Genomic DNA, 56,067 nt, shown 5'->3' on the forward strand with positions numbered 1-56,067 from the left:
TGCTCCGAGACGGCACTTTCTACCAAGACCCCACAGCCACAGTTACTGCAAAAAACTTCTCAGAAGCCGCTTGACAAAAACGATAGAGGCACCCCCCGGAGATCTCACCGCGAGCAAATTGCCAGGCGAGGTCCTTCAAATACGGGTCAGTCACCTCATGGCCAGCTGCACCGAGTGCCGCATCAGCGAACCCGATGATATCGGTTGCTTCGGCCTCAGTTGCAGACTCGACATGTTGATTGGCTTCGCCATGTGAACCTCCGAACTCCCCACAATTTTATCAGTCTCTACCGCATTAACCTTCGGGCTGTGCGGGCTTGATTTCTTCACGCGGCCGATCAGATGCTGTCGTTCCCGCTGTTTCATCTGCGGTGTTTTGTGCGGCACGCTGTGGGATACGGCCTCCAGCCAGAACCATTTCTACCTGTCGATCGGACAACCGATGACGCAATTCGAGTGGTTCACCGTCCAACTCTGCGGTGACTGAGTTGCCGTTGCGTAGTGCTTCTCGAAGCCCGCTGAACCGCAGGACATCGTCATGTGAAATCCGGTCGTAATCCCCTGGGTGCGCGAACTCTAACGGGAGGACTCCGAAGTTTGCCAGGTTCTGCCAGTGGATCCGCGCGAAGGATTTAGCAATCACAATCCGTAACCCGAGGTGACGGGGCGCGATCACGGCGTGCTCACGCGAAGATCCCTGGCCGTAGTTGTCGCCGCCAACAATCGCGTGCCCACCGGGGAAGTCCCCGGCGCGAGTGGGGTAGGTATCGTCGACCTGAATGTACACAAACTCGGCGATCTTCGGGATATTACTGCGGAACGGCAGAACACGAGAGCCAGCGGGCATGATCTCGTCGGTCGAAATGTCATCGCCTACCCGCAGCAGCACCGGCACGTCGATGTCGTCGGGTAGCTTGTCGAATTCAGGGAGGGATTTAATGTTGGTGCCCTTGACGAGTTCAACCTCGCGTGCCTCGGATTCCTCAAGTGGCGCGATCAGCATGTCAGTATTGACGCTGTACTTGCCGGGAAGCTGGACGGTCGGGTAGTCCATCTCGAGGTCGCGCGGATCGGTAATTTTGCCGGTCAATGCTGCAGCTGCCGCGGTTTCTGGAGAACATAGCCACACCGCATCTTCATCGGTTCCCGAACGGCCGGGGAAATTTCGCGGCATGGTGCGCAGACTGTTGCGCCCCACCGCTGGAGCTTGGCCCATGCCGATACAGCCCATACAGCCGGACTGGTGGATACGCGCACCAGCACTAATCAAATCGAACGTCCAACCGCCCTGGGTCAGATCCATGAGGATTTCACGCGACGTGGGATTAATATCCAGGGAGATTTGGTCGTGGGATTGGCGGCCTTTGAGTATCTCGGCGACGACCGCGAAATCGCGCAGCCCCGGATTCGCTGATGAGCCGACGACGACCTGGAAGACTTCCTCACCGGCGACTTCACGCACCGGCACCACATTGCCCGGTGATGATGGTTTGGCGATCAGCGGTTCCAGCGTCGAGAGGTCGATGTGTTCTTCAATGTCGTATTGTGCGCCCTCATCTGCGAGTAACTCGGTGAACTCATCCGGGCGGCCCACGGCGTTGAAGAATTCGCGGACATTCTCATCGGCGGGGAAGACGCTGGTGGTCGCGCCGAGTTCGGCGCCCATATTCGCGATCACGTGCCGATCCATTGCGGACAGGTGTTTCAGGCCTTCACCGTGGTATTCGATGATTCGACCGGACCCACCTTTGACGCCGTGGCGGCGAAGCATCTCTAGGATGACATCCTTGGCGGACACCCAGTCGGGCAGTTTGCCGGTCAGCTCCACGCCCCAGATCTCAGGCATCTGGACGTAGAGCGGGTCGCCGGCCATGGCCATAGCAATTTCGAGCCCACCGACACCAATCGCCAGCATGCCGATCGCCCCAGCAGCACATGTATGTGAGTCGGAGCCGATCATGGTTTTTCCAGGTCGCCCGAACCGGGCCTGATGCACCGGGTGGGATACCCCATTACCCGGTTTTGAAAACCACAGCCCATAGCGCTCGGCCGCAGATTGTAGGAAATGATGATCTTCGGGGTTTTTCTCATCGGTCTGGAGCAGGTTGTGATCGACGTACTGGACGGATAATTCGGTTTTCACCCGGTCCAGTCCCAGTGCTTCCAGCTCGAGCATGACCATCGTGCCGGTCGCGTCCTGGGTCAGCGTGTGATCAATTGATAGCCCGATCTCATGACTTGCCTCGGGGGTACCACTCACCAGATGAGAATGAATCAGTTTTTCTGCGACGTTTTGTGCCATTGTAGGTCTCCCTCCTAGTCCTCGTTCCGCGGCTGCAGTTTTGGACGGCTACCTTAAAGGTTATCCACGAGGGCGGAGACTGGCTAGGCGTGATTACTGTGTCGAAACATCACGGGCATCGACGATGACGCCGTCTTCGTCCGCGTACACCATGGCACCGGGGATGAACTCGACGTTGTGAATCGTCACCGGAACATCGCGTATACCGATGTTGTTTTTGGCAGATTTCCGTGGGTTCGAGCCGAGTGCTTTGACGCCGAGTTGGAGTTCTTCAATCTCGTGTCGATCGCGGACCGCACCGTGAATGATGACTCCGGCCCAGCCGTTATCAGCAAATGCTTTGGCCACGTTGCCGCCCATGAGTGCGGTGCGCAGGCTGCCGCCACCATCGACGACCAGGACCTGCCCATTGCCGGGTTCATCGGCGATGGCTTTGACCAGTCCGTTGTCGTGGAGACATTTCACGGTGCGGATGCGTCCGTGGAACTGGCGGTGGCCGCCCAGGTTCTGCAGCTGGAGATCCAGCGAGGCTACTTGTTCTTCGAAGTCGTCATAGATATCTGAGGTGTAGAAGATGTCGCGGTTGGTCATAGTGCTCTTTCGTTCGTGGAAGGTTCTTGTGCTTCCTCATGCTCACATGCACCACCCTAATATCGGATTGTCGCTGAGGCCTATAGTCATCGGCCCTACTTCTATAAAATGGGTCGTGCCGAACCTGTCCGGTCTCGGTAGTTTCGAAAGGAGTCGCTATGGTTGCGGATCATAAGGAACCGAATCTGGAGATTCCCGAAGAAGAACTGATTGAAGAACTCTCGTCGGATACCGACGACGAGCAGTTTGAGCCGCTGGACTCCCGCGCTACTTCCGTGAGTGAAGCGGACTGGGCGGATCAGCAGATGTCTGAGCCGCTCGACGAAGATGACCGGGAAGAGTAAACGCGACATGGTCGCCGATCCGTACGCTCGGCGACCATGTTCTTTGAGGTGAGGTTTTAGAAGAATCCCTGCGGCTGTTCGCTGTAGGACACCAAGAGGTTCTTGGTCTGCTGGTATGCCTCGAGCAGCATCAGGTGGGTTTCACGGCCGAACCCTGACATCTTGTAGCCGCCAAACGCTGCGTGTGCGGGGTAGGAGTGGTAGTTGTTCACCCACACACGTCCAGCCTGAATATCGCGACCGGCACGGTAAGCGATGTTGCCGTTGCGCGACCAGACGCCGGCGCCCAGACCAAACATTGTGTCATTGGCGATCGACAGAGCGTCGTCGTAATCCTTGAAAGTCGCGGTTGCCACGACCGGTCCGAAGATCTCTTCTTGGAACACCCGCATGTCATTGGTGCCGCGCAGGACCGTTGGCTGGACGTAATAGCCGCCGGACAGTTCACCACCGAGATCGACTGATTCGCCGCCAATGAGTACTTCTGCGCCGCCCTGCTTGCCGATATCCATATACGACATGATCTTCTCAAACTGATCGTTGGACGCTTGCGCGCCCATCATGGTGTCAGTGTCCAACGGGTTGCCCTGTTTGATTGCCCTGACGCGTTCGATGGCCAGGTCATAAAAGTCATCGGCGATATTTTCCTGAATCAGCGCCCGAGATGGACACGTACAGACCTCACCCTGGTTCAGAGCAAACATCGTGAACCCTTCCAGCACCTTGTCCAGGTAGCCGTCATCGGCGTCCATGACATCACCGAAGAATAGGTTGGGGGACTTGCCGCCCAGCTCTAGGGAGACCGGAATGATGTTTTCGGTGGCGTACTGCATGATCATGCGGCCGGTGGTGGTTTCGCCGGTGAAGGCGATCTTGCCGATGCGTGGCGAGGATGCGAGGGGCTTGCCGGCTTCCAACCCGAACCCGTTGACCACGTTCAGCACGCCCGGTGGGATGAGATCTCCGACTAGTTCCATCAGCAGCATGATGGACGCGGGGGTCTGTTCGGCTGGTTTCAGCACGATGCAGTTGCCGCCGGCGAGTGCCGGTGCGATCTTCCAGGTTGCCATGAGGATGGGGAAGTTCCACGGGATGATTTGGCCGACCACTCCAAGGGGTTCGTGATAGTGATATGCGACTGTGTCATCATCGATTTGCGACAGGCTGCCTTCTTGAGCGCGAATGGCTCCGGCGAAGTACCGTAGGTGGTCAATGGCCAGTGGAATATCGGCGTTGAGGGTCTCGCGGACTGCTTTGCCGTTGTCCCAGGCTTCGGCCACTGCAATTTTCTCGAGGTTTGCTTCCATTCGGTCCGCTATGGCCAGCAACAGTGCGCCGCGTTCGGTCGGGGGTGACTTGCCCCAGGTTTTCGCTGCGGTGTGTGCTGCGTCCAATGCGGCTTCGATGTCTTCGGCGGTCCCGCGGCCGACCTCACAGAATGTTTTGCCTGTGATCGGGGTGGGGTTTTCAAAGTACTGGCCCTTGGCAGGGGCCACCCAGTTGCCACCGATGTAGTGGTCGTAGCGAGATTGGAAGTCGACGATCGCGCCGTCGGTGTTCGGATTTGCGTAGACGGTCATGGTGGTGCCCTTCCTAGAGTGTCAAACGATTCTTGAAGTGGTGTATATCACTCTAGGATTGGGTGGGTTGCATCAACGTTGCACCCCCAGTGTTGATGCGGGGCCTAGTGCACGAGGCGCTGCAGTGTTGCGGTTGCCACCGCTCGGCGCGGACTGTGGGGCGGCAGGATTTTCAGTGCCAACATCCACGCTTCGACGTCCTCGGCGGCTTGACTGCGACCCAAATAGGTCCACAGTTGTTCGGGGTTCGCATCCGCCAGCACGGCTTCACGCAGGGTGACGGCCACGTGTTGGCGAATTGCTACGATGCCCGGAGCCTCTGATTCTGGCAGGACGTCGCTCGGGGCAAGTTGGAGGGCGGAGGTCAGGTCTCCGCGGTGGAGTGCTGCGATGGCTGCGGCAGCATCGGTTGTTCGGTGTGCGTCGAGACGATACGGCTGCGATAGCAGGGTGATGGGGTAGTGGCTGTGATCTAGGAATTTGCGCAGTCTCGAGATTTCAGCGCGCACTGTGGTAAGTCGCGCTCGTAGATGTTCCGGTGGCAGCTCGGCGAAGAGCTGGTGCGCTAGTTGTGTCGCGTTGAACCCTGTGTGGTGCCAATCCAACAGGGTCAGAATTTCTGCGTGACGATTCGACAGACGCAGGTCGCCCAGGCGACCGCCGTATCCGGTTGCGACCTCGATCAGTGGGCTAGCCGAGACGGCATCGGGTGCGAGATGGTCTCCGGCCGTCGGAAAGGTGTGAGTGGCCCAGAACTGTTCGATGGCCTTGGCGGTGTTGCGCAGCATGGCCAGGGCAAGTGGTGTCACCGCAGTCGCTGAGCCCGTCAGATCCAGCATGCCCAAGATCCCACCGGAGGGGTGTCGCAGAGGAATCGCGCTGCAGTAAAAATCGTGCACGTTCTGGCTGAAGTGTTCTGCGCCTGCGACTTGGGCGACGGCTCCGGTGGAGAGTGCCGCGCCCGGTGCCGACGTGCCCATTGATGCTTCAGACCAGTCGGTCCCCGGAGCAAACCCGATATCTTCAGCACGCGTTCGCGTTCTTGATGCTCCATCGACCCACAAAAGGTGCCCGGCGGTATTGGAAATCGCGGTGATCAGTCCGACATCATGCGCCGGAGCGAGCAAGGTTTGCACCATCGGCAGCACCGCTGCAATGGGGTGGGTTTTGCGATAGTCGGCCAGCGTGTGCGACGCAATAGTTGCCGGCGTAGTCACGGTCTGCGGGGTGTGGTGCAGCTGTAAGCACCGCCGCCAGGATTCGGTGACCGTTGATCGCACGTGTGTGGAATCTACGATGGCGTCGGTGAGCTTCTGATGGGCCGCGGCCACGGCCCGCTGGTAGGCCTGGTCGGCGGGGTTACTGTGCGGATGCTGCTCAATCAGGGTCATGACGGCAGCAGTGCGGAGCGCATCAGAAAGCGCTTTCCTTCGGGTGTTTCCACCGAGAAGCCGGCGCCGCGACCATCGACCACATCCAGGGTGATGTGCGAACCGCGTATATAGGTGAAGTGTGGTTTGCCAACCCAAAACCCGATTTCGGAGGCGGGGAGGTGCTCGGTGGCTGGCATTTCGAAGGTGCCTAACAGGACGTCTTGGGCGCTGGTACGAAAATCATCGACCGGATAGCACATCGGCGAGGAGCCGTCACAGCAACCGCCGGAGAGGTGGAACATTAGGTCTCCGTGGATGCCTCTGAGTTTCTGTAGTAGTTCGAGGGTTTCGTCGGTCATGGCCACCCGGGAGAACTCTTCGCCGGGAATTTCTGGGCGTGAAGCAAGTATCGTCGTCATGGCACCAGCCTACCGTTAAATGTGATACGCAGCACTGACGAGGCTATCGCGGCCAGAGAACTAAAATACCCCCATTATCGTATGTCGATATCGTGTGAGACAATATGACAAATGGCTCAGAAGTATACTCCTCGTGAACCCGGTACCCGCCCAATGAAGCCTCAGACTGACCGTGCTGGTCGTCTGAAGCTCAATCCGCCGCGCAAACAATTCTTGGATCCCGAGGTTGAGCAGCTCGCCGATGAGCGTGCCCGCCTTGCCCAGCACGGCGTTCGTCCGCGGATGGAGCGCCCGCAGGTACGGCCACGGACCGAAGGCTGGACGCAGCGTACCGATGCCGAGGGTCGTCCAAAACTCGAATTCAAGCAGCCACGCGTCACCCAGCCAGCACAGCATCTTGCGGATATGACCATGGTCGAGCGTGAAGAAAAGGTCAAAGAACTCGGGCTCCCGGCATTTCGTGCTCGTCAGTTGTCGACGCACTACTTCAGCCACTACACCACTGACCCTGACCAGATGACGGATCTGCCGGCTGACAAACGCGACGAGCTGGCCGAAACGTTCTTCCCGCCGTTACTGACCGAAGTGCGCCGAATCGAAACTGAAGACCGTCAGACCATCAAATTCCTGTGGAAACTCTTTGATGGCGTGCTGGTTGAATCCGTGTTGATGCGGTACCAAAACCGCATTACGTTGTGCGTGTCATCGCAGGCCGGTTGCGGTATGAACTGCCCGTTCTGTGCGACCGGACAGGCCGGCTTGACCCGGAACCTGTCGACAGCGGAAATCGTGGACCAGATCATTGCCGCCAACCGTGTCATCGCAGACGGTCAACTCGGCACCCCCGAGGGTGGCCGTGACATCGAGCGGGTCTCCAACGTGGTGTTCATGGGTATGGGTGAACCCCTGGCGAACTACCGTCGCGTGATGAACGCCGTCCACCGCATGGTCGACCAAGCCCCCGAAGGTCTCGGCATGTCAGCCCGCAACATCACGATCTCTACCGTCGGATTGGTACCCGCCATCAACAAGCTGGCGGCCGAAGGCATCCCCGTGACCTTTGCACTGTCGTTGCATGCCCCAGATAACGAACTGCGTGACGAAATGATCCCGGTCAACTCCCGATGGGATGCCAATGAGGCGCTAGATGCCGCATATAATTACTACGTGCAAACAGGCCGCCGCGTGTCCATCGAATACGCACTGATTAAAGACATGAATGATCACGCCTGGCGCGCTGATCTGCTCGCCAAGAAGATCAACGCTCGCGGTCGAGGCTGGGCGCACGTCAACCCGATTCCGCTCAACCCCACACCAGGTTCTGTCTGGACGGCATCTGAAACAGACGTCACTCAAGAATTTATTGACCGTCTCAACGACGCAGGCGTACCGACCACGTTGCGCGATACTCGAGGAAAAGAAATCGACGGCGCATGCGGACAGCTCGCAGCCGAAGATGAGTAATGCGTAAACACGCACCCGGCATCAAAGTCCTCTGGGTATTCACCCTGATCGTAGGACTCTTACTGGCCGGTGCAGCGATTATCAGCATTGCCACAGGGGGCGGCGGTGTCACCACCCAGCATTGGATGCTCATCGGGCTGGGCTCTGTGAAAACCCTCGGGGCAATCATCGGGTTGTGGATGTTCAGTCGAGCTGACTAACGAAATACCCGATACCCGCAGTTCATGAAATGTTCTTGAGACATGAAGCCGACTAGATTGAGTAGTACGTCTCAAATAGTCCGTCTCTTTGAAAGAGGTCTCATGACCACATCCTTCCCTGGTAGCCAGCAGCCGGAATATCACCTCACCGATGCCCTAGACATTGACTACTACGACGTCTTTGCCGACGTCCCAGAAGCCGATCGTACGATCTGGCAGCGTGCCCGCGAATTCGGCGAAGCCCACGTTGAGACCATGCGCCAGGCCTGGAACGACCACCACTACCCGCTTGAAATCGCCCGCGCGATGGGCGAAGCGGGTCTCATCAATGATGGTGTCGAGCACCCAGAGGTAGAAAAAATTTCTCCGCTGGCGGCTGGCCTGGTCAATATGGAACTGTCTCGCATTGACGGCTCCATGGGGACAATCTTGGCTGTCCAGGGCGGACTTGCACTGCGCAGCATCACCATGTTCGGCTCGCACGAGCAGAAGGCGCAGTACGTGAAACCGATTGCCGACGTTGAGATCCCAGCGGCTTTCGGACTCACAGAACCCGATCATGGGTCCGACTCGACCGGCCTGGAAACCACCGCGACTCGGCAAGAGGACGGCTCATACATTGTTCGCGGTTCCAAACGTTGGATCGGTAACGGTGCCGCCGGCGGTATTACGATCACGTTCGCTCGCGTCGATGATGAAGGTGCAGAAGACCACGGCAAAGTCAGGGGCTTTATTGTTCCCCAAGACGCCGAGGGTTACACAGGTACCCCGATTGTTCATAAGGGTGTCCTGCGCGCCATCGACCAGGCCGACATCTTCTATGATGACGTCAAGATTGCAGCAGATGCCGTGCTGCCTGGGATCCAGTCTTTCCGTGATGTATCCAAGGTGCTGTATGCAACGCGTATCGGGGTTGCCTGGTCTGCTCTCGGCCACGCGACCGCTGTCTTTGAATCCGCAGTCGCGTACTCGACACAGCGCAAACAGTTCGGGAAATATTTAGCACAACACCAGATGGTGCAAGAACGCTTGACCCGTATGCTGTCAGAACTGGTGTCCATGCAGTTGTACATGGTGCGGATCGCAGAACTTGAAGCAGCAGGCACACTGCAACCGACCCAGGCCGCGTTAGCGAAGTATAACAACACTCGTGTTGCTCGTCGTATTGCTGCTGATGCGCGGGACATGCTCGGCGGCAATGGCACCCTGATTGAAAATGGTGTCATCCAACATATGGCCGACATTGAAGGTATCCACACTTATGAAGGCACCGAGTCAGTCCAGGCGTTGCTGGTCGGCCGCGATATTACCGGGTACGGCGCATTCGCTTAGCCGCTTTCGCAGAGCACAAAGGCCACGGAATATTCCGTGGCCTTTGGTGTAAGCGTTGCTAATGGTATTGAATTATTCGGCTATGTACTGATGAACAAGTGCAGGTACGGTTTCGTCAGACGCCTTTTCCAGCTCTGGAGACGTTCCGTACGATCCACATGATGACTGAAATGGCCGCTAAGATCACGCCAAGCCAGATCAGGAGCTGAGCGGCTTCAACCATGACCCCGAAGACGACCATGACAATACCGACGATGATTAGTAAGAGCCACATAATTTTTACTCCTTCCATGGCGCACCAGTTTTTGTGCGTTGCCGTCAGCTTAAAAGATCAACAGCGCGTTTGAACACAACTCATCCCCGCGGGGCAGTTTTCGAATTCTGATGAAAATCAAACCCTTTCCGCTGAAGCAAAGCGCATTTTGCTTGGGACTGCGAGCCGGTCATGGTGAGCGACGGCCAGTCATAACCCAGGTCGAAAATGTTGTTCAACGCTTGGAACACGGCAACGATCCGCAAGTCTTGAGGTCCTCCTCGCGGTGTTCCGACCGTGCCGTCGCAGAGGTCTTTTTGTTCGGAATCTGCGGTGTTAGCGTGAACTGCACATGGATCGCCTACCGAAAGGAGTCGGGTGCCATGCCTAAAACAAATGCATCAGGCGATGCGAAGAAATCAGAACTTCCTGACACACTGAAACGTTCGGATGAGAAAGCGCAGCGTACCTTCTCCAAAGCGTATGACTCTGCTATGGATCAATACGGTGATGAAGAACGCGCACACCGCACAGCGTATGACGCACTCAAACAGACCCACGAGAAAGTGGGTGATCAGTGGGAACCAAAATCCGGGTCCTCCGGTCCGTCAGATGAACAAAGTGAGGGCGGACAGGACACGAATCGTGAAACTGCTGGTGGTGTGGATGCCAATGCGACGAAGGAACACCTTTACGATCAAGCGCAAGAGCTCGAGATCGAGGGGCGTTCCAAGATGACCAAAGACGAATTGGTCGATGCGCTTGAGAAAGAAAGTAAACGACGGACGTCCAAAAATTCCTAACCGTCATTCAGTGATTCACGAGCCGTAACGGCTACTAGAGGAGTGCGCGTAATGACTACCCAAGATCAACTATCTTTCCAAGATCCGGTAACACGATACCGTCAGATTTCTCCACCGGAACAAGATCAACCCGAACCAGGGTTTGATGCCGAGATCACCCCGAAGGCCGATCACGGCGAAGAGTCTTACCGCGGCACCGGACGACTTGAGGGGCGTAAGGCGCTCATCACCGGTGCTGATTCAGGAATCGGCGCGGCGGTGGCGATCGCGTTTGCACGAGAAGGCGCCGATGTTGCTCTGAATTACCTTCCCGAAGAGGAAGAAGACGCGCAACATATTATTGATGTGATTCGTCAGACTGGCCAAAAAGCCATTGCCCTGCCGGGTGACCTCCGCGACAAAGCCTTCTGCGAGCAGCTTGTCGAAGATACAGTACGCGAGCTTGGGGGTCTTGACGCGTTGATTAATAACGCGGGCAAACAGGTGATTTCGGAAGATGTCACAGAGCTGTCGGATGAGAAATGGGTTGAGACCTATGAAACGAATATTCATGCCATGTTCCGCATCACCAAAGCAGCCCTGAAACACCTGCCTGCAGGATCGACTATCGTCAACTGCACATCGATTCAGGGATATAACCCCAACCCAGTTTTGGTCGACTATGCGTCGACGAAGGCAGCGATTAATAACTTCAGCAAGGGCTTGGGCCAACAGCTGGCGCCGAAAGGTATACGAGTCAATGCTGTTGCGCCCGGACCAATTTGGACGCCGATCCAGCCCTCTGATGGACAGCCCAAAGAGAAGTTACCGCACTTCGGTCAGAACACCCCGCTTGGTCGCGCTGGCCAGCCTGCCGAAATCGCACCCGCGTTCGTGTTTTTGACGTCACCAGAATCCAGTTACGTGGTCGGGGAGACGCTGCACGTCAACGGGGGTATCCCTACCCCATAACCCTCGCTGTCGAAGAGCCCGGAAATCTGCGAAGATTTTCGGGCTACTTTGCGTCAGGGTGGTGTTGTGTTTCTGCCTGGTAATCATCTGGCCACGCGGTTGCCGGGTCGATGGTTGGTGTCGGCGCTGGTTTGAACGATTTGATAGCCAGCAGCACGACCAAGATGACTGCAGCGACGATCCACCCGGTGGTGCCGGTAATACCAACGTGGGCGGAATCAAAGGTCGGCTCTGCGGAAAACAGCAGTGGCAGCGCACCGATGGCATTGATAGTGGAATGCCCGAGCGCGGCGGGCCACACCGAGTTCGTGCGGATCGCGAGCCATGCGAGGATGCCCCCGATGAGTGTACAGAACATGACCATGAACACCACGGCCTGCCATCCTGGCAAATGCGGATAGTTATGGCCCAACAGGATGAGCGGGGTGTGCCATAGCCCCCAAATCACGCCGGTAATGCCAATTGTAGGGAGGACACCTAGGGGCAGCAGTTGCGGCGTGAGCCAACCGCGCCAACCGATCTCTTCTCCCAGCGCCGGCAGTAAGTTGATGAACCATGCCGCTAGGACCACATTGATGACCTGGTTAACCAAAATGATTTCCACGGGCATACCGGTCACACCGGCATCAGCGAACAGTTGTTGCAGACCAGCGAAGTTCGTCAAATCAGCGTTGTAGAGCCCCATGGCTGACGCAATAGGCAAGCTGAGTAACGCAATCACCATGGGCAGAAGAAACGCGAGCCCCAGATAGACAAAGAATCGCGGAAGAGGCCGGTGCCGGTTGAAGCCCAGTGTCGCTGCGCGTTGCCCCTTAGGACGTGTTCTTCGCACGATCAGCCAGGCCACGAGCGCCGGAACCCCCATCATCACCAGTGACAGTGGCAGATAGAGCGCCTGAACAGTCGTGGCGTCAGCCAGATACAGCGGCAGCGCAACCAGCCAGGTGACAACAAACGTGATGACAATGAACAGGCTGATCTGACGCCAAGGGATCTCCGCACGATATGTTGGCGAGCTGGGCAGCACGTGTGGCGCTGGTTCGGAAGGCATGCTGTCAGTCTAGTAGAGCCGCTAGAGCAGCTGAGCGATGACGATCCATGCGCCGACGATGATGGCGAGCCAGGCGGTGAAGTTGGAGCCAGTAGATGTCATCGTTTCGCGGGTTTTGGTCAGCAGCAGATCAGTCTGCCCCGGGTACTTGGCGCGCGCCCACGTCAAGATAGCAGCGGGCAAGATCATGATGACGTTGTACAGTCCGAGCCACAAAATATCAAACGGTAACCCCGGGCCGTTGGCGGCGATGAGACTGATCCCGACCAGGTAGGGCCACATAGTCGCCGCTTCCACAACAATGGCGGACAGCGCCAACGTGGCCACGGAGGTATTGGAGGCCAGAGCGCGGTCGCGGAGTCTCGTCATCATTGAGGGGCCAGGTTGTGCTTCGCGCCGCCCTCGAATCAGTCCGATGACACCCATGCCCATGACAATGACACCGAGCCCGAGAGCCAGTCGCTGGGCAAGTGGTCCCTGCAGCGTTTGCAAATACGGTTGGATCAGCTGGTTGGCCAATACGAGCACCGCGAGTCCGAGCAGCAAATACGTCCCTGCGGTAACCATCATGTAGGTGACGAGCCTGCGCGGCTGAAATGGACCTTCACGGGACAACAACCACAGCGGAATGAGTAGTGTGGAGAGCGTCGAGGCGTCGAGAAAAGCGAGACCGACAAGGGCTGCAACGATGGCAAAAGTCATGGCACCTTTCGACGTGGTCAGCACGCTTACTATACTTGATGGTAGTATCGCACAGATTGATTTTTTCCAAGGATTTGATACAACAATGTCAGGTTTAAGCCACGACATAGCTGCTATGGTGGCGAATCACGCTGCTGGCGATGAAGACGGTTTTTATGCGGTCGCACGAGATGTTGCACACCGTGAACTCACCGAAGGACGGCGCAACGCTGCTTCCGAGATTCGCGAAGCGATTGAAGCTGCACGAGACGAAGCCGTTGAACTCCAGACCGTCGATGATGACGATTTGGGCGTCGATGTCGATTCGGACCTCGCAGAATTTATCCAGGTGTCTCGCCCAGACTCCACTTTTGATGAGCTCACCATATCGTTTGAGCTCATCGAACGCGTGCGACACCTGCTCGATGAGCACGAGCACGCCGCGCTGCTGCGAGATTTCGGATTCACTCCGGCGCACCGCCTCCTGATGGAGGGGCCTGCCGGAACCGGCAAGACGGCTACCGCTGAGGTCGTTGCTTCCGAGATGGGGCTCCCGCTGGTGACCGTCTACCTCGATAACTTGCTCAACGTGTACTCGGCCGAAGAAGACGTGCCCTCGTTGCGCGAAGTTTTCGATCGTCTGGCCCGTCGCCGCGCCGTCTACCTCTTTGATGTGTTCGATACGATCGGTGATGACACCTCATCCGGGATGATTCGTCGGGTATTCAAGGCGTTCTTGCTGTTCGTTGATGTGTTGGGGAAGGGGTCGATCGCGATCGCCGCTACCAATCGACGAGGGGTGCTGGATCGTTCGATGTTTCGCCACTTCGACACCGTGCTGAACTTCTCGTTGCCAACACCAAATGAAGCGATGCGCATTGTTCGTTCGGAACTAGGCGACCGTGCGCCAGAGGCCGTCATGAACGAAGTCGACATTTACGAACAGTACTTTGAAGGCTTATCACAGGCCGAGCTGACCATCGCCGCGCAATCTGCCGCCAAGGCTGTTGTAATGCGCAAGGAGTCCATCGTCACCCAGGACGACCTCATTTACGCGCTCACCAACCGCGGTGCATTCCTGCTCGACGACGAGTAATTAGTCCAGCAGCCGTTCCAACAACTGATGGGTGCGGTAGCCTAAAAATTCGCGTAACACGACCGACGTGGAGGTCCGTACAATACCGGGCACATCCAGGATCAACTGGTTGACCCGGTGTAAGTCGTCGGTCGAGCGGGCAGCCACGGTGATGCGCAAATCAGCATCCCCGGTCGTGGCAAAAATTTCGATGACTTCCGGAATCTCAGCCAGCGACTTCATCGTCTCCTTGTCATAGCCCTGCCGGATCGAGGCGTTCATAAATGCGGTGACCGCATAGCCGAGCGAGCGCGGTGAGATTCGACGCTGAAACGATTCGAGCGTGTCCCCGCCAAGTTTTTGGAGCCGTGCCTGGACGGTATTGCGCGACACCGACAACTGCTGGGCCAGCGCCACGATGGTCGCGTCAGGCTTTTCGATCAGCGCCAGCAGGATCTTCGCGTCGAGGGCGTCGAGTTCACGTTTTTGGTTTGATGTTGACATTTTGGACTTTCTTGCACGATATGTAGAGCATTGTGCTCAAGACTTTTTAATTCACTTGATCTAAGTGCTTTGTTGGGTGAAGGTGGTCACAGTATAGCTTGTCAAGGAGAGTAATCATGGTGCAATCACCGGTACAACACGTCACTGTTGCCGACGTCCTCGCCGACGTCATCACCGCGCGAGTCGACCGGGTCTTCGGACTGATCGGCAATGGCAACGTCGACCTGATCTCAACGCTGACCTCGGCCCGATTCCCCTTTACCTCCATGCGTCACGAGGTCGCAGCAGTCACTGCGGCAGATGCCTACTACCGTGCCACCGGCAAGCTTGCCGTCGCTACTGCGACGTACGGGGCCGGGTTTACCAACATGGCTACCGGTCTCGCTGAAGCTCGGTTGGCACGCATCCCCATGGTGGTGATTGTCGGCGACGCACCAACCACCGGTCGTCGTCCTTTCGATATTGACCAGCAGACCGTGACGTTCGGGTTGAACATCCCCGTGCTGACGATCAACGAGCAGAACGTGGCCGAGGTGGCCAACCGAGCCTTCGATATGGCCTCCGACGGCCAAGAACCCGTGGTCGTGATGATCCCGCACGATCTCAGCGATGCTACGGTGACCGACGAGCCAGCTCCCCGAACCTATGAGCCCATTGCACGTCCGGAAGTCTCGGATGAGCAGATACACACTTTGGCCCAGGCGCTGGCGAGCGCTGAGCGTCCGCTGATTTTGACCGGCGGGGGAGTCGTCCGCTCTGACACCGGCTCGCTCGCCAAGATCTTGGGGGACACCGTCGGCGCGGTCTTTATGCACTCTTTGACCGCAGCCAAAGTGACCGGTTCGCCCCATAGCCTGGGCATTGCCGGCGGGTTCACCCCCGAATACCGTTTGCCGGCCGTGCGTGCAGCGGACATGGTGTTAATCCTGGGTGCCACCAGCAATAACTTCCAAACCCGCAAGGGCACACTCTTTGGCACCGACAACATATATCGTATTGATTTGAACGCCACCTGGAACCTCACGTTGCCGCAGGCCACCACGGTCTTTGGAGAGCTGACCGATGTGTTGCCGCGTCTGCTTCAGGCGGTGGAGGCCCTCGATCCGCAGCCATCGACATACCGTGATCAGGTAGCGGACTTGTGCGGCATCGATACGCTGGACCAAGAACCGTTCTACGGTGCAGACGACCGCCTCAACCCGCGGCATGTCGCTGCGCAGCTGAATACCATCCTGCCCCAGAATCGTCAGATCGTGGTCGACGGTGGACACTTCATGTCCTGGTTCGGTGAACGCGTCGACCTACCCGATCCAGCCTCATTCGTCGGTGTCGGGACCGCGTTTCAATCCATTGGCCTCGGCTTCGGTTCAGCGGTCGGTGCCTCGATTGGTAGCCCCGAGAAATTTACGGTCTGTGTTTCGGGAGATGGCGGCGGGCAGATGGCACTGGCCGATCTTGCGACGTTTATTGAAACCACCGACCACGGGGCCGTCATCATTATCAACGACGCCGCCTACGGTGCAGAAATTCACCAGTACGCAGCCGTGGGGGCAGACCCCACTGCCATGGTTCTGCCACAGATGGATTTCGCCGCGATTGGCGAGGCCATGGGGGCGACCGGTATCACCGTCGATACGTTGGAAGACCTTGAAGCATTTGGTGACTGGCTGAAGCGCGGCACCGGTGTGGCGATGGTCAACATCAACGTGTCGACCGAATTCGCCCACTCCGCATTAGCCCCCGGAGCTACCGGGTAACGCTTATTTGTCTAATTGTTCGCGGGCTAGTTCGGCGGCCAGTCCAGTGTAGGTCTGGGGCGTGAGGTCCTTGAGCCGCTGTGCGGCAGCTTCGGACAGGCCGAGCTCGCCGACAAATTCGCGCATCCGTTGAGCATCCACCCGATTGCCGCGGGTTAGGTCTTTGAGGCGCTCGTAGGGGTTTTCCATGCCCTCGGTGCCGGCAATCGCCTCGGCCCGCATGACCGTCTGGATCGCTTCGCCCAGCACTTCCCAGTTGGTGTCGAGATCTGCTGCCAGAGCGGGTTCTGCAACGTCGAGCTGTGCCATACCACGCGTCACGTTGTTCAGGGCCAGAATCGAGTGGCCAAAGGCCACACCGATATTGCGCTGCGACGTGGAGTCGGTGAGGTCGCGCTGCCAGCGGGACTCAATGAGTGTGGATCCTAGGGAGGTCAACAGCGCGTTGGACAGCTCGAGGTTGGCCTCGGCATTTTCGAAGCGAATCGGATTGACCTTATGCGGCATGGTCGACGAACCGGTTGCACCCTCCACTGGGATCTGAGCGAAATAGCCGATCGAAATATAGCTCCACACGTCGACACAAAAGCCGTGCAGGATCTGGTTAAACCGCGCGATGTCGTCGTAGAGTTCCGACATCCAGTCGTGGTTTTCAATCTGAGTGGTCAACGGATTGAACGTCAGCCCGAGGCCCTCAACAAAGTCTTGAGCGATGACCGGCCAGTTGGCGTGTGGGACAGCAGCCACATGAGCCGCATACGTGCCGGTGGCCCCATTGATCTTGCCCATAAATTGCTGCGTGGAAATTCGGCGCAGCTGACGGTTGAGACGGTGCACAAATACCGCCATTTCCTTGCCCAGGGTGGTCGGGGTGGCTGGCTGACCATGCGTGCGCGACAACATGGGTGTCTCCACGGCAGAGTTGGCTACGTTTGCAATCGCGTCGACCATCTTCTTGGCGGCAGGCACCCACACATCGCTGATCGCATCCCGTACACCCAGTGCATAGGAGAGATTGTTGATGTCCTCTGAGGTACACGCAAAGTGGACCAGCGAGCCGAGGTGCCCCAGTCCGAGACCTTCGAGACGGTTGGCGATGAAGTACTCGACGGCTTTGACGTCGTGAACCGTCACCGCTTCGGTTTCGGCCAGCTCGGTTACCGATGCTTCATCAAAGTCTGTGACGATTGCGCGCAGGCCATCACGCTGGGCATCCGTGAGTTTTTCTAACCCGGGTACGACCTGGCCGTCGGCTAGGTGAATGAACCATTCGACTTCCACGTGAACACGGTTGCGGTTCAACGCTGCCTCAGAGAGATGATCTACCAGATCGGCAACATAACCACGGTAGCGGCCATCCAACGGGCCCAACGGAATATCAGTATCAGCCAAACGCACGCGCAAATTCTCAGTCATAGTCTCATTCTGCCACCCGTCGCGATGCTTCAGCCACAATGTCGTACCCGTGACATGTTCTCAACTCGGGGTCGGTTTTCCACACCTGGCATCGAAATAGTGCTTATCCACAATTGCACACTGCGTTGCTCTGCGGCCGGGCGGAAGTTTCTACTGTGGTGCCACGACACGAAAACCAATGAGCGGCGAAGGAGGAACCCCATGGCATTGGTTGAGATCCCGACGATGGCAGAGATCGGGACGGGTATCAATTGGGTGGCAGATGGTGCCTGTGAGATGGCCTCGAGCGCGGTACAAGATTTCGTGACGAATCCTTCCGTCGCTGAGGCGGGGCTGAGCATGGTGGCCTCCCAGATTGAGGTCTTGGAACAGCTTGTCCAAACTTTGCGTGAGGTCTGCGCAGGGATCGAAGACGTCCACGGCAAATTGGCTACGACCCACCAGTTGGAGTGGCATTCACCTGCGGGCAATGCGTTCCGGCATGCCGTAGGACTGGGCCAAGAACGGGCGAAACGCTTGGAAGAGACAGCTATGGATACGGCCATGCTGGCCAGTCAAGGGGTCGACGAACTGCGGATCATGATTTCAGCTTTGCAGTCACTCTTGGCGGCAGGAAGGGCGGCACTGGGAGATGTGGCAGGTTCAGCTGTTGGGCGGGTGTGTTCATGAGGGCAAACGTCACCGGTGGACCCACGCATTGGCGTGCGAATCTCGACGAACTCAAGCTAGGCGTGGGCCACCTCCAAGAAGCGACCGAACAGACCATGAACCTGGCTGGCAAGGCTGTGGTTGCCGGTGGGCTCCTGTCCGGGGTGACGATCATGACGCCTCAGGGACCGTTTATTGGAGCCAACACGGTGGCCCTGTCCGCTGGATTAGTCACCATGCGCGGGGAGGTCGAGCTGTTGTCGACGGGCGTGGATGCTGCGATTGCTGCCTATCTTGAAACCGAACAACGCATTACGACCATGGTCAATGCTGCTGCGACGCCGGCAGCAATTGTGCTCAGTATCGTCGGCATCGCGACCGATCTCAACGTCCCCAATGACGTCTATGAGATTGCTGTGCGCGGCACCGTCGATGGCGTATGGGCAGGGGTGGAAGCCGGATTCACCGGGCTGAATCGACTCGTCCCCGGCTCGAAATACGTTGCGGGCAACGTGATCAGCTGGACCATGGACCTGGATGAAAATATGTGGGACATCCCGCCGGCTGAGCGAACACTGGGGGTGCTCGCCCACACTGTTGGTCAATTTGGGATGCTGAACCTCGCACCCTATAACACCACAAATGTGACTCAACAGCCTGGCGAAAATGGCTGGCAGGATCGAGACTCCCTGACCAACGGTGGATCCATCAAAGCCATGCAGCTACTCAAAGACTACGCATACGAAGAAGACGGCGTGACGGTTGCGAAAATTCAACAGGATGATGGCAGCGATGCGTATGTGGTGCTCTATTCTGGCACCACCCCACTCGGCGACGATGATGACGGGCCACTTGGGCTGCTTCAGGATGATGCTGCTTTTGGGGCCACCGGAGTCGTCGAGTCGATTGTTGCCGATTCCGTACACGTCGAAGATGCCACCATGGAGATCTTGGATCAGGCTGGTGTACCGGCCGGAGCGACGATCATGACGATGGGCTATAGCCAAGGGGGCACCCATGCATTGAACGTCGCGATGAGCGACAAAATGAAAGGCAAGTACAACGTCTCCGATGTACTGACCGTCGCAGCACCCACTGGTCATCGACGAACCGATGATTTTGCCACGAACTTTGTGCATATTGATCACGAGCATGACAAGGTTCCCGCACTGACGGGAGCGAGCAACGAAGGAAGAATCAATCGGACCACGATTGAAGTCAAGGGGTACCCCGAGCAAGACATTGAAGCGGGGATTTTTGGGCCGGAACATAATATCGGCCTGATTGATCAGCAGCTTGGTGAGGCGCTCAACGATCCCCAAGTCCAGCACGCGACGAACATCCCGCTGCAGAACATCGAAACAAAAATGGGCGGGGCCGTGGCAATCCAACAGTTCAAGTTGGACCGCCAACAGGCCGCGCCCCCACACCATCCGATGCAGTCCGAGAGATCTGAACGTTCTTCGTCAGAACCAGCCGCGCCGCAAAAGATTATTCCTGTCCGTCCTCTGCCTGACTGGACGACGGGAACCGTGCGAAATCTTGCAGATTAATCGTTGATCGGCGCCACCGAGGCAATGAGCCGGTTGCCAATCGTTGAGACCAGTGCAATGATGAGCGCTGCCAGAATGGTGGTCCAGAAGAAGCTATCGATGGTGACATGCACTGGCAGAAACGACGTGACCCAGACGGTCAATGACAACATTGCCGCATTGATAACGAGGGTGAAGAGTCCTAGTGTCAGACAGGTGATGGGTAACGATAACAGGCTGACAATTGGACGGATGACGCCGTTGATGAGCCCGAAGACGACCGAGACCAACAATAAGGCGATGATGGATTCGCCGGTGTCGGGTGTGCCGGTGTCGGCAGTGAGACTCATGCCGGGAAGAATCCAGGCGGCAACCCAAAAAGAGGCTGCGGTGACGATGGTTCTCAGAAGATAACTCATAACGTTATCCTCCCACGAAAAACTGGCGACACCCAAAAGGGTGCCGCCAGTTTTTTACAGGTTCGAACTAGTTCTGCTGGGTGAAAATACCGTCGAACAGCTCAGCGATGGCCTCGGTCGCGTCCAGTGGCTGAACGGTTGAGATATACCCATCAGGACGGACGACCACGATCGCACCGTCTGAAGAGATCTCACGGTCTTCGTAGATGCTGTCATCAGCCAAGGTGGCGAATACCTGGTTCAGGTCGGTGATCTGGAAGGGACCCACCACCGGACGGTAGATCTGTGGGGTTTCCATCAGCTCAACTTCTTCTTTCGGCTGCTGGTAAATGACTTTCACATCGAAGACGCTGTTGATGTCTTCGCCTTCGCGGGTGTATTTGATGACCGGCGAGTTGGCATTGGTCCCCAGCCATTCACCGAAGGTGTTGGCTTTGTTCGCGGCATCGTTTGGTGCCTTGTCGTCACCGAATACATAGATGCGCCAGCGACCATCAGCTTCGTGCAGGTGGCCCAGCTGAAGCGGGTTGGTGTCGGAGACTCGAGATACCTTGGTGGATTTGAAGCGCTTGCCAATTTCGTAGCCCTTGGCCAAATCCTGGTGGGTTGTATCGGTGGTCAAAACCGATGGCTTGTATTCGGTCATGAAACCGGCAGGGAACTCGAAGGTCTTCTCGTAGAACTCTGCGACGTAGTTCTTGGACGGCAGATCCTCTGGCTTGGCGGCCATGAGGCTCGACCATTTCTTGTCGAAGTCAATGAGGTTCTGCGCGACTTCCTGACGTTCACCGGAATAGGTGTGCAGCAGGGACGGATCAGAATAACCAGACAGAACCTGTCCGATCTTCCACCCCAGGTTGAAACCATCCTGAATGGAGACGTTCATGCCCTGGCCAGCTTTTGCCGAGTGGGTGTGGCAGGCGTCGCCGGTGACGAAGATGCGGGGGTTCTTCTCGTGCTCTTCGTCCTCATCGACGTTGTCGAATTTGTCAGTGACACGGTGGCCGACTTCGTAGACGGACCACCATGCGACGTCTTTGACCTCAACGGTGTAGGGGTGCAGGATGTTGTTGGCAGTGCGGATGATTTCTTCCAGCGGGGTCTTGCGAACGGCACCGGCATCGTTGGGATCGACATCGCCGAGGTCGACGTAGAAGCGAACCAGGTAGCCACCCTCACGAGGAATCAACAGGATGGAGCCACCGTCGTTGGACTGGATGGCGCACTTGGTGCGGATGTCGGGGAAATCTGATTCAATCAACACGTCCATGACGCCCCAGGCGTGGTCGGACTTGTCGCCAATTGGTGTGCGGCCAATGGATTTCCGCACAGGGGAGTGCGCGCCTTCGGAGCCGACCAGGTATTTGGTGCGAACCGTGCGAGTTTCGCCTTCCTGCGGTCCAGCGGTGAGCTTGAGGGTGACCTCGATTGGGTATTCCTGGTCTTCGTCAATGGTCTGCGAGACGAATTCGTAGCCGTAGTCTGGCTTCAGACGCGTTGGGGAGTTCTCGGCGAACTCGGCGAAGTAGTCCAGAACGCGGGCCTGGTTCACAATCAAGTGCTTGAACTCGGAGATGCCGGTTGGGTCATCCAGCGTGCGTGAAGTGCGCACAATGTTTTCTGGGTTCTCCTCATCTGGATTCCAGAAATTCATCTCGGTCAACCAGTAGGCTTCGTTGGTGATTTCGTCAGCGAAACCGAAGTAGTCGAAGGTCTCGACCGAGCGGGCCTGAATACCGTCGGCTTGGCCGAGGACCAGGCGGCCATCGCGGCGCTCCACTAGTCGGGTATGCACATCCTGGTAGGACGACAACGTTGCTGCGGTCGTCATGCCGGCGGGACCAGAACCGACGATCATCACATCCATGGTGTCCGGAAGCTCATCCGGGCGATCCAGGCCTACGCCTGCGGCTGATTTCACGCGTGGGTCTGTGGAGATATATCCGTGGTGATGAAATTGCATGACTTAACTCCTGAGGTTCGCAACTTTTCAAGAAACTTAGAATGTTCTATATTTGAACTCTGTGTTCAATTAGTGAACTATTAGGTGTGAGCCTACACACGAGGTGTGAGGAAAGACAAATCGGATTGCTGAGGAGTTGTGATGTCTGATACTGCCGGAGGCAGTCTGTCGCTGACGTTATCGCGGGGAATTGAACTGCTTGAAGTCGTGTGTGCTGCCGACTCACCGCTCTCGATTGGCGAAGTCGCTCAACAGCTCGGTGTGCACCGCTCTGCCGCATATCGTCTCCTGCGCACGTTGGAAGCTCACTACTTGGTGCGACGGGATGACGCCGGGAGGATCCATCCGGCCGCTGGCTTAACCAACTTAGCGCGGGGAGTTGAAAATTCGCTCCAAACCGTTGGCTTGCCGATCATGACCAAAATTGCCGACGCGCTCGAGATGTCATGCTTTATCGCTGTGGCCCAGGGGGCTGATTGCTTTACCTTGATGACGGTCGAAGCGACCACCTCACATGCGGTAACGCAGCATCCGGGGACTCGGCATCATCTGGATCGTGGTGCCCCCGGCGTCGCGTTACTGTCTGGCCTGACGGCACAGCAGCGCAGTGATATCGAGGGCCTTGAATTGTCCGACAAAGCCCAGGCAGATCTCGAAGAGGCCCGGCAGAATGGCTATGCCTCCTCGTTTGATGAAGTGATCCCAGGGGTCGGCTCAGTTGCTGTGCCATTAATGGCGGCCGGGCAACTGCCAGCAACCTTGGCTGTGGTCTATCCGCGGCAAGAGGTCGATGAAGCTCACATCGCTGCCACGTTGCATCAAGGTGTGGATACGATGTTGGCTCGACTCGGCGCAGCATAGTGGTGTTGCGTCAGTGAGCGATTCGACTCGGGCTCGTCGCTAGACTAGTGCCATGGATTCTTCTGCTGTCTACCCACGTGCTGTGCTCAACAAGCTGCCCGCCTACCAGGCAGGCAAACCACCGGTGGAAACGCCCGGACTGACCCCTTATAAACTCGCCTCCAACGAAAACCCGTATGCGCCTATCAAGGCTGCAACGGATGCGATCGTGACAGCTGCCACCGCCACAACCGTTCAGCGGTACCCGGAAACCACGTATGCTGACCTGCGTCACCTGATCGGCGAAACCTATGATGTGCCGGTCGACGATGTCACCGTGGGTGCTGGTTCGCTGGGTATCTTCACCGCTCTGGTGCAAACCTTCGCCGGCACAGGCGAAGACGGGGTTGAGGATGAAGTCATCATCCCGTGGCGTTCGTTCGAGGCCTACCCAATCGTCATCCGTAGCGCGGGAGCCAGCGACATCCAAGTGCCGCTGTTGGACAACGGCACACACGACTTAGAATCCATGTTGTCGTCTATTAACGATCGCACCCGCATGATCGTGCTGTGCACGCCAAATAATCCAACCGGCACCGTGCTCACCGACCAAGCTGTGCGAGACTTCTTGGAGCGCGTCCCAGAGCACATTCTGGTGGTTATTGATGGGGCTTACCTCGAATTCGTCCGCCGAGATGGCGTCGACAACTACCTGGATTTCTACCGTGAGTATCCCAATGTTGCGGTCCTTCGAACGTTTTCTAAGGCGCATGGCTTGGCGAATCTGCGGGTTGGATATGCTGTTGCGCCGCCACAAATTGCTCGACCATTGAACACTGTGCTCTCTGCTTTTCCTACTTCGACTCTGAGTGCTCAGGCGGCCTACGCCTCCCTCTCAAATTTGGACGAAGTCTTGGACAACACCGAAAAAGTGGTGTTCGAACGACACCGCGTGTGGAAGGCCCTTGACGAGCTGGGATACCAGCCGCCGGTCACCGAAGCGAATTTTGTGTGGCTGCCGCTGGGCGACAAGGCAGAAGCATTTTCCGACGCCTGTGACGCGCGAGCGTTATCAGTGCGCGCTTTCGCGCCAGAGGGTGTGCGGGTTTCCATTGGCGAAGTCGAAGCCAATGATCGGTTGATCCAGGTGGCAACCGAATTCGCACAACAGCACCTCTAACTCAGAGCGCGAATGGTTTCATATCGATCTGCGAACCGGCGACCACACCCGGTTTGCCTTCGACCATTGACACTACGACTTCGGCGGTGACCGGTCCCAACGAGAGTCCGTGCATGTTGTGACCGGTGGCCACAATGACATTCGGGTGCGCTTTGAGTGGCGAAATGATTGGGAGCCCAGTTGGCGTCATCGGACGAGGCCCGGTCCATTCATCAAAACGCGGCTTGCCGTCAATGCCCTGTATGAATGCCGAGGCTTGGGATGCCAGGTGGTCCACGCGTTGTGCGGAAAATTCTTCGATCTGGCTCGAGAAGTCCATCAAGCCCACGACCCGCAGTTCGCCAGACATCGGGACACCAAGTGTTTTTCGATCAATTGAGGCCAGCAGGTAGCCCGGCAGCCGGTCTGGTTGCACGTGATAGGAATACCCGGTGCCCGGCGTGACATATGCGGGGCGGATGCCCGCAAGCCCCTCGATTTTAGATGTGGTCCACGCGCCGGTGGCCACGATTGCCTTATCGAAACCGCTTGTGATGTCGCCAGCTGGAGTGCGCAGCGTGGCGCTGTTGTTGTCGATGCCCACAAGCTCGGTCTGTTCGTGAATCTGCGTCCCCAGCTCGAGCAGTTTCTCATGGAGCTCATCAACGAAGAGGCGCGGATCGATATAGCGTTCGGTATGCGCGACATAGCCAGCACGAACGCGCTTGGCTAACACGGACTCAAAATCATGTAGATCGCCGTCCAACATGATTTGGCCCGGACGCTCAGTGCCGAACAGATCTGCGCGCTGTACCTGCTTGTCCCGGAACTTCTGCAACTCGTCAACAGAGGCACTGTTGTTCAAGAAGCCGTACCCACCGCCGTCCAGCGAGATGCCGTCCTGATGGTATGAGTCAAAAGCTGCGAATGCGCCCCGAACTAACTGATCGAGGTTGCGAGTGTTCTGACGCACCTTGGCCGGCATGGTGTTGTACATAAACCCCGCGCCAAAAGCAGACAGTAGCGGCATTGCCGCGGGAGCAATGTTGAGATAGTGGCGTCGCGAGGTGACGCCCTTGAAGATCTCGGTGAGCTGTTCTGGTTCAGGCATCGGGGTGACTTGAATCGGGGTAATTTCGCCAGCGTTACCGCGAGCGGCTCCCGAGCCCACCTCGTCTTTGTCGATCAGTGTAACGCGATGACCTGCTCGTGCCAATGAATATGCGGTACACAGGCCGATCAGCCCTGCACCCGCAATGAGCACATCTTGTGAAGCCGTCATTGTGTATTCCTTTCACTTCAGGAAAAGCAACAGTCGCCCAAGTCTACAAAGAAGCTCCGGTCGTTGACGACAGGTCGATCGGTGAGCGAAACGCCGTTTCGACTGAAATGTTAAGCATGACTTATCTCACGCTTCAACGGTGTCGCCCACAGTACTCGAATACTGGAGAAATTCCATGAATTTTTCGAGTCGGTTGCAACTCGGTGGTCATGCATTGGCTCGGTGGCAGTGAAGTGGTCGATGCCGCGTATTTCTGCGCTAAATACACGCCTGACCAGCCTGCGACTTCACCGTATAACAACCTGCACATATGTGCAGTCTTGGATGTGTAGAATGTGTGTGATGAGCCTCACCGACGCCCGCCACCATTGGGTACGATGAAGGTAAGTTACGAACATTTCGTTGCGTTTTCATACCCCAAGACGCAGCGTTCCTCTCTCACCAGGAGAATTGCATATGTCTACAATTTCTTCGCCTACCGGGCACCAATTGCCCGAAGAAGCCATCGGCGTGCTGTCTGCCGATGGATACATCGATCCGACCGACAGCGCCAAAGATTTTCTTGACGATGCCACCGCAATTGACCACGAGCGGGTGGCCGAAATGTATCGCCTTATGGCCAACACCCGTCGTATTGACCAAGAGGGTGTCCATCTCCAACGCCAGGGCCAGCTCGTGCTGTGGACTCCATCGCTGGGGCAAGAAGCCGCACAAGCCGGGGCCGTCACCGCACTAGAAGACCGCGACTGGATCTTTCCGACCTACCGTGAACACGTCATGGCACGCGGCCGTGGTATCCCCGACAAAAACGTATTCGATTTCTTCCGCGGCGCAGTTCATGCCGGGTGGAATCCCAATGACTACAACATGCAGCCCTACACCGTCGTGCTCGCAGCACAGGTGCCACACGCCGCAGGGTTCGGCTGGGGCATTGCCCAGCAACAACGTGGCTGGACTGATGCTCGCCGCGCAGCAGAAGGCCGCGTCGCCATTGCTTGTTTCGGGGATGGCGCATCGACCCAAGGTGGCATCCACGAAGCGATGGTCTTTGCTGCCTCATTCGATGCCCCCGTGGTGTTCTTTGTTCAGAACAACTACTGGGCTATTTCCACCCCGTTTGAAGTCCAGTCCAAGGTGCCGTTGTTCAAACGTGCCGAAGGCTATGGTTTTGACGGCTTCGCTGTCGATGGCAACGACCCGATCGCCACCGCTGCCGTAATGGACCGCGCTGTTGACCACGCACGTCGTGGCGGGGGACCGGTACTGGTGGAGGCACACACGTACCGTATGGGCGCCCACACCACCGCCGATGATCCGACGAAATACCGCACCAGCGAAGAAGAAAAGCAGTACGCGCAAGCCGACCCGATGGTGCGCACCGAACAGTACCTGCGTCGTCGTTTTGACTACACGGATGCATTCTTCGATGAGGTCGAAGCACAAGGCGAACAGCTCGCCGCCAGCCTGCGCGAAAATATCGTTGATGCTGACGATACGGTCTCACTGCGCGAGAAATTCGATCTCGTCTACGCCGAAGAACACTCGCTCGTGGCAACACAATCGGCAGCATACGACCGCTGGATGGAAGACGAGCAAGCATCATGACCACCGTATTTGAAGAGACCTCAACAGGAACCAAAACACTGACCATCGGCCAAGCGGTCAACCGTGCGCTAGCTGATGAGCTTGCCGCCGATGAGCGGGTGCTGATCCAAGGTGAGGACATCGGTGCGCTGGGTGGCGTGTATCGCGTCACCGAAGGTTTGGCCGCCCGCTTCGGCTCAGACCGTGTTGTGGATGCGCCACTGGGCGAAGCCGGCATTGTAGGCACGTCGATCGGGCTAGCTCAGGCCGGGTTCATTCCGGTCGCCGAGATCCAGTTCGACGGCTTCGTCTATCCGGCGTTTGACCAGATCGTCTCCCAGCTGGCCAAGATGCACTCGCGTTTCCGTGGCGCCCAGCAATTTCCGGTGACCATTCGCCTGCCATACGGGGGCGGTATCGGTTCCGTCGAGCACCACAGCGAATCGCCAGAAGCCTACTTCGCGCACACGGCGGGGCTCAAAGTCGTCACGTACTCCAATGCGCACGATGCGTACTGGGTGACTCGCGCTGCAATTCGTTCTGCAGATCCCGTCATGTTGCTCGAGCCGAAGAAGCACTATTTCGTCCGCGGGGAAGTCGACTTCGACGCGCAAACTAAGGATCCTTTCGCGACCGTTGAAGCTCGTCCTGGTACCGATGGCACCCTGCTGGCCTGGGGGCCACAGGTTTCCACCGCATTGGCTGCGGCTGAAGCTGGCGTTGAAGATGGCTACGATCTGCAAGTGTTGGATATCCGCGGACTCTCACCGCTGGATATGGCAACCATTGCCGAGGCGGTCAAGACCACGGGTCGCGCTGTGATCGTGCACGAATCGTCGACGTTCGTCGGTTTCGGTGCAGAAATTTCTGCAGGACTGATGGAACACGCGTTTTTGAGCTTAGAAGCTCCGGTGCAGCGGGTAGGCGGCTACCACATGCCGTATCCGCCATCGCGGTTAGAACAGGATTATCTCCCCTCGGTAGATCGTATCCTGGACGCCGTCGATGAAACCTTCACCTACTAAACGTTGCGCAAGGAGACCACATGAAGATTTTTACCCTGCCCGACGTGGGCGAAGGGCTCACCGAAGCAGACATTGCCAACTGGATGGTTCAGGTCGGCGATAGCGTGACCGTCAACCAAGTCATCGCCGAAATTGAAACCGCAAAATCGCTCGTCGAAATCCCCAGTCCCTGGGTCGGCGAGGTGAAAGAACTCTATGCGCAAGTTGGTGACACCGTACACGTCGGTGACAACTTCATCGCTATTCAGGTCACGTCTTCCGCTGACGAAGAAGAAGCATCCCAAGCACCGCTCGTGGGATCGGGGCCCAAGGACGATACACCGGGCACACGTCGTCGCCGACGCCGCCCCACTGCACCAGCTGAAACTGAAATACCAGTCGAGCCCGAAACTCCTGTGGAGCCTGAGCCCGAGCCGGCGCCCACACCGGCGGCGAAGAGCGACTTATTTACCAAGGTCTTAGCAAAACCACCGGTTCGGAAATTGGCCAAGGACAACGGTCTGGACCTGACATCCATTACCCCCACCGGCGAGCACGGTGAGGTGACGCGTGCCGATGTGCACGCTGTCCTTCGGGATGCCACCCCAACGGCACAAGCAACCCCATCGGCGGCGACATCTGAGGGACAATCGGAGACCATCAAGGTGACCGGCGTCAGAAAAGCCACCGCCAAAGCGGTGACCGAATCCTACACCTCGGCGCCACACATCTCGGTGTTCCGCCAGATCGATGCAACCCGAACCATGGAATACCTGCAGACCTTGAAGAAGCACCCCCGCTTCGAACACGTGAAGGTGTCACCACTGCTGGTTCTTTCCATGGCCGTGGCACAGGCTGCGAAGAACACTCCGGAAGCCAATGCCACCTGGCACGGTGACAGCTACACGCTGCACCACCACGTCAATCTCGGCTTGGCAGCCGCTACGGAGCGTGGATTGCTCGTCCCGAATATCAAAAACGCTCACGAGCTGAATCAATTGGGCATGGCCGAAGCGATTCAGGAGCTGACACAGCGAGCTCGGGATGGCAAAACCCAACCGAACGAACTCGCCGATGGCACCATTACCATCACCAATGTCGGTGTGCTCGGTCTCGATACCGGTACCCCGATCCTCAATCCGGGTGAATCCGCCATTATCGCGTTCGGTGCAATCAAACAACAGCCGTGGGTCGTTGACGGCAAGATCGAACCGCGCTGGGTTACCACCCTGGGCGGCTCATTCGATCATCGGATTGTTGATGGGTCTGAGGCGGGTGCCTTTCTGGCAGATGTGGCAGCTATCCTGGAGGAGCCAGCCCTATTGATCAGCTAACAGTGGAGTGATTGACCTTGGCCAACCCGCACATTGCAGTGATCCGACTGACCGAATCCGGTTCCTTCGACCCAGAGGTCCGCGACACTCTGATCGTGGGGCCCGGCATGGGCACATCGGTCAACGGGTTGTTCACCGAAATGGCCCAATACTTGACGCATCGGTTTCAAGTCATTGGCATCGACCTGCCAGGCCACGGTCAATCACCCGCCCGCCACGAGGCGATTTCTATTGCAGAGCTCGCCGACGCGGTCAGCGAGCTGGTCAGAAATCTTCGCCACACCGGCACCATCCGGGGTGAATCGAAAGTCTATTTCGCAGGCTTGTCGATCTCCGGCCAGATCGCACTGGAACTAGCGATAGAACACGCTGACGTCTTTGACGGCATCGCGGTGATGGCCTCTGCGCCGAAAATCGGGACCGCCGAAGATTGGGCGGAGCGAGCCCAGGTCACCAGAACCTCGGGAACCCAATCCATGGTGGAGAGTTCGGCTTCCCTGTGGGTCTCCGATACCTTCCAGGATGACACCAAACTTGAAGTGCAAAAACAGGCGCTGAAATCTGCCGACGATCAAAGTTATGCGGCACTGTGCGAAGCGCTCGGCAACTATGATGCCGGCGCACGGCTCCACGAGATTAGTCTGCCACTGTTCACCGTGGCTGGAGGCCAAGACCAGATGTGTACCGTGGCCGACGCCGAACACATTGCTTCGACAGTCCATGAGGGAACCACCGCTGTCATAGAAAATGCGGCCCATCTGTTGCCGTTAGAGCAGCCACAACAGTTAGCGGCACTGTTGGACAAGAACCTGGCGTAAGCCGGCGGTGCGTAACCGAAACAATGGGTGGCGACTCGTAAGTCGCCACCCATTCATCTCGGATCTAGAAACTATGAGACTCGATCAGTTGCTTGAGATTGTCCTGCTTTTCGAGCGCAGTTCGCGCAGCAGTATATCTGCTCAGCGTCTTCTACGCCGTGCCCGATGATCTTGGTGCCACAGTGGGCACACTGCGGAGCCATACCGGCGATGGCGCATTCAAAACTGTCGAACACGCCGGTCGAATTTTGGTGAGTAATTTCAAATACTTTGTCGTACTCATTGCCGCATACATCACATGTTGCCATGGCGGCACCTCCAATGTGGGTCAGAAATCGCTTAGCTGGAAATCAGTTCAACGAGGTCGCCGACCTTGTCATCAGAAATGGAGCGCGCGATATCCGCTTGTGCCACCATCCCGATGAGCTCAGCGCCGTCGATGACTGGTAGACGACGAACCTTGTGCTGCTTCATGGTCGCAATGGCATCGTCGATGGAATCGTCGGCACCGATGGTTACTGGTTTTTCTTCGCCGAATTCGCCGGCTGTCATGGTGTCTGGGTTGCCGCCTTTTGCAACGCATCCGAGCACGATATCGCGGTCGGTTAACATGCCCTTGAGGCGGTCATCCTCACCGCAAATAGGCATGGCGCCAACTTCGAGATCACGAAGTTTCTGTGCGGCCTGAGTAATGGTGTCTTTTTCTCCAATGCACTCGGCAGTTGGAGTCATGATTTCACGTGCGGTCGTCATGGTTTCCTCCTAAAAATGGGGAGTTCCGACACTTTCAACGCTGGCACTTTGAGCCAACTCAGGTCAAGGTTTCTGAGCGCAGGTCGCAACGCTTTTCTCGCAGGTTCTCGGTTGCCTCACGTCCCATAAGGCACGTCACGATCACAGGCTTTACCGGAACGTATACGTGGTGACAGAACAATTCGCGAATCTTTGAATTTGCCGGTAAAAGATGCGGTTCCTTGTTTTCGGGAGTCACAGCGGTATAGTGTCGAAAGCAGTATTTCATGGTCCCCTCAATGATGTTGGCCTCCTGTGCCAAACGCGGACCATCTACATGGCTATATGCAAGAACAGCGTGGTGATGAAAGGTCGTGAGAGGACACATGAAACCCCAGAGATCCGCTTTCCGCCGGGTCATGCAATGGATTGTGGCGTGTGGGCTGACACTTGGCTTAGTTGGTTGTGGCGGGCACTACCCCGCGGATCCCGGTGACAGTCTCAACAGAATAAGCGGCGGAACGCTTCGAGTTGGCATCTCGCATCAGCCTCCGTGGACCGACATCAGTTCTGGAGAAACAGACCCCGAGGGGATCGAAGTTCAACTAATCGAAGACTATGCAGCCACCATCAACGCTGAAGTCGAATGGCAAGCAGGCGGAGAAGAAGAACTCATGACGCTGCTTTCCGGAAATGAACTCGACCTCGTCATCGGTGGGCTCACGAGTCAATCACCGTGGTCATCTGATGCAGGCCTAACCACCTCGTTTGCCGAATCGATCGGCGTCGACGGGAGCACTACCCAGCACGTCATGGCGGTGCAGATGGGCGAGAATGCTTTCATGACGAGCCTCGAACGGTTCCTGTTAGACCAGAATATTGAGCAGCAAGTTCCGGAGGAGATGCGTCCATGAGTGCAAAACAGTCACAAAGCGCGACATCCTTTGGGATGCATGATCTGCCCCAGAAGCAACAAGACACCCTGCGCAAAGCCAAACGTGTTGAGCGAATCAACATCGTTACGAAAGTCCTTGCGGTTGTTATCGTTTTTTCGGTCGCGGGAAACTCTCAGGCTATGAAAGCCGCATGGATCGAAGACGCGCTGGCAATACTGCCACCGCTCGCATTTCTCGTTGCGGTTCGTTTTATTAGCCTCAAGCCCACCCCACAGCACCCGTACGGCTTTCACCGCGCCATGGGGGTCGGTCACCTCGTAGCGGCCGTAGCTCTGCTGGTGTTTGGGACCTTTTTGCTCGTCGATTCAGCCATGGGACTCTTTGCTGGGGAACACCCGGCGATCGGGCTGATAGAAATCTTCGGCATCACCATGTGGGCCGGGTGGTTGATGATCGTCGTCTCCCTCGTCGTGGTGATACCGGCCTTTATTATCGGTCGGATCAATGCGAAATTAGCGCCGGTATTACACAATAAGGTGCTCTATGCCGACGCCGACATGAATAAAGCCGAGTGGATGACGGGTGTGGCTACCAGCGTTGGTCTTCTAGGCGTCGGTGCCGGTATCTGGTGGTTTGACGCCGCGGCGGCGATCATCATTTCCTTTGACATTATCAACGACGGCGTCAAAAACCTTCGAGGCTCCTTAGCCGATCTCATTGACGCGCGGGCAACCGAAAGCGATTCACATAAACCGCACCCGCTGATGGCTGATGTGCGCGAAAAACTCCGCGAATACGACTGGGTCGACAAAGCCGACGTGCGCATGCGCGTTCAGGGGCAGGTCTTTCATACCGAGGCATTCGTCGTGCCACCGGAAGGTCGCCCACCGTCCTTGGAGGAGTTAGAAGAGGCTCGCACCACGTGTGCAGATATGGACTGGAAACTCCACGATCTGGTCATCATCCCGGTCGAAGAGATGCCGGAAGAGTTCGTGCCGCAGATTGATGAGAAAGAACAGTAAGTTATGCCTCGGTGGTTTCGGAGATCGAGGCGACGATCGCATCCATCGCATCAACAAACACGTTGGCGTCCTCGGTGGTGAAAAAGAACCCCACCGGACGGTAATGCTCAGGGTCTGAGGTATCCACCAGCGCGACCGATTTTTCATCGGACGCCGGGAGTAGCCATACGATGGCTCGAGGATTATTCGTATCCGGGGTGGGTTCACCATCAACGAGCGCCACGTCATAACCGATCCAGCGGATGCCCTGCTTGAATTTTCCTTTCCGGAAGATCACGAAAGGACCACCCACCCGACCGGTGGCGGGCGAATCGAGCGTTGCGTTGATGAGCTTGACTGCTATTTCAGCATCGGCCCGATTCTGAAAAGCCGCCGACCCAACGGCGCCATCGGGTCCCGCAGCCACAAGGTTGAACCGTTCTCCAGTGCTGTCGGAGCCGATCACCATTCCCACCGCGGGGTTACCATGCGTACCCCACTGGTCGATGGGCTGGGCAATCAATCGGTTAGGTTGGTCTGCAGCAGAATTCGACATGCCTCAAGTCTAGAGCAGTCATTTCTGCTGGGACATGACGGTGTAGACCACAGGTCGCTATTTGCAACGATTCGGTAAATGGGTGCTTAAAGAACTATTCTTGAGGCTATGTCTAAGGTTTTGTCTTCCCTACCCGTTGGCGAGCGCGTTGGTATCGCCTTTTCGGGAGGCCTCGATACGTCAGTAGCCGTCGCGTGGATGCGCGAGAACGGTTCTATCCCATGCACCTACACCGCCGATATTGGTCAGTACGATGAGCCAGATATCGATGGGGTAGTTGACCGCGCCAAAGAGTATGGTGCCGAAATCGCCCGCTTCATCGATGCGAAAAAGCCGCTCGTTGAAGAAGGGTTCGTGGCGCTACAAACCGGTGCGTTCAACGTGCGCTCGGCAGGCAAAACCTACTTCAACACCACCCCGCTGGGCCGTGCTGTGACCGGCACCTTGCTGGTGCGCGCTATGAAAGACGATGGCGTCAATATCTGGGGCGACGGTTCCACATACAAGGGCAACGACATCGAACGGTTCTACCGTTACGGTCTGATGGCGAACCCGAACCTGCAGATCTACAAGCCATGGTTGGACTCCGGCTTCGTTGAAGAACTCGGCGGCCGTGAAGAAATGTCGGAATGGTTGGTCGAGCGCGGTTACCCATACCGCGACTCAACAGAGAAGGCATACTCGACCGACGCCAACATCTGGGGCGCAACCCACGAAGCGAAATCCTTGGAATACCTCAACGTCGGCCTCGACATTGTTGAACCCATCATGGGCGTGGCCGCTTGGCGCGACGATGTTGAAGTCAAAACCGAAGAAGTCTCGGTACGTTTCCACGAAGGTCGTCCGGTGGCACTCAACGGCATCGAGTACACCGACCCGGTCGCGCTGGTACTCGAAGCCAACACCATTGGTGGCCGTCACGGCATGGGTGTCTCTGACCAAATCGAAAACCGCATCATCGAAGCCAAATCTCGTGGCATCTATGAAGCACCGGGTATGGCCCTGCTGCACATCGCCTACGAGCGTCTACTCAACGCGATCCATAACGAAGACACCATCGAAAACTACTACACCAACGGGTACCGTCTCGGCCGCCTGATGTACGAAGGTCGCTGGTTTGATCCGCAATCCTTGATGATTCGCGAATCCATCCAACGCTGGGTTGGTTCCGCCATCACTGGTGAAGTGACCCTGCGCCTGCGTCGCGGAGACGACTACACCATTTTGGATACCACCGGAGAAAACCTCTCCTACACGCCAGAGAAACTGTCGATGGAGCGTGTTGCAGACGCAGCCTTCGGTCCAGATGATCGCATCGGCCAGCTGACCATGCGCAACCTAGACATCGCAGACTCTCGCGCACGTCTGGAACAGTACGCCTCCCGGGGCACCCTGGCCGGTCCGACCGCGGACCTCATGGGCGAACTCGAAGTGGGCGGCGCAGAAAAGATTGCCGCATCCGACGTCGACGTTGATGCCACCCAAGATGCTGCCGGTCTCCACGCAGCATTCGATGCTGGAACCGACTAACACAACAAAAACCTGAACACATGGCGTTGCACCACCCTGTGCAGCGCCATTTGTGTTCGAAATGACACCCAGCAAATTTAGTGCTGGGCCTACTCAGTAGTACAGTAGAACATTCGAGGCTCGCTCCAGAGTCAAAACGTACTCCAGAGATCAACTACAGCGCTGTGCCGTGTGCTGTGAAAAATTATCCGCGACGAAAGCCGTTCATCCGTTGCCTCGTTTCTACGACACATTCGCGCAAGCATGCCAACTGCTCATGCCCTGTGGAATTCGCTGAACATCGTTCGCCCGCACACGTTTTAAAGCGCGCACCACGTTATACCTCAAAATTTTTGCGCCCACTCGCGCCCAGTTGATCTCTAGGAGAGACTCATGAAACACGACGACCCCGAGAACCCCGAGGAAAAGCATCGAGACGATTCCTCTTTTGTTGGAAGCCTCAGATCGAGCCGCAAAACACTCGCACTTGGCCTCTATCCAGGAGACGTTCACCCCGGCCTGTTATCGGGTGTTGGAATTGACGACAAACAACGCAACTTCCGCATCGACAAAACGATCTTCGCCGTCGCAGGATCACTGATCGTCGCATTCGTTGCCTGGGGAATATTCGCCCCAGAATCCGTTGGAACCGTCGCAGACATGGCCTTTACCTGGTCCATGGAAAACATGGGGTGGCTGCTCAACCTCGCCATGGGCGTTGGCCTGTTCGTCATGCTCTATGTTGCCTTCGGCAAATACAGCAAAATCAAACTTGGCAAAGACGACGAAAAGCCGCAATTTTCCCGATTCTCGTGGGTCGCCATGATGTTCGGCGCCGGCCTCGGCGTCGGGCTGTTCTTCTATGGCCCATCAGAACCTCTCGCATACTTTGTTGACCCACCACCACATACGGAGGCGGCACAACAAGAAACTGTGAATAACATGCAAGAGGCCGCCGGTGGAGAAGCTCAGATCAATAGAGAGGCCATTCACCAGGGCGTATCCCAAGCAAGCTATCACTGGGGCCTGCACATCTGGAGCATGTACGCACTCGTCGGCGGAGCCCTTGCCTACGCGACGTTCCGTCGCGGTCGGCCAACATTGATTTCCTCGATCTTCCAAACGCTCTTCGGCAAATCGAAGACCGACGGATTCGCTGGAAAACTCATCGACATTTTCGCAATTATTGCCACCCTGTTCGGCACGGCAACCACCCTTGGCCTGTCTGCGATTCAAATTGGTGAAGGTGTCACCATTGTCGGTGGTCTTGGCTCCATTGGGAACAACGTGCTGATCTTGATTATTGGTATCTTGGGTGCAGGCGTCGTCATTAGCGCGGTGTCCGGCGTCTCACGCGGTGTACGGTACCTCTCGAACATCAACATCACCCTCACATTGGGGTTGGTCTTGTTCGTCTTCTTTGCTGGCCCGACGCTCTACCTCTTGAACTTGGTCCCTTCCGGCATCCTGCACTACATCGATAACTATCTGGCGATGATGAGTAAATCCCTGTCTTGGGGCCCGGAAACCGTAGAATTTCAGACCTGGTGGACTGCCTTCTACTGGGCCTGGTGGATCGCTTGGACGCCGTTCGTCGGTACTTTCATTGCTCGCATCTCCCGTGGCCGCACCCTGCGAGAGTTTGCCCTCGTCACCATGGGCGTGCCAACGCTGATCCTCATCTTGGCCTTCACCGTCTTCGGCGGTGCATCCATCATGAACTCGATCAACGGGGTGGAAGGCTTCGAAGGCGACGCATCGCCCGAGGCTGTGCTCTTCAACCTCTTTGCAACATTGCCCTTCAGCGAGATCACGCCATTCATACTGATTGGCGTGCTGGCCATCTTCTTCATCACAGCGGCCGACTCCGCTTCAGTCGTGATGGGTATGATGTCCTCGCGAGGTAACCCCGCTCCGAAGAAGGGGCTGGTCGTGTTCTGGGGTCTGGCCATGATGGGCATTGCCGTGGTCATGTTGCTGGCCGGAGGTGAAGACGCCCTGTCCGGTCTGCAAAGTCTGACGTATCTCATCGCGCTGCCATTCAGTATTGTGCTCATTTTGATGGTCGTGGCCTTCCTGAAGGACCTGTCGACGGACCCGGCCAGAATTCGTCACGATTACGCTCAAAAGGCTATGTCGGACGCGGTCATCCGCGGTATTGAAGATCACGGCGAAGAATTCGAGCTTGCGGTGAAACACTCACCAGACGGACGGGGCGCAGGAACCGACGTTGACGCCTCAGCACCCAAATATACCGACTGGTATAAAGAAGAAGCTGAAGCCGGCAACATGAAACTCGTGACCGGTGAAGAATCTGAACCAAATAACGGCAACTCAACACAATCTGGCGAGCGTTCCACGGAATAATCTCGTCAGGTTGAGCCTGTCTGAATCGAACGTCGGTGGATATGCCTTTTCGCGAGACCACTGACGTTCGACTTTTAACCAGAGTCATTCACGCGATTTCAACGCTGCAGCTGTGGCCATGCTCACCTGGCCTCGATATAATTCGGGCAGAGCAACGAATCAGACGCACTCAACTGCACAATGAAGGCGGAATCATGGCACAAACCCAAGAAGGCTCCACACTGCTCGGCGATCCACGCTGGCACAACAAGATTCTCAGTGACGGATGGGTGCCTGGCACCGGTGAGTCGCTGAACATTACCGAGCCGGCCACCGGCAAACAACTTGGTTCCATTGGGTCGGCGAGCCCGCAGGACGTGAATGCGGCAGCAACCCGAGCAGCAGAGGTACAAAAGGAGTGGGCGGCTGTGAAGCCCACCGAGCGGGCGGCTATCCTGCGTCGAGCCGGGCAACTGTTTGAGGAACATGCCGCCGAGCTCCAACCATGGATTATGCAAGAAACCGGTGCGATCCCACCAAAGGCAGATTTGGAACTGCACGTCGCGGCCCAGGAATGTTATGAAGCGGCAGCACTTTGTACTGCACCATCGGGGGAGGTGCTCAGCACCGATGACCCACGCTGGTCCTTCGCACGACGTCGTCCAGCAGGCGTCGTCGCCGTCATCTCACCGTTCAACTTCCCGCTGATTCTGTCCATCCGATCAGTCGTGCCCGCACTGGCCTTGGGCAACACGGTCTTGTTGAAACCTGATCCACGCACCTCGGTCACCGGTGGGCTCATGATCGCGCGCGTTCTTGAAGAAGCAGGCCTGCCAGAAGGCGCCCTGCATTTGTTGCCCGGTGGTGGTGACACGGGTGCCGCCATGGTCGATGCACCCGAGGTGCGGATCGTGTCCTTTACCGGGTCCACAGCAGCCGGGCGGAAAGTCGGCGAAGCCGCCAGCCGGAATCTCAAACGCGCTCACCTTGAACTGGGCGGCAATAACGCACTCGTCGTGTTGCCCGGAGCCGATCTGGATGCCGCGGTATCGGCGGGCGCCTTTGGTTCGTTTATGCATCAGGGCCAGGTGTGTATGACCGCCGGACGGCACCTCGTCCACGAATCGCTGGTCGAAGAATACACCAAGAAACTGGCGGAGAAGGCCAAGAACCTGCCCATCGGCGACCCTTCAGCAGAACAAGTTGCGCTGGGCCCGATTATCGATGCCGGCCAGCGAGATAATGTCCACGCCATCGTCCAGAACGCGCAGACCCAGGGTGCCCAACTCGAAGCAGGCGGCGATTATACTGACCTGTTCTATTCAGCCACCGTGCTGTCCAATGTGGCAGCAGATAATACGGCGTGGTCCGATGAGATCTTTGGCCCAGTGGCTCCGGTGATGTCTTTTGGCAGCATCGAAGAAGCAGCCGCTATCGTGAATTCATCCGAGTACGGTCTCGCGGTCGGCATCCTGGGTGACGTCGGCCCTGCCATGGAACTCGCCGATCTGGTGCATTCCGGAAAAGTTCACATCAACGAACAAACCGTTGGCGATGAAGCCAATGCGCCGTTCGGCGGTGTCGGCGCTTCCGGTACCGGATCACGCTTTGGCGGCGCTTCGGCGAACCTCGACGCCTTCACCGAAACGCAGTGGCTGACTGTTCGACCTTCCATTGCGCAGTATCCGTTCTAGAGCGACGGGGCAATGGGCTTCTTCAACGATGATGAGGAACAGGGTGCCGGTCGCAAACGCAAGAACATCGAACCGGGTGATGGGCATTTGCTCAAGCCGTTTCGTTTCTGGCAACTGCTCGGCCGGTCCCTGTTCTACGCCCCGCTGCAGTCAGATGCGGGGCATGACCTGACCTACGCGGTTAGTGTCGACTACTTTGACTGGGAGGACAAAGCAGACCTGTATCTGAACGGCAGACATCACGCGCGTGCCAAACTACCGGCCACGTTGCCCGTAGAAGGTGGCGCCATTGAAGTTGCCGCCACAGCCTATGGGCTCAAGCGCATGCACTACGTGAGTCAGGATGGCGCGTCACGAGTGTTGCAACCAGATCCTGCAAGTGCTGAAGGGTTGCGAGCAAAACTCACGCGGAAAGCACCGGGTGTAAGTCGTGCGATTGGTGTAGTGGCCATCCTGATTCTGCTGACGCTGTTGCCTGTCGGGCTACTGCAGCTGGCTGAGATCCTGACAGAAACCGAGTTTGCGCAACAATATGTGGACCCGTTTACCTCGCCCATCAAGCTGCCAGATTGGGCGAGTACCCCGGCACTGGTCTTGAGTATCCTGGCCGCCACCGAGCGGGCGCTCACCTTGCGAACTCACTGGCTCATCGATTTAGAAACCGGCTGGTTCGATTAGACGGGTGGGCCCATGATCAACAGGGTCACGTAGAGGGCCACGACCAGGGCAAGAATGATCAGAATGCTCAGCGCCGGGTGGTTGATGATCCACCGCAACAGACGGTCATGCCAGGTATGATCTCGCGGATCCGCGGTCGCGGTGCGACGCCATTGCCCATCGAGACGACCACTGCGCTGCAACCACACATCCACCGGCACGGTGGCAAAGGGAATCACGGCGCTGACAATAGCGATCGCGGCTGGCCCGGGTGCCCACCGCTGGTTTTTCGTCATCAAGACCGCGGTCGCACCATAGGACAAGAACACGAACCCGTGGATACCACCACCGATGGTCACAGCCATATCCCAGTCCAGCACAGCCCGCAAAATGAGCCCACCGATCAGCAGCGTCCAAGAGATGACTTCGGCAATAGCAAAGAAGCGGAAAAACTTACGGGGCGTAGCGAACATGCGGATCCTCGAAACGGGTAGGGCTGGTGACAATACCAACCAACTATTCTAATCGTCACGAGCGCGGTGCCCAAAAGCGTCGAAGTACTCGGCCCTTTCGGAAAGATGGCCAGGCTACGACAATGGGTAGAGAGGCGCTCGCGAAACCTGCGCTGCATCACACCGATGAGCCTCACCGTCGCGACGTCTGGTTTTTCGTAGAAGATAACACCCTTGAAAGGAGTGTCATCATGACCACGAACCAATCTGATATCACCTTGCAGCAAGCTCAAACCGTCGTGGACGCTTGCATGCGTCGCGCCGAAGAGATCGACCTGAAAATGAACGCCGCAGTTGTTGACGCGGGTGCCAATCTCAAAGCATTCAACCGTATGGACGGTGCCTGGTTGGGTAGCATCGACATCTCGATGAAAAAAGCCCGCACCGCCCGGTATTTTGATATGGAAACCGGCGACCTGTCACCAATGGTGCAGCCAGGCGAGCAGCTGTACCACGTTGAATTTTCCAACGACGGGCTCATCACCTTTCCAGGTGGCATTCCGTTGAAACTCGACGACGGCACCGTGGTCGGTGCAGTTGGTGTCAGCGGTTCCACCGTCGACAACGATCAGACGGTGGCCGAAGCCGGCGTGCAAGCCTTCGAGTCAGCGCCTAAATAATCTTTTGTTCATCACACAGCCTATGAATTTGCACCGTATAGGAGTGAAGAAGAACCAATGAAAGCTGTTGTATATAAAGGACCGTATGAAGTAGCGGTCGAAGATGTCGAGGATCCGAAAATTCAGGATCCCACCGATGTCATCGTACGCATAACCTCCACCGCCATCTGCGGATCCGACCTGCACATGTATGAAGGCCGTACCGATGCCGAACCGGGCATTAGCTTCGGTCACGAGAACATGGGCATCGTCGAGGAAGTCGGCTCCGGTGTCACCACCGTGAGCAAAGGCGACCGCGTGGTCATGCCCTTCAACGTTGCCTGTGGCTTCTGCGATAACTGTCGCGCCGGTAAATCCGCATTCTGTTTGACCGTCAATGATCCGGGTATGGCTGGTGGTGCCTACGGTTACGTGGGCATGGGGCCATACGCTGGGGGCCAGGCAGAAATGCTGCGCGTACCGTTCGCGGACTACAACTGCGTCCAGTTGCCGAAAGGTAACGAACACGAAAAAGACTTCGCGATGCTCGCAGATATTTTCCCGACCGGGTACCACGCGACTGAACTGGCCGGCGTGAAGCCGGGCGAAACAGTGGCAGTCTACGGTGCCGGCCCAGTTGGTCAGATGGCCGCGTATTCAGCGTTGCTGAAGGGTGCCAGCCGTGTGTTTGTTGTGGATAACAAATCAGACCGGTTAGATATCGCCAAAAACATGGGCGCCGAGCCGATTAACTTCGACGACGGCGACCCTGCCCAACAGATTCACGACAAGGTGCAAGCCTATGGTGTAGACCGGGGGATTGATGCTGTCGGCTATCAGGCGACCGTCTCCTCGGGTGAAGAACAACCAGCCATCGTGCTGAATCAGCTCGTGGATACGGTTCGTCATACCGGGGGTCTTGGCATTGTCGGTCTCTATCTGCCGTCGGATCCCGGTGCTCCAAATGAGCACGCGGCCAAGGGCGAGCTGCTGTTCCGCATTGGCCGGTTCTTTGAGAAGGGCCAGTTCATGGGGACCGGCCAGGCCGATGCTAAACAGTATGCGCATAAGCTGCGTGATCTGATTATCGCCGGTCGTGCTGAGCCAAACTTCGTGGTGTCTCAAGAACTCCCGTTGGCTGACGCGCCAGATGCATATCGTCGATTCGATAACCGCGAGTCGGGATATACCAAGGTGCTCCTCCAGCCAGGACGCTAAGATTCAACAACCAGCTTGAGCCCGACCGTAATCGGCCGGGCTCGAGCTGTGTCGGAAATCTTTAGGAACGGCCTGATGCGTCATCCGAGGCAGGCTGTGGAAGATCTGGCCGGAAACGCGACACCGCGAACAGGCCAACGAACAAGATGACTACGTGGAGCACAAGTGAAAGGCCCATCGCAGTCGAGAAGCCGGTGAATTGTAGACTGATTTGCATCACGGCGCCGACTGCTGCCGCGCCGATGACCGCCCCAACCTGACGTGAGGTGTTGTAGACACCGGAACCAGCGCCAACCAGATGGCCGGGCAGTTGGCGCATTGAGATGGCAGAGTTCGCCGACCAGCTCAGCGCATTGGCTGCACCCTGGAATACCAACGGTACGACGAGCCAGCCAACCGCCACCTCAGACATGATCAGGATGGCAAATAACGCCATCGAGGTGATCATCGAACTCAATCCGATGATCGAGATCCGACCGGGCGGTAGCTTATCCGTCAGACGTCCCAGAAACGGTGCCAAACTCACCGAGACGGCAGCCATCGGTAACATGAGTAATCCAGCCGTTTCGGCGTTGAGGCCCGCGCCGAGTTGGAGATACAGCATGATCGGCAGATTGACCGAATACACCGTGAATCCGAGGGTGGAGACCGACACAGCACCCCAGCGGAAATTGCGGAAGCGAAAGAGCTCGAGCGGCATCAACGCGTCACGGCCCAGACGCTGAGCGCGTCGTTGCAGCCACACAAACAACACCAGCGCGGCGATACCCAGCACGAGCACACCGAAGAGCCACCCGGGCCAGCCGAACTCGGGTCCTTGTTGCAAAGTGAAGACGATGCCCAGAATGGCGACCAGCGAAATCAGGGCACTGAACAGGTCGATGCGTCCCACGCCAGCGGGCAGTTTCGGCACCCACAACGCCACCAGAATGAAGGCGAGCACGCCGAACGGGATATACAAGAAGAAGACCCAGCGCCATCCGAGGCCACCGACCAACAGGCCACCGGCGACCGGGCCGAAAAGTCCCGAGGAACTGGCGACCGCCGACCAAACGCCCATGGCCGCGCCACGTTTGGTCACCGGAAAGATGCGGTTGATGACGCTCAGCGGCTGCGGATTCAATAGCGAGGCGCCAAACCCCTGGATGGCGCGAGCAACGATCAGCAGTTCAATGGTCGGCGCAAACGCACAGGCTGTGGCTGCCAGCGTGAAAATGGCCATCCCCACCAGGTAGACATTGCGCTGCCCAAACCGGTCGCCAAGTCGTCCGGTGACCAGTAACGGCACAGCGAACGTGAGCAGGTAGATGGCCGAAACCCAGACCGCTTGGTTCACCGTGGCATCGAATTCCTCGGTAATGCGAGGTAGGGCAACAGCGACCAGCGACTGGTCGAGCAAGGTTATAAAGAGGCCTACACACAGGGCACCGAGAGCTTTCCACACCCTGGCAATGCTAGAGCGCGGTCGTCAGGAGTCAAGGAGGTCGCTCACAGTAACTCTCAAAGCGTGCTGACATTACCTGTTACCGTGATCCGTGGCACACAACACCGGGCAGATATCACCACCTTGAGGAGTCTTCTGTGAACGAGGGTCCAAACGCTCTGCTGCTGGCGGTAATCGGCGTCATCATTATGATCGCCGGCTACTTCCTGTATTCGAAATATCTTTCCAAAAAAGTTTTCAAACTCAATGCTGAGTTCAAGACTCCTGCTCATGCGTTCAATGACGGAACCGACTATGTTCCGACGAATAAGTTTGTGCTGTGGGGTCACCATTTCACCTCGGTAGCCGGTGCCGCACCCATCGTGGGGCCTGCCATTGCCGTGATTTGGGGCTGGCTCCCGGCATTTCTGTGGGTCGTGTTCGGTACGGTCTTCTTTGCCGGCATGCACGATCTTGGCTCACTGTGGGCTTCTGCCAGGAACAAAGGGCAGTCGTTAGGAACCCTGTCCGGGCGCTATATTGGTCCGCGCGGTCGAAACCTGTTCTTGGTGGTCATCTTCTTCCTGTTGATGATGGTCATTGCCGCATTCGCCACAGTGACCTCAGGTCTATTGGTCGATTCACCAACCGCTGTCATCCCAACCTGGGGCGCGCTGATCATTGCGGTGTTTGTGGGCCAAGCGATGTACCGCTGGAACTGGAACCTTCCGATCGTCACGGTGGTCGGTGTGGCAGCGCTGTGTATCTTGGTGCCGATTGGGAATGCTTTCCCGCTGGCGTTCCCAGAAGAACTGATGGGTCTGCCCGCAGAAACCTGGTGGATCCTCATCTTGTTCGTTTACGGTGCGGTCGCTTCGCTGCTGCCAGTCTGGGTATTGATGCAGCCACGCGACTACATCAATGGTCTGCTGCTGTTCATCGGCCTGGGGATCCTTTACGCCTCCTTCGCGATTGCAACGCCAACCGTTGTGGCTCCGGCAATCAATGAGAATGTACCGGCTGATACGCCATCGTTGATGCCATTGTTATTCGTGACGATTGCGTGTGGTGCGATCTCTGGATTCCACGGCACCGTCTCTTCTGGCACGACAGCAAAGCAAATCGACCGCGAAACCGACGGTCGTTTCGTCGGCTACTTTGGTGCGGTTGGTGAAGGACTCCTCGCGCTGGGCACGATCATCGTAGTCACGGCGGGCTTCCGCACACTGGCCGATTGGGAAGAGATCTACTCCAGCTTCGAAAATGGCGGTGTCGAGGTGTTTGTTGAAGCCGGTGGCACGCTCGTCAATCAGGGCCTCGGCTTGCCGGAGTCGTTGAGCTCGACCATTCTGGCAACCATGGCCGTCCTGTTTGCAGCGACCACGATGGACACCGCGGTGCGACTCCAGCGCTATGTCGTACAAGAAATCGGCGAAGTCTTCAACCTAAGAATCGGCATGTACACAGCAACCGCCATTGCCGTTGGCGTGTGTCTGGCATTGACGTTCTCGGCGGGCGCTGACGGTTCAGGCGGTGTGCTGATCTGGCCACTGTTCGGTACCACCAACCAGTTGCTTGCCGCACTGACCCTGGGCATCATCGTGGTCATGTTGATGCGCAAGGGGCGGCCGTACCTGCCAGCGCTCATCCCGATGGTATTCGTGCTGTTCGTATCCATCTACGCCCTCATTATCCAGGTTGGTCAGTTCTACAACCAGGGCAACTGGCTGCTGTTCGGCCTGGATATCGTCATCCTGATCGCCGCGGTCTGGGTGATGATCGAAGCCAGTCTTGCTATGGTGAGAGCCAGAACACAACAACCAGAGCCAGAAGACGACGAGCTGCTCACCGCAGACGAGAAGCTTCCGGTCGGTACCCCACAGAAATAGGCAAGAACAATGGGTTGGTGGCAACGCTTCAGTGCAGGATTACGGGAGTACTACATTGCTCCCTACCGCCGGACGTTTGCTCGTGCCAAGCGCGACGAAGAAGACCTGTTCATGATGCTCGTCATGTCTGAAGCGCTGGGCGTGCCCAACCCCGCCTCTGGGGTCACCCTCGAGTTGCTGCCGGAAATGTTGGATCGCATGCACGACTGGCATATCCGGCAGGGGATGGACAACTCGCCGTTTGACGGTATGAGCTGCTGCTGAAAGGCGCCCGCATATGTTGCTGAACCTCGCCGGACAACGCAAAGTGCTGTTCTTAGGTGGCAAGGGCGGTGTCGGCAAAACCGTCACCGCTTCAGCCGTGGCGCTTCACCAGGCCGAAGCCGGGCGGAAGGTCTTGTTGGTCTCCACGGATCCTGCACATAATCTGGGCCATCTGTGGGAGCAGTCGGTCGGCGATGACCAGGTCGAGCTATTTCGTTCCGGTGACGGTGTGGTCCACGGTGTAGAAATCGACCCGCAGCGTACGATCGATGCCTACCTGGCCGAGGTCGGTGTCACCCTGCGAGATTTCATGCCCGAGCACCTGCACCCACAAGTCGACCAACACCTCAAGCTGGCCGCCCAAACCCCGGGTACGCACGAGTCCGCGATGCTTGAACGCATGGCAGCAACCATCGAATATGGGCTCGATGAGCATGATTTCTTGATCTTTGATACCGCACCCTCCGGGCATACCGCACGGCTCATGGCGTTACCCGAGATTATGACCTTCTGGACGGAAGGGCTGCTCAATCGCCGTACCAAGGCGGAAAAATTCGGTGCGGCTATTCGAGCTTTGGACAATCATGATGATCCACAATCCGCATCCGGGGAAAGTCGTGATCGGCGGATCCGCCAGATGCTGTTGCGCCGCAAGAACCGCTTCGAGATGATGCGCAACGTGCTCACCGACGCCAAACTCACCAGTTTTGTGATTGTACTGATTCCAGAACGGGTGCCGGTACTGGAAACCGTTGAACTGTATGCAGACCTACGCGAAACCGGCGTCGACGTCGGAGGTTTTGTGGTCAACCGTCTGTCACCTACCGACGCGGGCGACTTTCTCGCCTCGCGGCGAGTCCAAGAAGATCACCACGTGCAGTCCTTGCGCGCAGAGCTGCCCAGGGTACCCATCGACACGGTACCGTTGCTCGCAACCGATCTGGTCGGTCGCGACGCACTGCGCCAGTTAGCACAACAGCTCAGCTAGGACACCGCAAGACACAGAAGACTACACCCGTCCTTAGGTGCGTCATTGACTATAGTGTGTGTTGCACAGTATCGTGTTGCATATGGCTGAAGCTTTTGAAACCCACCTGCAGGAACTCCGGCGCGGTACTGTCGTGCTGGCATGTTTGCAGTTGTTGCGCACCCCGGGGTATGGCTACGGGCTGCTCGAGGATCTGCAGCGCACCGGGTTCGATACCGAAGCGAACACGCTCTACCCACTGTTGCGTCGTTTGGAGAAGCAAGGGCATTTGACCAGCCATTGGAATACTGATGAATCGCGTCCGCGAAAGTTTTACCAGACTTCGCGCGACGGGCTCCAGCTCGCCGAGGCTATGCGCACCGAATGGACAAAGCTCACCGACGCAATCGACTCCTTGCCTGAAGATCCCCTCACCGATGAGAAGAACTGACATGACTACTCCACTTCCTGAACGTTATATCGCAGCAACCGTCAAAGATCTCCCGACAGAATTGCAGGCTGAAGTCCGGCCAGAACTCGAGGCGTCGATTGCAGACGCCATCGACGCACGCATGGCCCAAGGTGAAGATCGTGCAACAGCTGAACGCGAGGTGCTCACCGACCTCGGGGACCCCGCGGTGCTCGCCGCGGGATACACCGAGCGACCATTACAGTTGATTGGTCCACGGGTATATCTGCAGTGGTGGCATCTGTTGAAGCTGCTGCTGTTCATCGTGCCGGCAACAGTCTTCGTGGTGGCCGCCGTCGCGCAGGTGCTCGCAGGCAGTTCCTTTGGCGATGTGCTCGGTGCAGCTATACCGGCCACCATTACGGCCACGCTACACGTGTGTTTCTGGGTGACCCTGGTCTTTGCCATCATCGAGCGTTCGGGGACTGATACCGGCATCACCTGGGACGTCGACCAGCTCCCGGAACCGCGAGAAGAACACCCGGGAGGCTCTGATTTGATCGCCTCGCTCGTGTTCCTTGGCCTCGTGCTGGTTGCCTTGATCTGGGATCAAATCCCCGGTTTTATTCGCATCAATGAAGAAGCCGTTCCTATCCTGAACCCTGATCTATGGCCCTGGGCAATGCTCGGACTGTTGGCGCTGGTCGGCCTCGAAATCGGCTTTGCGGTCGTCCTCTACGTGCGTCGGGGGTGGAGCACCACGCTGGCGATCGTTAACACTGCGTTGAGTGTGCTCTTCTTCAGCTGGGTCATCAGTCTATTGGCACCCGGAGAACTGTTCAGTGAGCAACTCCTAGGCCTTGCGGTGAATAATGGGCTCAACGACGATACGCTCTACACGCTTGCCGTCGTCTTTGGCTGTGGTATCGCCATCATCTGTCTCTGGGACACCATTGACGGTTGGATCAAAACCCACCGGGCCAAGGTTTCACACACTGCCCAACAGCAGCCAACCCCCGCCGACTAAACACGCCATGGTGATGAGCCAAAAGAGCCCAATCCAGATGCCACTCGACAGATGGGTGAGCCCCGCGAGCTGATCGGCGTCGCTTCTGCCGCGACTCCGCTTGCAGCGTCGACTGCGTTGCAACTCCACGACGGCACGCGGCGCCACGAACAATAGGGACCAGGCCAGGATATATGCCGCGATCGACAAGATCTCTGGTGTGGCAGTCCAGGACAATGCTGCGACGCCCACACCGGTAACGAGCACAACCCACAGCCCGTAGAGATTTCGTATCAGCAGCAACATCAGGGCACACAACACGACCAGTGCCCACAGCGTACCGGCAGCATAGCCATGGCTCACCAGCCATGCGCTGGCCAAGCCCACGATCGCCGGTGCGGGATAGCCTGCCATGAGGGTGGCGATCATCCCCGGGCCGCGGGGTTTGCCGCGGGACACCGTCAAACCCGAGGTGTCGGAGTGCAAACGGATACCGCTCAGGCGCCGACCAACAAAGACCGCGACTAGGGCGTGGCCTGCTTCATGCAAGAGGGTGGCCAGGTGTCGAACCACTCGGTATCCAAGCGGCGACCAGGTCAACAACAGCGCGGCAAGACCGGCGACCAACACCCAGATATCGGGCAGCGGTGGTTGCACACCGGTTGCACGTTCCCATAATTCGTCAAACACCTGACCACTTATAGCAGAACCGGCTGAAAAGTGGGCGTGAGTTTTTCGGCCGTGTAGTGAATGTGCGTCACCTCGGCAGTTTGCTCAGCTTGTACCTCTAGTCTGTACCGAGCAATCTTTCATCTGGACGCATCGCGAGCTGCATTGTCGTGTCGTGATGCCCTCACATCGAAGGGAAATACCTTCCATGACCGAACCTGATCTGGTGCTCACCATCGCTGGTCTGGCAATTATCGGTGCCACCGTTGGTTTGCTTATCTGGGGCAAAGTCTCACCCGTTGTCGCTATGGCACTGGTGCCCACCGTGGGTGCCCTTGTGTTAGGTTACGGCTTCGAGGAGCTCCAGACGTTCTTTAGCTCTGGTATGGACCAGGTGATGAGCGTGGTGGTGATGTTTATCTTCGCCATCATATTCTTCGGGATATTATCTGATGCTGGACTCTTTGATCCGGTCATTCGAAGGCTCATTCTGTTGACGCGGGGCCGGGTCCTACTGGTCGCGATTGGCACCGTGCTCATCGGTGCTCTGGCACACCTCGACGGTGCGGGCGCAACCACCTTCCTGCTTACTATTCCCGCGTTGCTTCCGCTGTATCAAGCCCTGAATATGAGTAAATATCTCCTCTTGCTGCTGGTGAGCTTGTCGGCCTCGATCATGAACATGGTGCCCTGGGGTGGGCCGTTGATCCGGGCCGCTTCGGTGATCGGTGAAGAACCCGGGGAAATGTACCAGCAACTCGTCCCGCTACAGGGTGCCGGTTTGCTCATGTTGTTGGCCCTCGCTGTGCTGTTGGGGCTGCGTGAAATCCGTCGGATCAACGCCAAGGTCGGAGCCGGTCTCGTGACCTCGACAGGCAATGTGGACGTCTCGCAGATCGCCGATGACTTTACTGCCCGCCAGAAGGAAGAGCGCAAAGACTTAGAAGGCAAAATCAACGCCAATAAGGTCATCTACTGGTTGAACATCGTGGTGGTCATTGCCGTGCTCGCCACGATGCTCGCCGGTTGGCTGGAGCCAGCCCTGAGCTTTGTGCTGGGTGTCGCCGTGCTGTTGCCGATGAACTTCAACTCGGCAAAATTACAGATGGACCGTATGAAAGCTCATGCACCAAACGCACTCATGATGGCCTCGGTCATCATTGCAGCCGCGGTGTTCCTCGGTGTGCTCAATGAATCCGGCATGTTAGAAAACGTGGCGCTTGCGATGCTGCAGATCATTCCAGAATCTGTCGGCCAATACCTACACCTCATTGTTGGGTTCTTCGGTGTGCCACTGGATATGTTGACATCGACCGATGCCTACTACTTCTCCGTGCTGCCACTGGTGGAAGCCACGGCTGGTGAGTTTGGGGTTGCTGCGTCGTCCACCGCTTTCGCGCTTGTCATTGGTAACGTGATCGGTACCTTCGTGAGCCCATTTGCGCCCGCCGTCTGGTTAGCCATGGGCCTGGCCGAAGCCGACATCGGTAAACACATCCGCTACTCGTTCGTCATCATGTGGGGCTTCAGTGTCGCGCTGCTGCTGGTGGCAGTCTTGATGGGGATCGTCCAGGTATAACAGAAAGAACAGCACGTGACATCACTGACCTGGGTTGAACAGAATGCTAGCTTAGGCGTGGCAGAAGACCTGGCGTATTCGACCACCCTGCTGCGCGCGGTGCAGCACGGTGTGCTGAGCGGGCCCATCGTGCGGATCTACCGTCCGGAGCCCACGGTGTCATTCGGTCAGCAAGACACCCGTATGGACGGCTACGATAAGGCTGTTCAACACAGCACCCAGCACGGTTTTGCCCCGATGGTTCGCAAAGTTGGCGGTCGAGCCGCAGCGTATCATCCTGGTTCGCTGGTCATCGACCATATCCAGCCCGAAGAAGACGCGATGTTTGGGTTTCGGCAGCGGTTCGAATATTTCGGTGAACTGTTCACCAGCACATTGCAGCACTTGGGCGTGAACGCAGCAGTCGGCGAAATCCCCGGCGAATACTGCGCCGGAGAATATTCGGTGCACGCGGTGTTGGACGACAATCATCGCATCAAAATCGCCGGGAGCGCACAACGCGTCGTGAAGGGCGCATGGTTGTTCTCCACGAGTCTAGTGGTTGAAAACGGCCAGGCCGTTCGCGATGTGCTGACCGATGTGTATTCGGCACTCGGGCTCGACTTTGATTCACGGACGGCAGGTGCAGCCGAGGACGCCGCAGCCGGGGTGACCGTCCCCGATGTAATCGACGAACTGCTGGCCCAGTACCAACGCGAATTTCTTAACGGCGGGCACACCGGAAAAGACTTCTACCGTCTCGAGGGTTTGAGTTGGCAAGACCTGCTGAGGACTGTCCCGTCCGAGCCAGACAAGGCGTGACAATCTACCCTGTTTATGCTCTAGCATGGAGCCATGCTGACCCCCGTGCTGCTTCTGTTGCTTGGCATTGTTGTGATCCTGGTGATCATCGCAGCCAACGGCTACTTTGTCGCCCAAGAATTCGCGTATATGTCTGTGGACCGGGCACAGCTCACCGCGCAAGCAGACGAGGGCGATGCATCAGCTAAGCAGGCGTTAAAAGTCACCCGCCGGACCTCATTTATGCTCTCTGGGGCCCAACTGGGAATCACGGTGACCGGCCTGCTGGTCGGTTATGTCGCCGAACCGCTGGTCGGTCAGAGCCTGGGGACATTGCTCGGCGGCGTCGGTGTGCCACCAGCCGTCAGCATTTCGATCGGTACGGTGGTGGCTCTCGGGCTCTCAACCGTGGTCCAGATGATCTTCGGGGAGCTCTACCCAAAGAACCTGGCCATCGCCAACCCCGGACCCCTGGCGCGGGGGCTAGCCAGATCCACAAATATTTACCTAGGCATCTTCGGATGGCTCATCACCATCTTCGATCATGCCGCCAACGGCTTGCTCCGGCTTTTGCGCATCCAACCCGTCGAAGACCTCGATAGTAGCGCCAACGCCAGCGACCTCCAACACATCGTGTCTGACTCTCGGGAATCCGGACATTTGGAAGACCACCTGTCGCTGATGCTGGATCGCATTATCGACTTCCCACAGCGCGACGTGGAGCACGCGATGGTGCCGTGGGCCAAGACCGACACCGTCGATTCGGATACGACCATCGGCGAGGTCCGCGCCAGAATGGCAGTGGCACACACACGGTATGCGGTACTGGGCGAAGATGATGAACCCATCGGAGTGGTACACCTGCTCGATGTACTGGGCTCATCGTCGACACCGGATGAACCGGTCGTCACCATCATGCGAGACCCGGTCATTGTGCCCATGGTCATGATGTTGCCCCAAGCCCTAGAGCGGCTCTTGGAAGCCGAAGAGGAATTTGCCTGCGTCATCGATGAATACGGTGGTTTGGCAGGAATTCTGACGATCGAAGATCTCGCCGAAGAAGTCGCCGGTGAACTCACAGACGAACACGACGTCGAGATCCCCACAACAATCGAACCCCAGGGGAGCCAAACATGGAAAGTTGCCGGCGATCTACCAATCGATGAGGTAGAACGTGAGATTGGCCAGCGTCTGCCCCGTGGTGACTACGAAACGGTTGCCGGCATGCTCATCGCCTACCTGCAAGATCTGCCAAAAGTTGACCAATCTATTCGGATGGAACTACCGCAGATGCCTTCGGATCTCATTCGTGATGAACCCTTGGCCCGATACCTTCATGTCAGCGTGCTAGGCCTGGATAAACGAGTGCCCACACTGGTTGAAATGTCGCTGGAGTCCGTCAGTGATGACGCTACGTCGCAGGAGGAGGTCCAGAAATGACGAATCCGTGGATCGTTTTGCTCGTCACGATCGCCATCATTGGCCTCAGCGCGTTCTTCGTGATCATTGAGTTCGCCCTGCTAGGCGCGCGCTCTCACCGACTGGAAGATAAAGCCGTCACGAGTAAGTCTGCCCGAGCTGCACTGCGGGGCATCAACGAACTGACCATGATGCTAGCCGGGGCACAACTGGGCATCACCGCGTGTACCTTTGCTCTGGGGGCGATTACCAAACCGGCAGTCGATGCTTGGCTCTCGGTACCTTTGCAGGCCACTGGGTTGCCAGGTTGGCTGACAGGCGGTGCATCGTTTGTGCTGTCGCTGCTGATCGTCACCTTCTTGCACCTGGTCGTCGGTGAGATGGCCCCTAAATCCTGGGCCATCGCCCACCCCGAGCGCGCGGCACTCACCATCGGTTTGCCAGCACGTGGCTTTGTCAAAGTGTTTGCTCCACTATTACGCTGGATCAACTCGATTGCCAACCGTCTCGTGGCAGCCTCCGGTGTTGAACCCGTAGACCGGGCCGCAGTGGGTGGCCGAGACGCCGCAACCATCCGCCGACTCGTCGAACACTCAGCCAACGTCGGAGCATTGGAAGACAAGGTCGGCGCCCCGATCTCTGGCGCGCTCGAACTGGAAACACTGCAGGTGGAAGATCTCATCGCCCCTGACAATCCGCCCGCACAAGTCACCGCGGGCCAGACCGTCGCTGACCTGCAACACGCTGCACGCCGATCAGGGCACATGCGTATTCTCGTCAATAACGGCGACGACGCACCGGGGGTGATCCACGTTCGTGACACACTACTGGAACCCGCAGAACGTACCGTTGATGCGCTTGGTCGCGCGGCCTTCGTCGTGCCCGTAGGAACTCCAGTCCACGAAGCCATGGCGCAGATGCGCCGGTCAAGCGAGCAGCTTGCCGTCGTGGTCGATGACGCAGGCCACTTCCGCGGTATTATCACGTTCAACGATGCCGTGCGCCGCTTATTGCCACGTGACGAAGCAACCGCGGGCTAAATCCACCCCTGCTCCCAGGCATATTGCGAAGCCTCGGCGCGAGTATTGACTCCGAGTTTTTGCATAGCCGTCGAGAGGTAATTTCGCACGGTGCCGTGTGCCAGGCTCAAGTGTTCGGCGATGTGCGCGACCGATGCGGCATCACGACCGGCGCGCAGTACATCCAGCTCACGGTCGGTCAAAGGACATTGCGTCGCGGATAATGCGGTGGCAGCAATATCTGGATCCACATAGCGCCGTCCGGTCATTACCTCGCGGAGCACATCGGCTAGCCGTTCCACCGGGGTCGATTTCGGCACGAAACCCGATACCTTTTCGGCCAATGCTCGGCGCAACACTCCGGGGCGTGCATGCCGGGTACAGATCACAACTTTGGTTGCGACCGTTCGAGAAATTTCTCTGGCGGCTTCCACACCGTCGAGTCCGGGCATCTCCAAATCTAAGACGCACACATCAGGGTTGAGCTGTTGTGCAGCCTCCACCGCGGCACGACCATCTTCCACTCCGGGGAGTACCTCAATATCGTCCTCCATGCCCAACAGTGTTTCCATAGCGGTGCGGATCATCGTCTCGTCATCGGCGATTAGAACGCGGATCATCAGGTGGCATCCTCAACAACGTGTGGGAGTATCGCCTGCAGTGTAAACATATTCTGCTCCTGATCAGTGTGCAACGCGCCTCCAGCCTGTTCAAAGCGTGTGCGTAACCCATCGAGCCCGGTGCCCTGGGTATGTTCAGTCGGCTCGGATGGCCTGGCTGCGCCATCGTTGCGAATCTTCAGATGCAGAGCGTCATCGGTGGTGAGCTCAATGGTCACGTGGTGGGCCTGAGCGTGCCGCAGAATATTCGTCGTGGCCTCACGGACCATGAAGCCCAGCAGTCTATTCGACTCCTTGATGCGGCTGTCTACCGCGGGCTCATCAGCATGCACTGTGGTCGTCACGCCGGCCGCTTCCAGTACGTCTTTGGCATTTTCCAGTTCGTCGCTCAATGAGACAACGCGGAGATCTCGGACGAGTTGGCGGGTTTCCAACTGTGCCTGCTCTGCCACAGACCGAACCTCACGAATTGCATCTTGTGCAGCCTGCTGGTGCTGGGCTGTGTCAGAAGCCAAGAATCGATCGGCCAGTTCGGCCTTCAACGCGATGACTTGGAGATGGTGACCTTGAATATCGTGCACGTCAGAGGCGAACCGTAACCGTTCTCTGGCAACCGCGAGTTGACCGCTAACAGTCCGTGCTTCATCGAGTCGGACGATCAGGCGCCAGAACCAGGCAGAAAACACGAAGGTCGACGGGGTCAGCACGACGTAGAAGACGAGACTGATCAAAAATTGGGCGTTGAAGAAGGCGGCTGTACCGGGGTTCAACACACCGTGCAATATGAGCAGCAGGACCCCAATGGCCAGTACCAGGAGTCGTTGGCGAGATCTCAGCAGTGCCAGCATGATGCTGAGCATCATCCACAACGGTATTGCGCCGTAGAGCGTGGCGCCCGGGATAAACACCGTCACGACCCGGCACAGCGCCGGTACCGCGAGCAGGGCTGCGGTGACGCGAAATGCTGGCCAACCGAAACCATAGTGGTCTCGAAGCAACCAGGAAGCGTATACACATGGGACAGCACTGCTGATATACAGCCCAAGCACCACCACGGACTGCCAGGTGGGACCATCAAGTGATGAAATTAATGCCACAGAAGCTACGGAGGCAATACCCGCGAGCGCGTGCGCCGACTATTCGATCGCTACGGTATTCCCGGTGTCACGCTGTTCGGCATGCTCTTTGTCTCCACGCATTTCATCGCGGTCGCACTCGTGTCTTTTGGGGCTCTTCGGAATTTTGGGTGTAGATCGGTTTGGTGACCGGGGTGTGTTGAAGGCATAAAAAAGTCGAGGTCTTTTCGAAGATGGAAGTGCTCAAACAACACATCTAAAGAAAGACCTCGACATGCCCAAGCCTACCTTCTCGCGCCCAGATTTTGACGCCTTTTGCATGCTCCGTAATTTCGGCGTGACGGTCACCGGTCAACATCTCGACCACGACCAGACCACGTTGGAATGTCGCATCGTAGACCGCGACAATTTCTGTCGTCGGTGCGGTGCCCAGGCCCGCGTGCGAGGCAGTGTGGTGCGCAACGTCACCCACGTGCCCATGGGCTGGCGGCCAACCCAGCTGCATTTGCGGTTGCGTCGGTATCGGTGTGATGCGTGTGCTTGTGTGT

The 56,067-nt window shown here is 57.3% G+C and carries 55 protein-coding genes; 34 read left to right on the forward strand and 21 right to left on the reverse strand.

The window, feature by feature from the left end:
* Window positions 1-295: 295 nt before the first annotated feature.
* The gene (locus tag ACYVJT_RS11255; protein WP_343960097.1) at window positions 296-2,302 is read right to left on the reverse strand and encodes an aconitate hydratase; all 2,007 of its coding nucleotides are present in this window, start codon (window positions 2,300-2,302) and stop codon (window positions 296-298) included.
* A gap of 93 nt (window positions 2,303-2,395) precedes the next feature.
* Complete coding sequence (rraA, locus tag ACYVJT_RS11260) at window positions 2,396-2,893, reverse strand: ribonuclease E activity regulator RraA (protein ID WP_343960100.1); 498 nt, start codon at window positions 2,891-2,893, stop codon at window positions 2,396-2,398.
* 158 nt (window positions 2,894-3,051) lie between these two features.
* Between rraA and ACYVJT_RS11265 the strand changes: the two genes are divergently transcribed.
* Entirely contained in the window at window positions 3,052-3,237 is a 186-nt protein-coding gene (locus ACYVJT_RS11265) for a hypothetical protein (RefSeq protein ID WP_343960102.1), read from the forward strand.
* Between the two features lie 56 nt (window positions 3,238-3,293).
* Here the strand turns inward: ACYVJT_RS11265 and exaC are convergent, their stop codons facing one another.
* The 3 genes from exaC to ACYVJT_RS11280 form a co-directional block, all read right to left on the reverse strand.
* Window positions 3,294-4,817, reverse strand: coding sequence for an acetaldehyde dehydrogenase ExaC (gene exaC / locus ACYVJT_RS11270; RefSeq protein ID WP_343960104.1), 1,524 nt, complete (start codon window positions 4,815-4,817; stop codon window positions 3,294-3,296).
* Between the two features lie 104 nt (window positions 4,818-4,921).
* A complete protein-coding gene (locus ACYVJT_RS11275) occupies window positions 4,922-6,208 on the reverse strand; it encodes a GAF domain-containing protein (protein ID WP_343960106.1) in 1,287 nt (428 codons plus the stop codon).
* Window positions 6,205-6,609, reverse strand: coding sequence for a DUF779 domain-containing protein (locus ACYVJT_RS11280; RefSeq protein ID WP_343960108.1), 405 nt, complete (start codon window positions 6,607-6,609; stop codon window positions 6,205-6,207). The genes ACYVJT_RS11275 and ACYVJT_RS11280 overlap by 4 nt, the downstream gene beginning before the upstream one ends.
* 282 nt (window positions 6,610-6,891) lie before the next feature.
* Here ACYVJT_RS11280 and rlmN point away from each other — a divergent pair, with 282 nt between their 5' ends.
* The 3 genes from rlmN (at window position 6,892) to ACYVJT_RS11295 (ending at window position 9,605) form a co-directional block, all read left to right on the forward strand.
* Window positions 6,892-8,073 (forward strand): dual-specificity RNA methyltransferase RlmN, encoded by a 1,182-nt coding sequence (rlmN, locus tag ACYVJT_RS11285; protein ID WP_486389588.1) that lies wholly within the window; start codon window positions 6,892-6,894, stop codon window positions 8,071-8,073.
* Window positions 8,073-8,273, forward strand: coding sequence for a hypothetical protein (locus ACYVJT_RS11290; RefSeq protein ID WP_343960112.1), 201 nt, complete (start codon window positions 8,073-8,075; stop codon window positions 8,271-8,273). The genes rlmN and ACYVJT_RS11290 overlap by 1 nt, the downstream gene beginning before the upstream one ends.
* 102 nt (window positions 8,274-8,375) lie before the next feature.
* Window positions 8,376-9,605, forward strand: a complete 1,230-nt coding sequence (locus ACYVJT_RS11295; RefSeq protein WP_343960114.1) for an acyl-CoA dehydrogenase family protein — start codon at window positions 8,376-8,378, stop codon at window positions 9,603-9,605.
* Between the two features lie 115 nt (window positions 9,606-9,720).
* On the opposite strand, the gene ACYVJT_RS11300 is transcribed toward ACYVJT_RS11295, so the two are convergent.
* Complete coding sequence (locus ACYVJT_RS11300) at window positions 9,721-9,879, reverse strand: hypothetical protein (protein WP_343960116.1); 159 nt, start codon at window positions 9,877-9,879, stop codon at window positions 9,721-9,723.
* 362 nt (window positions 9,880-10,241) lie between these two features.
* Between ACYVJT_RS11300 and ACYVJT_RS11305 the strand changes: the two genes are divergently transcribed.
* Together ACYVJT_RS11305 and ACYVJT_RS11310 are read left to right on the forward strand one after the other, a co-directional pair.
* Window positions 10,242-10,661, forward strand: coding sequence for a ChaB family protein (locus ACYVJT_RS11305; RefSeq protein WP_343960119.1), 420 nt, complete (start codon window positions 10,242-10,244; stop codon window positions 10,659-10,661).
* Between the two features lie 51 nt (window positions 10,662-10,712).
* Complete coding sequence (locus ACYVJT_RS11310) at window positions 10,713-11,612, forward strand: SDR family oxidoreductase (RefSeq protein WP_343960121.1); 900 nt, start codon at window positions 10,713-10,715, stop codon at window positions 11,610-11,612.
* A 43-nt stretch (window positions 11,613-11,655) separates the two neighbouring features.
* Here ACYVJT_RS11310 and ACYVJT_RS11315 read toward each other — a convergent pair whose 3' ends face one another.
* A complete protein-coding gene (locus ACYVJT_RS11315) occupies window positions 11,656-12,663 on the reverse strand; it encodes a CPBP family intramembrane glutamic endopeptidase (protein WP_343960123.1) in 1,008 nt (335 codons plus the stop codon).
* 21 nt (window positions 12,664-12,684) lie between these two features.
* The gene (locus tag ACYVJT_RS11320) at window positions 12,685-13,365 is read right to left on the reverse strand and encodes a GAP family protein (RefSeq protein ID WP_343960125.1); all 681 of its coding nucleotides are present in this window, start codon (window positions 13,363-13,365) and stop codon (window positions 12,685-12,687) included.
* 85 nt (window positions 13,366-13,450) lie between these two features.
* Here ACYVJT_RS11320 and ACYVJT_RS11325 point away from each other — a divergent pair, with 85 nt between their 5' ends.
* Window positions 13,451-14,440, forward strand: a complete 990-nt coding sequence (locus ACYVJT_RS11325; protein WP_343960127.1) for an AAA family ATPase — start codon at window positions 13,451-13,453, stop codon at window positions 14,438-14,440.
* On the opposite strand, the gene ACYVJT_RS11330 is transcribed toward ACYVJT_RS11325, so the two are convergent.
* Entirely contained in the window at window positions 14,441-14,923 is a 483-nt protein-coding gene (locus ACYVJT_RS11330) for an Lrp/AsnC family transcriptional regulator (protein ID WP_343960129.1), read from the reverse strand. It lies immediately after the preceding gene.
* Window positions 14,924-15,039: 116 nt separating this feature from the next.
* On the opposite strand from ACYVJT_RS11330, the gene ACYVJT_RS11335 reads away from it, so the two are divergent.
* The gene (locus tag ACYVJT_RS11335; protein WP_343960131.1) at window positions 15,040-16,680 is read left to right on the forward strand and encodes a thiamine pyrophosphate-binding protein; all 1,641 of its coding nucleotides are present in this window, start codon (window positions 15,040-15,042) and stop codon (window positions 16,678-16,680) included.
* 3 nt (window positions 16,681-16,683) lie between these two features.
* Here ACYVJT_RS11335 and purB read toward each other — a convergent pair whose 3' ends face one another.
* Entirely contained in the window at window positions 16,684-18,096 is a 1,413-nt protein-coding gene (purB, locus tag ACYVJT_RS11340) for an adenylosuccinate lyase (RefSeq protein ID WP_343960133.1), read from the reverse strand.
* Between the two features lie 201 nt (window positions 18,097-18,297).
* Here purB and ACYVJT_RS11345 point away from each other — a divergent pair, with 201 nt between their 5' ends.
* Complete coding sequence (locus tag ACYVJT_RS11345; protein ID WP_343960135.1) at window positions 18,298-18,765, forward strand: hypothetical protein; 468 nt, start codon at window positions 18,298-18,300, stop codon at window positions 18,763-18,765.
* The gene (locus ACYVJT_RS11350) at window positions 18,762-20,297 is read left to right on the forward strand and encodes a hypothetical protein (RefSeq protein ID WP_343960137.1); all 1,536 of its coding nucleotides are present in this window, start codon (window positions 18,762-18,764) and stop codon (window positions 20,295-20,297) included. Before ACYVJT_RS11345 ends, ACYVJT_RS11350 begins: the two co-directional genes overlap by 4 nt.
* Here ACYVJT_RS11350 and ACYVJT_RS11355 read toward each other — a convergent pair.
* The gene (locus tag ACYVJT_RS11355) at window positions 20,294-20,695 is read right to left on the reverse strand and encodes a phage holin family protein (RefSeq protein WP_343960139.1); all 402 of its coding nucleotides are present in this window, start codon (window positions 20,693-20,695) and stop codon (window positions 20,294-20,296) included. The genes ACYVJT_RS11350 and ACYVJT_RS11355 overlap by 4 nt on opposite strands.
* Before the next feature lie 67 nt (window positions 20,696-20,762).
* Window positions 20,763-22,658 carry an FAD-dependent monooxygenase gene (locus ACYVJT_RS11360; protein ID WP_343960141.1) on the reverse strand — a complete coding sequence of 632 codons (1,896 nt, stop codon included), beginning with the start codon at window positions 22,656-22,658 and terminating at the stop codon, window positions 20,763-20,765.
* A gap of 141 nt (window positions 22,659-22,799) precedes the next feature.
* Here ACYVJT_RS11360 and ACYVJT_RS11365 point away from each other — a divergent pair, with 141 nt between their 5' ends.
* Window positions 22,800-23,519, forward strand: coding sequence for an IclR family transcriptional regulator (locus ACYVJT_RS11365; protein WP_343960143.1), 720 nt, complete (start codon window positions 22,800-22,802; stop codon window positions 23,517-23,519).
* A gap of 52 nt (window positions 23,520-23,571) precedes the next feature.
* Window positions 23,572-24,678 carry a histidinol-phosphate transaminase gene (locus ACYVJT_RS11370; RefSeq protein ID WP_343960145.1) on the forward strand — a complete coding sequence of 369 codons (1,107 nt, stop codon included), beginning with the start codon at window positions 23,572-23,574 and terminating at the stop codon, window positions 24,676-24,678.
* A gap of 1 nt (window position 24,679) precedes the next feature.
* Here the strand turns inward: ACYVJT_RS11370 and ACYVJT_RS11375 are convergent, their stop codons facing one another.
* A complete protein-coding gene (locus tag ACYVJT_RS11375) occupies window positions 24,680-25,939 on the reverse strand; it encodes an NAD(P)/FAD-dependent oxidoreductase (protein WP_343960147.1) in 1,260 nt (419 codons plus the stop codon).
* Between the two features lie 456 nt (window positions 25,940-26,395).
* On the opposite strand from ACYVJT_RS11375, the gene ACYVJT_RS11380 reads away from it, so the two are divergent.
* The 4 genes from ACYVJT_RS11380 to ACYVJT_RS11395 are packed head-to-tail and all read left to right on the forward strand — an operon-like array spanning window position 26,396 to window position 30,679.
* Window positions 26,396-27,544 (forward strand): thiamine pyrophosphate-dependent enzyme, encoded by a 1,149-nt coding sequence (locus ACYVJT_RS11380; protein ID WP_343960150.1) that lies wholly within the window; start codon window positions 26,396-26,398, stop codon window positions 27,542-27,544.
* Window positions 27,541-28,548, forward strand: coding sequence for an alpha-ketoacid dehydrogenase subunit beta (locus ACYVJT_RS11385; RefSeq protein WP_343960152.1), 1,008 nt, complete (start codon window positions 27,541-27,543; stop codon window positions 28,546-28,548). Before ACYVJT_RS11380 ends, ACYVJT_RS11385 begins: the two co-directional genes overlap by 4 nt.
* 20 nt (window positions 28,549-28,568) lie before the next feature.
* Complete coding sequence (locus ACYVJT_RS11390; RefSeq protein ID WP_343960154.1) at window positions 28,569-29,861, forward strand: dihydrolipoamide acetyltransferase family protein; 1,293 nt, start codon at window positions 28,569-28,571, stop codon at window positions 29,859-29,861.
* 17 nt (window positions 29,862-29,878) lie between these two features.
* Complete coding sequence (locus ACYVJT_RS11395) at window positions 29,879-30,679, forward strand: alpha/beta fold hydrolase (RefSeq protein WP_343960156.1); 801 nt, start codon at window positions 29,879-29,881, stop codon at window positions 30,677-30,679.
* Between the two features lie 71 nt (window positions 30,680-30,750).
* On the opposite strand, the gene ACYVJT_RS11400 is transcribed toward ACYVJT_RS11395, so the two are convergent.
* Together ACYVJT_RS11400 and ACYVJT_RS11405 are read right to left on the reverse strand one after the other, a co-directional pair.
* Window positions 30,751-30,987, reverse strand: a complete 237-nt coding sequence (locus tag ACYVJT_RS11400) for a metallothionein (protein ID WP_343960158.1) — start codon at window positions 30,985-30,987, stop codon at window positions 30,751-30,753.
* A 31-nt stretch (window positions 30,988-31,018) separates the two neighbouring features.
* Complete coding sequence (locus ACYVJT_RS11405; protein WP_343960160.1) at window positions 31,019-31,432, reverse strand: CBS domain-containing protein; 414 nt, start codon at window positions 31,430-31,432, stop codon at window positions 31,019-31,021.
* 365 nt (window positions 31,433-31,797) lie between these two features.
* Between ACYVJT_RS11405 and ACYVJT_RS11410 the strand changes: the two genes are divergently transcribed.
* Together ACYVJT_RS11410 and ACYVJT_RS11415 are read left to right on the forward strand one after the other, a co-directional pair.
* Window positions 31,798-32,325 (forward strand): transporter substrate-binding domain-containing protein, encoded by a 528-nt coding sequence (locus ACYVJT_RS11410; RefSeq protein ID WP_343960162.1) that lies wholly within the window; start codon window positions 31,798-31,800, stop codon window positions 32,323-32,325.
* A complete protein-coding gene (locus ACYVJT_RS11415) occupies window positions 32,322-33,329 on the forward strand; it encodes a cation diffusion facilitator family transporter (protein WP_343960164.1) in 1,008 nt (335 codons plus the stop codon). Before ACYVJT_RS11410 ends, ACYVJT_RS11415 begins: the two co-directional genes overlap by 4 nt.
* Before the next feature lies 1 nt (window position 33,330).
* On the opposite strand, the gene ACYVJT_RS11420 is transcribed toward ACYVJT_RS11415, so the two are convergent.
* The gene (locus ACYVJT_RS11420) at window positions 33,331-33,864 is read right to left on the reverse strand and encodes a hypothetical protein (protein ID WP_343960166.1); all 534 of its coding nucleotides are present in this window, start codon (window positions 33,862-33,864) and stop codon (window positions 33,331-33,333) included.
* 108 nt (window positions 33,865-33,972) lie between these two features.
* On the opposite strand from ACYVJT_RS11420, the gene argG reads away from it, so the two are divergent.
* The 4 genes from argG to ACYVJT_RS11440 all read left to right on the forward strand — a co-directional run bounded on the left by argG (window position 33,973) and on the right by ACYVJT_RS11440 (window position 40,091).
* Window positions 33,973-35,394 carry an argininosuccinate synthase gene (gene argG / locus ACYVJT_RS11425; protein WP_343960168.1) on the forward strand — a complete coding sequence of 474 codons (1,422 nt, stop codon included), beginning with the start codon at window positions 33,973-33,975 and terminating at the stop codon, window positions 35,392-35,394.
* Between the two features lie 372 nt (window positions 35,395-35,766).
* Window positions 35,767-37,740: a BCCT family transporter gene (locus ACYVJT_RS11430; protein WP_343960170.1), complete on the forward strand. Its 1,974-nt coding sequence runs from the start codon at window positions 35,767-35,769 to the stop codon at window positions 37,738-37,740.
* Between the two features lie 194 nt (window positions 37,741-37,934).
* A complete protein-coding gene (locus ACYVJT_RS11435; RefSeq protein WP_343960172.1) occupies window positions 37,935-39,413 on the forward strand; it encodes a benzaldehyde dehydrogenase in 1,479 nt (492 codons plus the stop codon).
* Between the two features lie 12 nt (window positions 39,414-39,425).
* Entirely contained in the window at window positions 39,426-40,091 is a 666-nt protein-coding gene (locus ACYVJT_RS11440; protein WP_343960174.1) for a hypothetical protein, read from the forward strand.
* Here ACYVJT_RS11440 and ACYVJT_RS11445 read toward each other — a convergent pair.
* Window positions 40,088-40,543, reverse strand: a complete 456-nt coding sequence (locus ACYVJT_RS11445) for a DUF3817 domain-containing protein (protein WP_343960177.1) — start codon at window positions 40,541-40,543, stop codon at window positions 40,088-40,090. The two genes, ACYVJT_RS11440 and ACYVJT_RS11445, sit on opposite strands and share 4 nt — an antisense overlap.
* 230 nt (window positions 40,544-40,773) lie before the next feature.
* On the opposite strand from ACYVJT_RS11445, the gene ACYVJT_RS11450 reads away from it, so the two are divergent.
* Entirely contained in the window at window positions 40,774-41,202 is a 429-nt protein-coding gene (locus tag ACYVJT_RS11450) for a GlcG/HbpS family heme-binding protein (protein ID WP_343960180.1), read from the forward strand.
* Between the two features lie 57 nt (window positions 41,203-41,259).
* Window positions 41,260-42,399 (forward strand): glutathione-independent formaldehyde dehydrogenase, encoded by a 1,140-nt coding sequence (locus tag ACYVJT_RS11455; protein WP_343960182.1) that lies wholly within the window; start codon window positions 41,260-41,262, stop codon window positions 42,397-42,399.
* Window positions 42,400-42,460: 61 nt separating this feature from the next.
* Here the strand turns inward: ACYVJT_RS11455 and ACYVJT_RS11460 are convergent, their stop codons facing one another.
* Window positions 42,461-43,843, reverse strand: coding sequence for a DHA2 family efflux MFS transporter permease subunit (locus tag ACYVJT_RS11460; protein WP_343960184.1), 1,383 nt, complete (start codon window positions 43,841-43,843; stop codon window positions 42,461-42,463).
* A gap of 137 nt (window positions 43,844-43,980) precedes the next feature.
* On the opposite strand from ACYVJT_RS11460, the gene ACYVJT_RS11465 reads away from it, so the two are divergent.
* The 5 genes from ACYVJT_RS11465 (at window position 43,981) to ACYVJT_RS11485 (ending at window position 48,378) form a co-directional block, all read left to right on the forward strand.
* Window positions 43,981-45,711 (forward strand): carbon starvation CstA family protein, encoded by a 1,731-nt coding sequence (locus ACYVJT_RS11465; RefSeq protein WP_343960186.1) that lies wholly within the window; start codon window positions 43,981-43,983, stop codon window positions 45,709-45,711.
* A 9-nt stretch (window positions 45,712-45,720) separates the two neighbouring features.
* A complete protein-coding gene (locus ACYVJT_RS11470) occupies window positions 45,721-45,975 on the forward strand; it encodes a cory-CC-star protein (protein WP_343960188.1) in 255 nt (84 codons plus the stop codon).
* Window positions 45,976-45,988: 13 nt separating this feature from the next.
* Window positions 45,989-46,963 carry an ArsA family ATPase gene (locus tag ACYVJT_RS11475; RefSeq protein ID WP_343960190.1) on the forward strand — a complete coding sequence of 325 codons (975 nt, stop codon included), beginning with the start codon at window positions 45,989-45,991 and terminating at the stop codon, window positions 46,961-46,963.
* Window positions 46,964-47,045: 82 nt separating this feature from the next.
* Window positions 47,046-47,393: a PadR family transcriptional regulator gene (locus tag ACYVJT_RS11480; RefSeq protein ID WP_343960209.1), complete on the forward strand. Its 348-nt coding sequence runs from the start codon at window positions 47,046-47,048 to the stop codon at window positions 47,391-47,393.
* Window position 47,394: 1 nt separating this feature from the next.
* The gene (locus tag ACYVJT_RS11485; RefSeq protein WP_343960192.1) at window positions 47,395-48,378 is read left to right on the forward strand and encodes a permease prefix domain 1-containing protein; all 984 of its coding nucleotides are present in this window, start codon (window positions 47,395-47,397) and stop codon (window positions 48,376-48,378) included.
* On the opposite strand, the gene ACYVJT_RS11490 is transcribed toward ACYVJT_RS11485, so the two are convergent.
* On the reverse strand, window positions 48,340-49,047 hold the full coding sequence (locus ACYVJT_RS11490; protein WP_343960194.1) for a M50 family metallopeptidase: 708 nt from the start codon (window positions 49,045-49,047) through the stop codon (window positions 48,340-48,342). The two genes, ACYVJT_RS11485 and ACYVJT_RS11490, sit on opposite strands and share 39 nt — an antisense overlap.
* 187 nt (window positions 49,048-49,234) lie before the next feature.
* Here ACYVJT_RS11490 and ACYVJT_RS11495 point away from each other — a divergent pair, with 187 nt between their 5' ends.
* From ACYVJT_RS11495 to ACYVJT_RS11510, 4 genes are read left to right on the forward strand one after another with little or no spacing between them, the layout of a single operon-like run.
* A complete protein-coding gene (locus ACYVJT_RS11495) occupies window positions 49,235-50,605 on the forward strand; it encodes a CitMHS family transporter (protein ID WP_343960196.1) in 1,371 nt (456 codons plus the stop codon).
* 15 nt (window positions 50,606-50,620) lie between these two features.
* On the forward strand, window positions 50,621-51,406 hold the full coding sequence (locus ACYVJT_RS11500) for a lipoate--protein ligase family protein (RefSeq protein ID WP_343960199.1): 786 nt from the start codon (window positions 50,621-50,623) through the stop codon (window positions 51,404-51,406).
* Window positions 51,407-51,439: 33 nt separating this feature from the next.
* On the forward strand, window positions 51,440-52,825 hold the full coding sequence (locus ACYVJT_RS11505) for a hemolysin family protein (protein WP_343960201.1): 1,386 nt from the start codon (window positions 51,440-51,442) through the stop codon (window positions 52,823-52,825).
* A complete protein-coding gene (locus ACYVJT_RS11510) occupies window positions 52,822-53,844 on the forward strand; it encodes a CNNM domain-containing protein (protein ID WP_343960203.1) in 1,023 nt (340 codons plus the stop codon). Before ACYVJT_RS11505 ends, ACYVJT_RS11510 begins: the two co-directional genes overlap by 4 nt.
* Here ACYVJT_RS11510 and ACYVJT_RS11515 read toward each other — a convergent pair.
* Together ACYVJT_RS11515 and ACYVJT_RS11520 are read right to left on the reverse strand one after the other, a co-directional pair.
* Window positions 53,841-54,443: a response regulator transcription factor gene (locus tag ACYVJT_RS11515; RefSeq protein ID WP_343960205.1), complete on the reverse strand. Its 603-nt coding sequence runs from the start codon at window positions 54,441-54,443 to the stop codon at window positions 53,841-53,843. The two genes, ACYVJT_RS11510 and ACYVJT_RS11515, sit on opposite strands and share 4 nt — an antisense overlap.
* Window positions 54,443-55,540, reverse strand: coding sequence for a sensor histidine kinase (locus tag ACYVJT_RS11520; RefSeq protein ID WP_343960207.1), 1,098 nt, complete (start codon window positions 55,538-55,540; stop codon window positions 54,443-54,445). Before ACYVJT_RS11520 ends, ACYVJT_RS11515 begins: the two co-directional genes overlap by 1 nt.
* Before the next feature lie 298 nt (window positions 55,541-55,838).
* On the opposite strand from ACYVJT_RS11520, the gene ACYVJT_RS11525 reads away from it, so the two are divergent.
* On the forward strand, window positions 55,839-56,067 hold a 229-nt coding region (locus ACYVJT_RS11525), incomplete at its 3' end, for a transposase family protein (RefSeq protein WP_499418407.1).

This window comes from Yaniella soli, from assembly GCF_054782375.1.

Bases quoted from the DNA above. Each gene is read 5' to 3' on its own strand.
- ACYVJT_RS11255 (WP_343960097.1), bottom strand. From the start codon at position 2,302: ATGGCACAAAACGTCGCAGAAAAACTGATTCATTCTCATCTGGTGAGT.
- rraA (WP_343960100.1), bottom strand. From the start codon at position 2,893: ATGACCAACCGCGACATCTTCTACACCTCAGATATCTATGACGACTTC.
- ACYVJT_RS11265 (WP_343960102.1), top strand. From the start codon at position 3,052: ATGGTTGCGGATCATAAGGAACCGAATCTGGAGATTCCCGAAGAAGAA.
- exaC (WP_343960104.1), bottom strand. From the start codon at position 4,817: ATGACCGTCTACGCAAATCCGAACACCGACGGCGCGATCGTCGACTTC.
- ACYVJT_RS11275 (WP_343960106.1), bottom strand. From the start codon at position 6,208: ATGACCCTGATTGAGCAGCATCCGCACAGTAACCCCGCCGACCAGGCC.
- ACYVJT_RS11280 (WP_343960108.1), bottom strand. From the start codon at position 6,609: ATGACGACGATACTTGCTTCACGCCCAGAAATTCCCGGCGAAGAGTTC.
- rlmN (WP_486389588.1), top strand. From the start codon at position 6,892: ATGGAGCGCCCGCAGGTACGGCCACGGACCGAAGGCTGGACGCAGCGT.
- ACYVJT_RS11290 (WP_343960112.1), top strand. From the start codon at position 8,073: ATGCGTAAACACGCACCCGGCATCAAAGTCCTCTGGGTATTCACCCTG.
- ACYVJT_RS11295 (WP_343960114.1), top strand. From the start codon at position 8,376: ATGACCACATCCTTCCCTGGTAGCCAGCAGCCGGAATATCACCTCACC.
- ACYVJT_RS11300 (WP_343960116.1), bottom strand. From the start codon at position 9,879: ATGTGGCTCTTACTAATCATCGTCGGTATTGTCATGGTCGTCTTCGGG.
- ACYVJT_RS11305 (WP_343960119.1), top strand. From the start codon at position 10,242: ATGCCTAAAACAAATGCATCAGGCGATGCGAAGAAATCAGAACTTCCT.
- ACYVJT_RS11310 (WP_343960121.1), top strand. From the start codon at position 10,713: ATGACTACCCAAGATCAACTATCTTTCCAAGATCCGGTAACACGATAC.
- ACYVJT_RS11315 (WP_343960123.1), bottom strand. From the start codon at position 12,663: ATGCCTTCCGAACCAGCGCCACACGTGCTGCCCAGCTCGCCAACATAT.
- ACYVJT_RS11320 (WP_343960125.1), bottom strand. From the start codon at position 13,365: ATGACTTTTGCCATCGTTGCAGCCCTTGTCGGTCTCGCTTTTCTCGAC.
- ACYVJT_RS11325 (WP_343960127.1), top strand. From the start codon at position 13,451: ATGTCAGGTTTAAGCCACGACATAGCTGCTATGGTGGCGAATCACGCT.
- ACYVJT_RS11330 (WP_343960129.1), bottom strand. From the start codon at position 14,923: ATGTCAACATCAAACCAAAAACGTGAACTCGACGCCCTCGACGCGAAG.
- ACYVJT_RS11335 (WP_343960131.1), top strand. From the start codon at position 15,040: ATGGTGCAATCACCGGTACAACACGTCACTGTTGCCGACGTCCTCGCC.
- purB (WP_343960133.1), bottom strand. From the start codon at position 18,096: ATGACTGAGAATTTGCGCGTGCGTTTGGCTGATACTGATATTCCGTTG.
- ACYVJT_RS11345 (WP_343960135.1), top strand. From the start codon at position 18,298: ATGGCATTGGTTGAGATCCCGACGATGGCAGAGATCGGGACGGGTATC.
- ACYVJT_RS11350 (WP_343960137.1), top strand. From the start codon at position 18,762: ATGAGGGCAAACGTCACCGGTGGACCCACGCATTGGCGTGCGAATCTC.
- ACYVJT_RS11355 (WP_343960139.1), bottom strand. From the start codon at position 20,695: ATGAGTTATCTTCTGAGAACCATCGTCACCGCAGCCTCTTTTTGGGTT.
- ACYVJT_RS11360 (WP_343960141.1), bottom strand. From the start codon at position 22,658: ATGCAATTTCATCACCACGGATATATCTCCACAGACCCACGCGTGAAA.
- ACYVJT_RS11365 (WP_343960143.1), top strand. From the start codon at position 22,800: ATGTCTGATACTGCCGGAGGCAGTCTGTCGCTGACGTTATCGCGGGGA.
- ACYVJT_RS11370 (WP_343960145.1), top strand. From the start codon at position 23,572: ATGGATTCTTCTGCTGTCTACCCACGTGCTGTGCTCAACAAGCTGCCC.
- ACYVJT_RS11375 (WP_343960147.1), bottom strand. From the start codon at position 25,939: ATGACGGCTTCACAAGATGTGCTCATTGCGGGTGCAGGGCTGATCGGC.
- ACYVJT_RS11380 (WP_343960150.1), top strand. From the start codon at position 26,396: ATGTCTACAATTTCTTCGCCTACCGGGCACCAATTGCCCGAAGAAGCC.
- ACYVJT_RS11385 (WP_343960152.1), top strand. From the start codon at position 27,541: ATGACCACCGTATTTGAAGAGACCTCAACAGGAACCAAAACACTGACC.
- ACYVJT_RS11390 (WP_343960154.1), top strand. From the start codon at position 28,569: ATGAAGATTTTTACCCTGCCCGACGTGGGCGAAGGGCTCACCGAAGCA.
- ACYVJT_RS11400 (WP_343960158.1), bottom strand. From the start codon at position 30,987: ATGGCAACATGTGATGTATGCGGCAATGAGTACGACAAAGTATTTGAA.
- ACYVJT_RS11405 (WP_343960160.1), bottom strand. From the start codon at position 31,432: ATGACGACCGCACGTGAAATCATGACTCCAACTGCCGAGTGCATTGGA.
- ACYVJT_RS11410 (WP_343960162.1), top strand. From the start codon at position 31,798: ATGAAACCCCAGAGATCCGCTTTCCGCCGGGTCATGCAATGGATTGTG.
- ACYVJT_RS11415 (WP_343960164.1), top strand. From the start codon at position 32,322: ATGAGTGCAAAACAGTCACAAAGCGCGACATCCTTTGGGATGCATGAT.
- ACYVJT_RS11420 (WP_343960166.1), bottom strand. From the start codon at position 33,864: ATGTCGAATTCTGCTGCAGACCAACCTAACCGATTGATTGCCCAGCCC.
- argG (WP_343960168.1), top strand. From the start codon at position 33,973: ATGTCTAAGGTTTTGTCTTCCCTACCCGTTGGCGAGCGCGTTGGTATC.
- ACYVJT_RS11430 (WP_343960170.1), top strand. From the start codon at position 35,767: ATGAAACACGACGACCCCGAGAACCCCGAGGAAAAGCATCGAGACGAT.
- ACYVJT_RS11435 (WP_343960172.1), top strand. From the start codon at position 37,935: ATGGCACAAACCCAAGAAGGCTCCACACTGCTCGGCGATCCACGCTGG.
- ACYVJT_RS11440 (WP_343960174.1), top strand. From the start codon at position 39,426: ATGGGCTTCTTCAACGATGATGAGGAACAGGGTGCCGGTCGCAAACGC.
- ACYVJT_RS11445 (WP_343960177.1), bottom strand. From the start codon at position 40,543: ATGTTCGCTACGCCCCGTAAGTTTTTCCGCTTCTTTGCTATTGCCGAA.
- ACYVJT_RS11450 (WP_343960180.1), top strand. From the start codon at position 40,774: ATGACCACGAACCAATCTGATATCACCTTGCAGCAAGCTCAAACCGTC.
- ACYVJT_RS11455 (WP_343960182.1), top strand. From the start codon at position 41,260: ATGAAAGCTGTTGTATATAAAGGACCGTATGAAGTAGCGGTCGAAGAT.
- ACYVJT_RS11470 (WP_343960188.1), top strand. From the start codon at position 45,721: ATGGGTTGGTGGCAACGCTTCAGTGCAGGATTACGGGAGTACTACATT.
- ACYVJT_RS11475 (WP_343960190.1), top strand. From the start codon at position 45,989: ATGTTGCTGAACCTCGCCGGACAACGCAAAGTGCTGTTCTTAGGTGGC.
- ACYVJT_RS11480 (WP_343960209.1), top strand. From the start codon at position 47,046: ATGGCTGAAGCTTTTGAAACCCACCTGCAGGAACTCCGGCGCGGTACT.
- ACYVJT_RS11485 (WP_343960192.1), top strand. From the start codon at position 47,395: ATGACTACTCCACTTCCTGAACGTTATATCGCAGCAACCGTCAAAGAT.
- ACYVJT_RS11495 (WP_343960196.1), top strand. From the start codon at position 49,235: ATGACCGAACCTGATCTGGTGCTCACCATCGCTGGTCTGGCAATTATC.
- ACYVJT_RS11505 (WP_343960201.1), top strand. From the start codon at position 51,440: ATGCTGACCCCCGTGCTGCTTCTGTTGCTTGGCATTGTTGTGATCCTG.
- ACYVJT_RS11510 (WP_343960203.1), top strand. From the start codon at position 52,822: ATGACGAATCCGTGGATCGTTTTGCTCGTCACGATCGCCATCATTGGC.
- ACYVJT_RS11515 (WP_343960205.1), bottom strand. From the start codon at position 54,443: ATGATCCGCGTTCTAATCGCCGATGACGAGACGATGATCCGCACCGCT.